The 45,058-nt window shown below is 70.7% G+C and carries 43 protein-coding genes; 21 read left to right on the plus strand and 22 right to left on the minus strand.

What is annotated here, in order from left to right; all coding sequences use genetic code 11:
- Both HL658_RS34410 and HL658_RS34415 read right to left on the minus strand, forming a co-directional pair.
- Nucleotides 1–1,546 (minus strand): caspase family protein (locus tag HL658_RS34410; RefSeq protein ID WP_180287723.1); only part of this gene is annotated, 1,546 nt, incomplete at its 3' end.
- 26 nt (nt 1,547–1,572) lie between these two features.
- The gene (locus HL658_RS34415; protein WP_180282931.1) at nt 1,573–3,141 is read right to left on the minus strand and encodes a protein kinase domain-containing protein; all 1,569 of its coding nucleotides are present in this window, start codon (nt 3,139–3,141) and stop codon (nt 1,573–1,575) included.
- A 233-nt stretch (nt 3,142–3,374) separates the two neighbouring features.
- Here HL658_RS34415 and HL658_RS34420 point away from each other — a divergent pair, with 233 nt between their 5' ends.
- Nucleotides 3,375–3,755: a rhodanese-like domain-containing protein gene (locus tag HL658_RS34420; RefSeq protein ID WP_180282932.1), complete on the plus strand. Its 381-nt coding sequence runs from the start codon at nt 3,375–3,377 to the stop codon at nt 3,753–3,755.
- 33 nt (nt 3,756–3,788) lie between these two features.
- On the opposite strand, the gene HL658_RS34425 is transcribed toward HL658_RS34420, so the two are convergent.
- From HL658_RS34425 to phnX, 6 genes are all read right to left on the minus strand, one after another.
- Nucleotides 3,789–4,598, minus strand: a complete 810-nt coding sequence (locus tag HL658_RS34425) for a phytanoyl-CoA dioxygenase family protein (protein WP_180282933.1) — start codon at nt 4,596–4,598, stop codon at nt 3,789–3,791.
- 31 nt (nt 4,599–4,629) lie between these two features.
- Nucleotides 4,630–5,748, minus strand: a complete 1,119-nt coding sequence (locus HL658_RS34430; protein ID WP_180282934.1) for an ATP-binding cassette domain-containing protein — start codon at nt 5,746–5,748, stop codon at nt 4,630–4,632.
- 23 nt (nt 5,749–5,771) lie between these two features.
- On the minus strand, nt 5,772–6,791 hold the full coding sequence (proX, locus tag HL658_RS34435; protein WP_180282935.1) for a glycine betaine/L-proline ABC transporter substrate-binding protein ProX: 1,020 nt from the start codon (nt 6,789–6,791) through the stop codon (nt 5,772–5,774).
- 27 nt (nt 6,792–6,818) lie between these two features.
- A complete protein-coding gene (locus HL658_RS34440) occupies nt 6,819–7,778 on the minus strand; it encodes an ABC transporter permease (RefSeq protein ID WP_180282936.1) in 960 nt (319 codons plus the stop codon).
- Between the two features lie 22 nt (nt 7,779–7,800).
- Nucleotides 7,801–8,754 (minus strand): 2-oxoglutarate and iron-dependent oxygenase domain-containing protein, encoded by a 954-nt coding sequence (locus HL658_RS34445; RefSeq protein WP_180282937.1) that lies wholly within the window; start codon nt 8,752–8,754, stop codon nt 7,801–7,803.
- 257 nt (nt 8,755–9,011) lie between these two features.
- Nucleotides 9,012–9,842 (minus strand): phosphonoacetaldehyde hydrolase, encoded by an 831-nt coding sequence (gene phnX / locus HL658_RS34450; protein WP_180282938.1) that lies wholly within the window; start codon nt 9,840–9,842, stop codon nt 9,012–9,014.
- Nucleotides 9,843–10,053: 211 nt separating this feature from the next.
- Here phnX and HL658_RS34455 point away from each other — a divergent pair, with 211 nt between their 5' ends.
- From HL658_RS34455 to cobA, 9 genes are all read left to right on the plus strand, one after another.
- Nucleotides 10,054–11,619: a methyl-accepting chemotaxis protein gene (locus HL658_RS34455; protein ID WP_180282939.1), complete on the plus strand. Its 1,566-nt coding sequence runs from the start codon at nt 10,054–10,056 to the stop codon at nt 11,617–11,619.
- Nucleotides 11,616–12,422 (plus strand): substrate-binding periplasmic protein, encoded by an 807-nt coding sequence (locus tag HL658_RS34460; RefSeq protein WP_211109928.1) that lies wholly within the window; start codon nt 11,616–11,618, stop codon nt 12,420–12,422. The genes HL658_RS34455 and HL658_RS34460 overlap by 4 nt, the downstream gene beginning before the upstream one ends.
- Nucleotides 12,423–12,929: 507 nt before the next feature.
- On the plus strand, nt 12,930–14,273 hold the full coding sequence (locus HL658_RS34465; protein WP_180282940.1) for a CmpA/NrtA family ABC transporter substrate-binding protein: 1,344 nt from the start codon (nt 12,930–12,932) through the stop codon (nt 14,271–14,273).
- Nucleotides 14,274–14,290: 17 nt separating this feature from the next.
- The gene (ntrB, locus tag HL658_RS34470; protein ID WP_246338237.1) at nt 14,291–15,211 is read left to right on the plus strand and encodes a nitrate ABC transporter permease; all 921 of its coding nucleotides are present in this window, start codon (nt 14,291–14,293) and stop codon (nt 15,209–15,211) included.
- 14 nt (nt 15,212–15,225) lie between these two features.
- Nucleotides 15,226–16,023: an ABC transporter ATP-binding protein gene (locus tag HL658_RS34475; RefSeq protein WP_180282941.1), complete on the plus strand. Its 798-nt coding sequence runs from the start codon at nt 15,226–15,228 to the stop codon at nt 16,021–16,023.
- 30 nt (nt 16,024–16,053) lie between these two features.
- On the plus strand, nt 16,054–17,409 hold the full coding sequence (locus HL658_RS34480) for a nitrate regulatory protein (protein ID WP_180282942.1): 1,356 nt from the start codon (nt 16,054–16,056) through the stop codon (nt 17,407–17,409).
- A 102-nt stretch (nt 17,410–17,511) separates the two neighbouring features.
- Nucleotides 17,512–20,010: a nitrite reductase large subunit NirB gene (nirB, locus tag HL658_RS34485; protein ID WP_180282943.1), complete on the plus strand. Its 2,499-nt coding sequence runs from the start codon at nt 17,512–17,514 to the stop codon at nt 20,008–20,010.
- A gap of 111 nt (nt 20,011–20,121) precedes the next feature.
- A complete protein-coding gene (nirD, locus tag HL658_RS34490; protein ID WP_180282944.1) occupies nt 20,122–20,448 on the plus strand; it encodes a nitrite reductase small subunit NirD in 327 nt (108 codons plus the stop codon).
- Nucleotides 20,441–21,271: a uroporphyrinogen-III C-methyltransferase gene (gene cobA / locus HL658_RS34495; RefSeq protein WP_180282945.1), complete on the plus strand. Its 831-nt coding sequence runs from the start codon at nt 20,441–20,443 to the stop codon at nt 21,269–21,271. Before nirD ends, cobA begins: the two co-directional genes overlap by 8 nt.
- Here cobA and HL658_RS34500 read toward each other — a convergent pair.
- From HL658_RS34500 to HL658_RS34540, 9 genes are all read right to left on the minus strand, one after another.
- Nucleotides 21,211–23,190 (minus strand): transketolase family protein, encoded by a 1,980-nt coding sequence (locus tag HL658_RS34500; RefSeq protein WP_180282946.1) that lies wholly within the window; start codon nt 23,188–23,190, stop codon nt 21,211–21,213. The two genes, cobA and HL658_RS34500, sit on opposite strands and share 61 nt — an antisense overlap.
- Nucleotides 23,191–23,218: 28 nt before the next feature.
- Entirely contained in the window at nt 23,219–24,178 is a 960-nt protein-coding gene (locus tag HL658_RS34505) for a D-2-hydroxyacid dehydrogenase (protein WP_180282947.1), read from the minus strand.
- A gap of 97 nt (nt 24,179–24,275) precedes the next feature.
- A complete protein-coding gene (locus HL658_RS34510) occupies nt 24,276–25,166 on the minus strand; it encodes an NAD(P)-binding domain-containing protein (protein WP_180282948.1) in 891 nt (296 codons plus the stop codon).
- 33 nt (nt 25,167–25,199) lie between these two features.
- Nucleotides 25,200–26,459 carry a TRAP transporter large permease gene (locus HL658_RS34515; protein WP_180282949.1) on the minus strand — a complete coding sequence of 420 codons (1,260 nt, stop codon included), beginning with the start codon at nt 26,457–26,459 and terminating at the stop codon, nt 25,200–25,202.
- Nucleotides 26,456–27,016, minus strand: coding sequence for a TRAP transporter small permease (locus HL658_RS34520; protein ID WP_211109929.1), 561 nt, complete (start codon nt 27,014–27,016; stop codon nt 26,456–26,458). The genes HL658_RS34515 and HL658_RS34520 overlap by 4 nt, the downstream gene beginning before the upstream one ends.
- The gene (locus HL658_RS34525) at nt 27,016–27,996 is read right to left on the minus strand and encodes a TRAP transporter substrate-binding protein (protein ID WP_180282950.1); all 981 of its coding nucleotides are present in this window, start codon (nt 27,994–27,996) and stop codon (nt 27,016–27,018) included. The genes HL658_RS34520 and HL658_RS34525 overlap by 1 nt, the downstream gene beginning before the upstream one ends.
- 44 nt (nt 27,997–28,040) lie before the next feature.
- Nucleotides 28,041–29,051, minus strand: coding sequence for a transketolase family protein (locus HL658_RS34530; protein WP_180282951.1), 1,011 nt, complete (start codon nt 29,049–29,051; stop codon nt 28,041–28,043).
- Nucleotides 29,048–29,917 (minus strand): transketolase, encoded by an 870-nt coding sequence (locus HL658_RS34535; protein WP_180282952.1) that lies wholly within the window; start codon nt 29,915–29,917, stop codon nt 29,048–29,050. Before HL658_RS34535 ends, HL658_RS34530 begins: the two co-directional genes overlap by 4 nt.
- 26 nt (nt 29,918–29,943) lie before the next feature.
- Nucleotides 29,944–30,693, minus strand: coding sequence for an SDR family NAD(P)-dependent oxidoreductase (locus HL658_RS34540; protein ID WP_180282953.1), 750 nt, complete (start codon nt 30,691–30,693; stop codon nt 29,944–29,946).
- A 192-nt stretch (nt 30,694–30,885) separates the two neighbouring features.
- Here HL658_RS34540 and gcvA point away from each other — a divergent pair, with 192 nt between their 5' ends.
- Nucleotides 30,886–31,815 carry a transcriptional regulator GcvA gene (gene gcvA, locus HL658_RS34545; protein ID WP_180282954.1) on the plus strand — a complete coding sequence of 310 codons (930 nt, stop codon included), beginning with the start codon at nt 30,886–30,888 and terminating at the stop codon, nt 31,813–31,815.
- Nucleotides 31,816–31,833: 18 nt separating this feature from the next.
- Here gcvA and HL658_RS34550 read toward each other — a convergent pair whose 3' ends face one another.
- The gene (locus HL658_RS34550; protein ID WP_180282955.1) at nt 31,834–32,163 is read right to left on the minus strand and encodes a DUF2218 domain-containing protein; all 330 of its coding nucleotides are present in this window, start codon (nt 32,161–32,163) and stop codon (nt 31,834–31,836) included.
- Entirely contained in the window at nt 32,160–32,750 is a 591-nt protein-coding gene (locus tag HL658_RS34555) for a PadR family transcriptional regulator (RefSeq protein ID WP_211109930.1), read from the minus strand. The genes HL658_RS34550 and HL658_RS34555 overlap by 4 nt, the downstream gene beginning before the upstream one ends.
- A 183-nt stretch (nt 32,751–32,933) precedes the next feature.
- Between HL658_RS34555 and HL658_RS34560 the strand changes: the two genes are divergently transcribed.
- A complete protein-coding gene (locus HL658_RS34560) occupies nt 32,934–35,015 on the plus strand; it encodes a YjbH domain-containing protein (RefSeq protein WP_343055423.1) in 2,082 nt (693 codons plus the stop codon).
- 183 nt (nt 35,016–35,198) lie between these two features.
- Nucleotides 35,199–35,363, plus strand: a complete 165-nt coding sequence (locus HL658_RS34565; protein ID WP_180282957.1) for a DUF1328 domain-containing protein — start codon at nt 35,199–35,201, stop codon at nt 35,361–35,363.
- A gap of 91 nt (nt 35,364–35,454) precedes the next feature.
- Here HL658_RS34565 and HL658_RS34570 read toward each other — a convergent pair whose 3' ends face one another.
- Nucleotides 35,455–36,096, minus strand: a complete 642-nt coding sequence (locus HL658_RS34570; protein WP_180282958.1) for an RNA polymerase sigma factor — start codon at nt 36,094–36,096, stop codon at nt 35,455–35,457.
- 634 nt (nt 36,097–36,730) lie between these two features.
- Here HL658_RS34570 and HL658_RS34575 point away from each other — a divergent pair.
- Entirely contained in the window at nt 36,731–37,669 is a 939-nt protein-coding gene (locus HL658_RS34575; RefSeq protein ID WP_180282959.1) for a lytic transglycosylase domain-containing protein, read from the plus strand.
- On the opposite strand, the gene HL658_RS34580 is transcribed toward HL658_RS34575, so the two are convergent.
- A complete protein-coding gene (locus HL658_RS34580) occupies nt 37,639–38,436 on the minus strand; it encodes a protein phosphatase CheZ (RefSeq protein ID WP_180282960.1) in 798 nt (265 codons plus the stop codon). The genes HL658_RS34575 and HL658_RS34580 overlap by 31 nt on opposite strands.
- Before the next feature lie 337 nt (nt 38,437–38,773).
- Between HL658_RS34580 and HL658_RS34585 the strand changes: the two genes are divergently transcribed.
- The 5 genes from HL658_RS34585 to HL658_RS34605 all read left to right on the plus strand — a co-directional run bounded on the left by HL658_RS34585 (nt 38,774) and on the right by HL658_RS34605 (nt 41,606).
- A complete protein-coding gene (locus tag HL658_RS34585) occupies nt 38,774–39,109 on the plus strand; it encodes a hypothetical protein (RefSeq protein ID WP_180282961.1) in 336 nt (111 codons plus the stop codon).
- Between the two features lie 177 nt (nt 39,110–39,286).
- The gene (locus HL658_RS34590; RefSeq protein ID WP_180282962.1) at nt 39,287–39,577 is read left to right on the plus strand and encodes a PepSY domain-containing protein; all 291 of its coding nucleotides are present in this window, start codon (nt 39,287–39,289) and stop codon (nt 39,575–39,577) included.
- A gap of 83 nt (nt 39,578–39,660) precedes the next feature.
- Nucleotides 39,661–39,972: a hypothetical protein gene (locus tag HL658_RS34595; RefSeq protein ID WP_180282963.1), complete on the plus strand. Its 312-nt coding sequence runs from the start codon at nt 39,661–39,663 to the stop codon at nt 39,970–39,972.
- On the plus strand, nt 39,972–40,820 hold the full coding sequence (locus tag HL658_RS34600; protein WP_180282964.1) for a class I SAM-dependent methyltransferase: 849 nt from the start codon (nt 39,972–39,974) through the stop codon (nt 40,818–40,820). Before HL658_RS34595 ends, HL658_RS34600 begins: the two co-directional genes overlap by 1 nt.
- 81 nt (nt 40,821–40,901) lie before the next feature.
- Nucleotides 40,902–41,606 carry a hypothetical protein gene (locus HL658_RS34605; protein ID WP_180282965.1) on the plus strand — a complete coding sequence of 235 codons (705 nt, stop codon included), beginning with the start codon at nt 40,902–40,904 and terminating at the stop codon, nt 41,604–41,606.
- 6 nt (nt 41,607–41,612) lie between these two features.
- On the opposite strand, the gene apbC is transcribed toward HL658_RS34605, so the two are convergent.
- Nucleotides 41,613–42,782, minus strand: coding sequence for an iron-sulfur cluster carrier protein ApbC (apbC, locus tag HL658_RS34610; protein ID WP_180282966.1), 1,170 nt, complete (start codon nt 42,780–42,782; stop codon nt 41,613–41,615).
- A 147-nt stretch (nt 42,783–42,929) separates the two neighbouring features.
- Here apbC and hflK point away from each other — a divergent pair, with 147 nt between their 5' ends.
- Entirely contained in the window at nt 42,930–44,081 is a 1,152-nt protein-coding gene (gene hflK / locus HL658_RS34615) for an FtsH protease activity modulator HflK (RefSeq protein WP_180282967.1), read from the plus strand.
- 12 nt (nt 44,082–44,093) lie between these two features.
- Nucleotides 44,094–45,058: protease modulator HflC (hflC, locus tag HL658_RS34620; RefSeq protein ID WP_180287724.1), on the plus strand; the 965-nt coding region annotated here is incomplete at its 3' end.

A 45,058-nucleotide genomic window follows, 5' to 3' on the forward strand; every position in this document is an offset into this window, starting at 1 on the left:
GGGCGCGCTCGGCCGCGGCGAGCGCCCGGCGCGCGGCGCCGCTGCCACCGGTGCCGCCGCGGCGCGCCGCATCCTCCGCCGCCGTGACGGCCTGACGGACATGCGGGGGCCAGGCGGCGGAGGCCGCCGTTGTCTCCGCCTCCTCCCGCGGATCGGTGGGAACACCCGGAAGCATGGCGACCTGCCGGTCGGGTTCGGGCTTCGCCGGTTCGGGCTTCGGCGCTTCGGCCCTCGGCGGCTCCGTCCGCGCGGGCGCTGGCTCCACACGGGCAATCAACGGCGGAAGCTCGCCGTCGGGGGTCAGGCTGCGGGCGGCGACGTAGCCTTCGTTGTAGAAGATGTCGCGGACACGCACCCAGCTCGGATTCTCCGCGGTCTCCAGCACCGTCAGCGGCGCGCCGCGCTCCAGGTTGCGCACCGGGGCGGCCCCGGCAGCGGGGGTGGCGAGGAGCACCGCCGGGCCTACCGTGGTGTAGACCCTCCCCACCGGAAAGCGGCCGGAAACGGCGTCCGGCACTCTGGGCGCGGCCAGGGCGGCGGTCCGCACCGGCTCTTCCGTTGAGGTCGGGGCCGGAGCAGACGGCGGCGCGGCGGCGATCACCGCCGGCTTTGGGACCGGCGGCGGCGGGATGACGATCGCGGGCGGCGGCACCGGCGCCACGGGCACCGGCGCTGTAGAGGCCACGGGCGGAGTCGCCGCCGCCACGGGCGGTGTCACCGCGGGCGGAGGGGCCACCGCGGCTGCCGGAGCGGAAACCAGGACGAGGGCGCCGGGGAGCCGGTCGGCGAACCACGGCCGCTGCGCCCCGCCGGTCTGCGCGGCCACCGCGTCGGCCGCGGCCGTCAGCGCGGCGCGCAGCTCGGCACCAGGCTTGGCGATCTCCTTCGCCAGCGCGATGGCGTAGGGGCCGGCGGTGCGGCCCGCGACCGGCGGCGGGGCGTCGCCGGGCTGGTGCGAATAAGCGGTCAGCAGGTTCGGCTTGTCCGGCGGGTTCGCCGGAGCCGGCTTCACGGTGGAGGCCGCGTCCCCCATGCCGGCGGCCAGCCGCGCCACCGCCGGGTTCGGCATCATGGTGTCGATGACCACGACCGCCTTGTGCGAGGCGTCGCGGATCTGCTGGAGGATCTGCTCCAGCTCGACCGTCTCGAACACCACGTCGAACTCGTAGCGCAGCCGCGCATCGACCGGCAGCAGGAAACTCTGCCCGCCGATGCTCATCATCAGGCCGGAGTAATAGAGCAGGCCGAGATCGGCGGTGGCGAGCCGGCGCTGGAACTCCGCCATGGCGGAGGCCAGCGTGCGATGGTCGACGTCGGACGCCACGGTCACGTCGAAGCCGGCGGTGCGCAGGGCCACCGTCATGGTGGCGGCGTTGGCCGCGGCGGCGGCAAGCTGCGGCCCGTCCTGGTAGGCCGCGTTGCGGATCACGAGCGCCACCCGCTTCTCAGCGGCCCAGGCCCCGGCAATCGGCCCCACGGCGACCACCACGGCGGCCATCATGGGAAGGACCACCGCCACCGCCAGCCGCACCGCCCTGCCCCTCATCCCCGCCTCCCTTGCCGGCCCGGCCCTCAGCATCGGTGGAAGGGCCGGTTGTAATCCCGCCACTGCGCATCGCCCTGGAATCGGGCGCGTACCTGCACCATCGACGCGTGATCGGCCGATATGGACCCGAAATCCGACACCGCCGCCAGCCCGTCCGGCCAGGTGCCGGACACCGACAGACGGCCGTCCGCGACGTCGTAGCGCTGCACCGTGAAGACGGACTCCGACCCGTTCGGCAGGATGTAGGTCCAGCGGGCCGGCGTCAGTGTCAGCTTGAAGGCGCTGCCGCACCAGTTGCCGAAGAGCGCCCGCGCGTGCTCGGTGCCGGGCGGCTCGGGCGCCGGCGCCGGAACGGCCGGTGCGGCCGGGATCGGGGCTGGGGCCGGACTCGCGGCCGGCGGGGTGACCGCCGCAACCACGGGCTCCGCCGAAATGGGCGTCGGTGCGGTGGCTGTCTGCACATCGGCCGTCGGCGCGGCCCCGCCGCTGAGCGCCAGCCAGGCGCCGACGCCGGCCACCGCCAGCACCGCGGCGGCCAGCATTGGCACGACCGGCAGGGGCCGGCGCGACAGCGCCACGCGGTCGAGCGCCAGATCGACCAGGAAATGATCGACACTGTCGGTGCGCTTCTTCGGGTCGAAGGCCAGCGCCCGCTCCAGCGCCTGCCACTGGCCGTTGCGCAGGGAGGGGATGCGCTGCGGCCGGATGTTGGCGTCGCGCGCGTGGGTGGAGGGGATGCGGCCGAAGGGATGGCGCCCGGTCAGCAGCTCGTACGTGATGCAGGCCAGCGAGAAGACGTCGCCGCGCGGGTCGGCGGTTTGCGTCTCGATCATTTCGGGGCTGGCGTAGGCCGGCGTCATCCCGCCGAGGCTGGCGATGTCGAAGTTGGTGACGTCGGCGACGGTCGCGTCCTCCGCCGGGCCGGCGCGCTTGAAGGCGCGCGACAGGCCGAAATCGATCACCTTCACCCGCCCCTTGTCGGTGACGAAGATGTTGCCCGGCTTCAGGTCCCAGTGCAGGAAACCGTTGGCGTGCGCGAAGGACAGCGCCGCACCCACCGCCCCGACGATCCCCGCCGCCTCCGGCTGCGTCATCGGCCCGAAGTCGTCGGAGCGGATGATCCGGTCCAGCGAACGACCGGTCAGATACTCCATGGTGATGAAGAAGCGGAACCCGTCGCGGTCGAAGTCGTAGACCTTGATGATGTTGGGGTGCGACAGCTCCTGCGCCTTCCGCGCCTCGCGCTGGAGGGCGATGATGCTGGCGGAATGGCCGGCCATCCGCTCCTTCAGCACCTTGACGGCGACGTAGGGGTTGCGGTCGGCGGCCTCCTCCTTGCGGAGGTCGAGCGCCTTGAACACCTTGCCCATGCCGCCGGCGCCCAGGAACTCCTTCAGGATGAAGCGGTCCTTCAGCGTGTCGCCGACCCGCACCGTGTCGTCGTCGAAGGCCAGGGCATCCACGGCCGGCGGGCCGGCGGGGGTCTGCGAGGTGGAATCGGCGTCATCGGCGCCACTATGGTACGCCGCGGGGTCGGGCGGGGAACCCGGCGCGGGAAAGGACCCGGCGCTGCTCGGACTGGGCGGGATGGTCACGGATCCTCCAGACCACACGGGCGCCGCGACAGGACAGGTCGCGGCGGGATTCTTTGGTAAACGATACATTAACTTTTCCAACCGCCCCGAGAAAGAACGCAAGCGCCCGACCGCATCCCGCAACGGGGGTGGTGCCTTCCCCGAATTGGCAGCCGGCACCACCTATGGCGCTCTTCAAGTCGCACGCGTATCGGTGGCGCAGTGACCGTATCGGACAAACCAGGAGGTTTCCCATGCCGTCTTCGGTCAAGGACATGCTGAGCGCCGCCAACGCCTCGGTCCCGCGGATCACCCCGGCGGAGGCGGCCGACCTGATGGAACGGGGCGAGGCGCTCGTCGTCGACGTCCGCGACGCACCGGAGCTCGATGCCGTCGGCAAGGTGGCCGGGGCGAAGCATGTGCCCCGCGGCATGCTGGAGTTCCGCGCCGACCCGGACTCGCCCTACCACGACCCCGCCTTCGACCGCGACCACACGGTGATCCTGTATTGCGCGTCCGGCGGCCGCTCGGCGCTGGCCGGGCGGACGCTCCAGGAGATGGGCTACCGCGACGTGCGCAACCTCGGCGGCTTCAAGGACTGGGCGGAGAACGGCGGCGCGGTCGACCGCTCCTGACCGATCCGCAGGGGGACACCGGCCGGCCCGGATTCAGGCGGCGGTCTCCTCCGCCGCCTGCTTGGCTACGCCGTCCTTGTACTGTCCCCAGGCGCCCTGGAGGGCGGCGAAGGCGACGGGGTCCAGATCGACGGCCGGCAGCGGATCGGGATCCCAATGCCCGTAGCGGTCGGTGCCGCGCACCAGCGTCGCCGTGCGGCGCCCGATGGTCGAGGTGACGTGGGTGGGGATGTAGAAGAAGGCCAGCCCGATGCGCCGGTCGGCGGTGCGGTTGGCCTTGGAGCCGTGCGCCGTGCGCTCGTGGTGCAGCGAGAACTGGCCGGGCGCGAGTTGCAGGCTCACCGCCTCGGACTCGTCGATGTCGCGCAGTTCCTGGCCGCGCGCCAGCATGTTGTCGGGGGCGTAGGTCTCGACGTGCCGGCGGTCGGGGCCGAGGTGGGTGCGCGGCACGACCTGGAGGCAGCCGTTCTCCGTCGTGCTTTCGGTGAAGGCGACCCAGGCCGTCACCTCCTCGTGCGGGGTCAGGCCGAAATAGGCGGAATCCTGGTGCCACGAGACGTAGCGGCTGTCGCGGGCACCCTTGGCGAAGATCGAGGCGCCGAACAGCAGGATGTCCGGGCCGATGAGGTCCTCCACCGCGTCCAGGATCTCCGGCCGGCGGGCGAGATCGACGATCCAGGGGGCGGCCAGATGCCCCTTGATCTTCATGAAGGCGTTGGCCTCCAGCCCCTCCACCCGCTCGCGGCAGGCGCGCGCCTCCTCGGCGCTCATGACGTCGAGCGGGGCCAGCCATCCCTCCTCGCGGAACTGGCGCACCTGATCGTCGGTCAGCAGCTTCGGCATGTCTCTTCCCTCACAGTGTCGGTGGTGGGCGTCAGTCCGGATCGCCCACGGCGTGGCGCAGGTGGCGCAGGACGGTGGCGCGGTCGAGATGGCCGACCACCCGGCCGGCGGCATCGACCACCGCGACCGCCGCCTCCCCCTCGCACAGCGCGTCGAGCACCACCGGCAGTGGCGCGTCGGCGGGAAGGCGGGTGCGGGCCGCGGGCTCGCCGCCCGTGGTCAGCGGGCGGGCGAGGTCGCCGGCGCGGGCGTGGCGGCGGCGCAGCCCGTCGGTGGCGAAGGCCGCCACCTGCTCCGTCGCCGGGCGCATCAGGATCTCGTGCGGCGTGCCGATCTGCACGAGCCGCCCGCCGACCATCACGCCGATGCGGTCGGCGACCTTCAGCGCCTCCTCGAAATCGTGGGTGATGAAGACCGCGGTCTTGTCCAGTTCGCGGCAGAGCGTCACGAATTGCGCCTGGAGATCGCGGCGGATGATCGGGTCGAGCGCGCTGAACGGCTCGTCCAGCAGCAGGATGTCGGGGTCGGTGACCAGCGTGCGGGCGAGGCCGACGCGCTGCTGCATGCCGCCCGACAGCTCGGTCGGGAAGCGGTCCTCGGCGTCGCGCAGGTGCAGCCGGCCCAGCCAGTCGCGCGCCCGCTCCTCGCGCACCGCCCGCGGCAGGCCGCGCACCTCCAGCCCGAAGGTGACGTTCTCCAGCACCGTGCGGTGGGGGAACAGGCTGGCGCTCTGGAACACCATGCCGACCTGCGTGGTGCGCAGCTCCCGCAACTGGTCCGCCGACAGCCCCTCGACGGCGCGGCCGTCGATGCGCACGCCGCCCAGCGTCGGCGCCACCAGCCCGTTGATGTGGCGGACCAGCGTGGATTTGCCGCTGCCCGACAGTCCCATCACACAGAGAATCTCGCGCCGCCGCACGGTCAGCGACACCCCGGCCACCGCGGCGAACACCCCATGGTCCGCCACGGCGCGGGCGCCGTCGGCACCCTGCCGGATCGCCGTGGCGGCGGCCCGCACCGCCCGGCTCGGGCCGAACAGCTTCCACAGCCCGTCGACGGCGATGGCGGGAATGCCGGCCCCGACCGCCGTGTCGGTGGCGGCCTCGACGGAAGGCGGCTCGGCAGCGGCGGCGGTCGCGGCAACGGTCATGGGGCGCACCTCACAGACAAGGGTCAGGACTTGGGCGCCTGCATCGCCTGGGCGATCCAGCCGTCCACCTTGTCCTTGTTCTTCGCCACCCAGTCCTCGGCGTGCTTGCGGATCTGCGCCGGCGACTTCTCGCCCTGATAGACCTGGAAGTTCTCGGCGTTCACGTCGGCGATGGGGATGCTCACCAGATTGAACCACGCCTTGGCGGCCGGGTTCTTCTCGATGAAGCCCTTGTTGGCGACGACGTGGATGGTGTTCTTGGTGAAGCCGATGTTGCGCCCGTCCGGCAGCGTGGTCAGGGCGGGGTCGGTCTTCTCAGGCAGGGCCGTGAAGGGCACCTCCAGGAACACCACGTCGCGGCCGGGGACCAGCACCTGCGACAGCCACAAGGGCGTGTAGGTGTAGTAGAGGACCGGCTTGCCCTCCTTGAAGCGGGCGATGGTGTCGGCGGCCAGCACCGCCATGTCACCCTGCACATGCTCGACCGTCGGGCGCAGGTTGTAGGCGGTGAGCTGGTGCTCGATGGCGCGCTCGCAGCCCCAACCCGGCGGGCAGCCGATCAGCTTCGCCTTGGACCCGCCGTCGGCGAAGATGGCCGCGATCTTGGGGTCCTTGAGCTGCTCGACATTCTTGATGCCGTGCGCCTCGGCGGTCTTCTTGTCGACCAGATAGCCCTGGGTGGCGCCCGAGATGACCGCCCCCAGCCGCACCAGCGCCGAATCGCCGCCGACCCGCTCGTAGAAGGCGTTCTGCAGCGGGTTCCAGCCCGACGCCGTGAAGGTGACGTCGCCGGTGGAGGCGGCCAGATACATGGCCGGGATCTGCAGCGGCAGGATCGGCTTCACGGTGTAGCCCAGCCGCTCCAGCCCGATGTTGACGATTTCCGTCTGGAACAGCGTCTCCGCCGTGCTGTCGTGGGTGGCCTGGACGGTGATGCCCTGACCCGGCAGCGACGCGGCGTGCGCCGGGACGGCACCGACGACAAGTCCGACGGCGAGGGCAGCGACGGGGAAAAGCCGGTACAACGGCGCGCACAGGGGCATGGCGTGTCTCCTCGCGATGGGTGGGGGTCAGTCGGAAAGCTGGCCGGCCGGCTGCGCGCCGGGCGCGGGCACGGCGGGCCGCAGGCGTCGCAAGGCGGCGCGGACGAGGCCGATCGGGGTGGAGCGGGGCGGCGGGCGGACGCCGGGCACGGTGCCGCGGGGCTGCACGAGGTCGGTGAGCACGACGGCGAGCGCCACGATTCCGGCGCCGCCGACCATCGCCAGCCCCATGTCGAGCCGCCCGATGCCGCGGAGCACGAGCTGGCCCAGCCCGCCGACGCCGATCATCGAGGCGTAGGTGACCATCGCCAGCGCCATCATGATGGTCTGGTTGATGCCGGTGAGGATGGCGGGGAGTGCCATGGGCAGGCTGACCTTGCGCAGCACCTGCCACGGGGTGGCGCCCAGGGCGACGGCGGCCTCGATCATCGGCGGCGGCACGCCGCGGATGCCCAGGCTGGTCAGCCGGATCAGCGGCGGCACCGCGAACACCGCGGTGACCAGCACCCCCGACAGGTCGCCGATGCCGAACAGCAGCACGATCGGCACCAGATAGACGAAGGCCGGCAGCGTCTGCATCAGGTCCAAGAGCGGCTTCAGCCCGCGCTCCAGCCGCTCCGACCGGGCGGCCAGGATGCCCAGCGGGAAGCCCAGCACCATGCACAGCCCCACCGCGACCAGCACCAGCGCCAACGTGCGCATGGCGTCCGTCCACACCCCGATCATGCCAACGGCAAACATCAGCAGGGTGGAGACGACGGCGCTGCGCAGGCTGCCGATCTGCCAGGCCAGCAGGAACAGAAGCACCAGGACCAGCGGCGGCGGTGCGACGGCCAGCAACCCCGACAGCCCCTCGATCGCGGCGACCAGCGGCCCGCGGATGGCCTGGAAGGCCGGGCGCCAGTTCTGCGCCAGCCACATGACGAGGTGATCCGACCAGCCCTGCACCGGCAGTTGGATCGCGGCGAACCAGTCCTGGCTGCTCATGGCGCGTTTCCCTTCCCGCCGTTCAGGCGTAGGCGCCTTCGAGGCGCCGCAGCAGCCAGGCACCGCTGGTGACCGGCTCGAAGGTGGCGGCGGCGCCGATTGCGGCCGGCAGCGGCTCGATCATCACGTCGGGATCGGGGTGGAAGAAGAAGGGGATCGAGTAGCGCGAGCCCGGCGACACCCGGACCACCCGGTGCGGGGTGGCGCGGAAGGAATCGTCGGTCCAGCGCGCCATCATCTCGCCGATGTTGCAGACATAGCTGCCGGGCAGCGGCGGCACGTCGATCCACGCCCCGGCCCGGTTCTGCACCTGCAACCCGCCGCTGTCGTCCTGCGCCAGGATGGTCAGGTAGCCGTAGTCGGTGTGCGCGCCGCAGCCGAAGGGCGGCAGCGCCGCGGGATCGGGCACCGCGTCCACCGGCGGATAGTGCAGGATGCGCAGGATCGCCGTGGGCGCGCCCAGCTTCGCGGCGAAGAACCCCTCCGGCAGGTCGAGCGCCAGCGCGAAGCCGCGCGACAGGGTGCGGCCGAGGTCGCTGAGCGCGTCGTAATAGTCGGTCAGCCGCTCACGGAAGCCCGGCACGCCCTCCGGCCACTGGTTGGGGCCGCGCAGCCGGTGGTACGGCCCGGCCGCGGCGTCCGCCGGCAGCTCCAGCGAGATGTCGAAGCCTTCCTTCGGGTCGCCGCCGAAGGCGGTGTCGGTCACCTCCCCCTTGAGCGGGAAGTAGCCGCGGAACTGCGGGGAGCGGGACAGCGCCACCGCCATCTTGTCGGCCAGCGGTTGCTCGAAGAAGGCGCGCGCCGCGTCGTAGACGCCGGCCAGCATGGCGGGGTCGATCCCGTGCCCGACCACATAGAAGAACCCGGTGCTACGGCAGGCATCCCCGATGCGCGCGGCGCAGGCCGCGCGTTCACCGGCATCCGCACTGTTCAGTACACTGACGTCGATGACCGGAATCGTCGTGAAATCGTCCACGGCACGGCTCCCTCGGACGTCCCCCGCGGGTGCCGCCGGAGACAGGATACCGCTTACAAAGCAATGCTTGTGCCAGCCGGACCCCGGCTCTGGGCGGCTCGAACTGCGGCATTGCGCCGCGCCCGGCCGGCGGTGCTGACCGATTCTTCAGCATACTGACTATTGGCGGCGCATGCTGCCGTATGCATGAGCATGAACGGCGCGGCGCCGTCCCCGGCGCGGATCTGGCGGTGGTTCAGGGAGCGTTCAGAGCACCGTCAGGGCCGCTCGCCGCGCGCCAGACGGGCCTCGATCTCGTCGAGCAGCGGCAGCACGTCCGGCAGGCTGCCGGCGACGTAATGCGCACCCGCCCGGCGCAGCCGCTCCTGCGCCGGGTCGCGCAGGGCCGCACGGCGCTCCTCCGGCGTCACGCGCCATTCGGCCAGCGGCACGCCCACCTCATTGCCGGTGTCGGACAGGGCGATGGTCCACATCCCGGCGTTCAACCCCTCCTCCACGTCGAGGACGGTGTCGCCAATCTTCACGCAGGCTTCGACGGGCGAGATGCCCAGCTCGATCACGCAGCGCAGCGCCATCGCCGGCCCCGGACGCCCGGCCGGTGTGTCGCCCGCGGCCACTGCGATGTCGGGCTCGTAGCCCTGCGCGGCCGCGACGCGGCGCACGACATCCAGCACCTGCCGCGGGTAGCCGGTGGTGGACCCGATCTTCAGGCCGCGCCGCCGCATGGCCGCGATGGCGTCCGCGACGCCGGGGATGACGTCGGCGTAACGATCGACGATCTCCACCTGCAGGGGCATGAAGGTCTCGTAGACGCTGTCGACGTCGGTGTCGTCGGGCCGGCGGCCGTAGCGCGCGATCCAGGCCGTCGACACCGGGGGCATGGCGAGCACGGCCTTGATGTGGTCCCATTTGGGCATGCCCATGGGGCCGCGCGCCTGCTCCAGCGTGATCTCCACCTCGTGGCGGCGGAACGCCTCCATGAAGGCGCCGGCCGGCGCGATGCAGCCGAAATCCACCGTGGTCCCCGCCCAGTCCAGCACCACCCCCTGGAGCGGCCCGGTGTAGCGGCGGGTGTAGCTGTAGCTCATCTCGTCCTCTCCTCCTGGCCGGCGTGTTCGACGCCCGTTTTGCCCGAGTGTGACACGGATGGGACCGGATCGTTCCGAGATTCCGTTCGATCGCGAATGGCCGGAGCGGCGAACCGGGACCGCCCCGCCCATCGACTCTTCATCGGGGTGAAACACGAGCATCACAGTTTTCGGTCATCCTTGCGGGCGCCGCACCTCACAGGGACCCGCCATGCCCGCCCTCCTCCGCCGGAGCTTCACCGTCCGGGCGCTGCTGCCCCTGACGGCCCTGCTGGTCGTCATCGCCGCGCTGGCGGTCGCCGGCGTCTCGGCCATGACGCGCGACATGGCGCGCGAGGAGCTGGGCAGCCGGGCCCGGCTGCTGGCCACCGTCGTGTCCGACGGCAGCGGCGAGATCATGTGGAACATGGACAGCCAGGCCGCGGCCGCCCTGCTCGGCGCCCTGGCCGCCGACGGCGACTATGTGTTCAGCCGGCTGACCGGCACCGACGGCAAGGTCTTCGCGTCGCACGGCCGCACCGACGCGGCGGCCGGCGACCTCATCGTCGAGACGGCCGAGGTGCGCTACGGCAAGGGCGGCAAGAGCAGCGTGGTCGGCCGGCTGGAGCTGGGGCTGAGCCCGGCGCGGGTCTTCGCGCGGATCGAGGAGACCACCGCCGGCATCGCCGCCAAGGGGGCGGTGGCGCTGGCCTTCGTGCTCGCCGCCTTCGTGCTGATCCTGCGCGGCATCACGCGCCCCATCCTGCGGCTCACCGCCACCATGTCCGCGCTGGCCGGGGGCGACACCGCGGCCGAGGTCACCGACACCGCCCGCACCGACGAGATCGGCCGGATGGCGGCGGCGGTCATCACCTTCCGCGACAACGCCATCGCCAAGCAGCGGCTGGAGGCCGAGCAGCAGCGGCTGGAGCGCGCCGCGGAGGAGGAGCGCCAGCGCGCGCTGCGGACCATCGCCGCCACCTTCGAGGACGACGTGCGCGGCGTGCTGCGCCAGTTGGAGGAGACCGCGCACGCCATGGCCGGCTCGGCCGACATGGTGCACGGCACCGCCGGCAGCAACACCGAGCTCTCCCACGCCGCCGCCGACGCCGCCGACGAGGTCAGCGCCAACGTGCAGACGGTGGCGACGGCGGTGGAGCAGCTCGCGTCCTCCATCAAGGAGATCGCGGTGCAGTCGCAGAGCTCGCTGTCGGTCTCCTCCGACGCGGCGAGCCGCACCCAGGTGGCGGTGGAGAAGGTGAAGACGCTGGTGGGTGCCGCCAACCGCATCGGCGACGTGGTCACGCTCATCAACTCCATCGCCTCGCAGACCAATCTGCTGGCGCTCAACGCCACCATCGAGGCGGCGCGCGCCGGCGAGGCCGGCAAGGGCTTCGTGGTGGTGGCGAACGAGGTGAAGCTGCTGGCCGCCCAGACCGCCAAGGCGACCGGCGAGATCTCGCAGCAGATCGGCGCCATCCAGGCCTCCACCGGCGGCACCGCCGCCGACATCACCGAGATCGCCGGGATCATCGACAACGTGTCGCGCATCGGCTCCACCATCGCCGCCGCGGTGGAGGAGCAGAACGTCGCCACCGCCCAGATCAGCCACGCCGTCGTGGCGGCGGCGCAGGGCACGCAGCGTTTGCAGGAGAATGTGCGCGCCGTCGCCGGCTCGGCGGCGCGCAACGGCGAGGCGGCGCGGCGGCTGATGGACGCCATCGCGTCGCTCCAGGGCTCGCACGCCGCACTCCAGGTCCGCATCGACGGCTTCGTTTCCAAGATCGAGGCGGCGTGACGCGCCGCGGCCCCACCCCCAGCACGGAGAACATCGTCATGCGCGCCCGCCTGTTCGCCATCGCCGCCCTGTTCCTGGCAGCAGCCGGTTCCATCGCCGCCACCGCGCCCGCGGCGGCGCAGGAGAAGGTGGTCCGGCTGACCTCCCTCGACTGGCCGCCCTTCAGCGGCGAGTCGCAGAAGGACCAGGGGGCCGCGGTTGCGGTGGTGCGGGCCGCCTTCGCCGCCGTCGGCTACCGGCTGGAGGTGTCCTTCTTCCCATGGAACCGCGCGGTGGCCTTGGTGAAGGCCGACGGCGGCCCCGACGGCTATTTCCCGGAATATGACGGCGGCGAGGTGCGCCAGGGCTTCCACCTGTCGGTGCCGCTGGGGACCAGCCCGCTGGGCTTCGCCGAGCGCAGCGCGGCGCCGGTCGCCTGGGCATCGCTGGACGACCTCAAGGCCAAGCGCATCGGCGTGGTGGACGGCTACGTCAACACCGACGAGCTCGACGCCCGCATCGCCGACGGGCGTCTCCAGGGCGAGACGGCACCCAGCGACCTGCTGAACCTGAAGAAGCTCGCGGCCGGGCGCATCGATCTGGCGGTGATCGACCGCGCCGTGATGAACGACCTGCTGCGCACCGTGCCCGAGTTGAAGGCCGCCGCCCCCACCCTGCGCTTCAACCCGGCGGTGCTGGAGGACAAGTCGCTGCACATCGCCTTCCGCAAGGACGCCCGCGGCGAGGCGATGGCGAAGCTGTTCGCCGAGGGCCTCGCGAAGATCGACGCCACGCTCATCCTGCAGCAGGCGCTGGGGAGCTGAACCGGGCGGCACAGCGGGCCGCCACCGTTCGACATCGCTGACACCGAAAGCGCCCGGCCGCCCAAAAATCGGCCGGGCGCCGTTTTTCTGTGCAGTTGCAGCATTGGCCCGGCACCGCCGTCGCGTTGAATCGCGCGGCGCGCAAGACACGCACGTTTGGCATAGGACTTGCTAATAACTTTGCGAGGCCGACAACGGCGTCGGATGCCTCTTTGCAAGGTCCCAAGGGTCTGGGACGCGCACAGCCCGGCTCAAAGACGAGCCGGCGAACCGTTGAGACGCACCGGACAGCGGCCACGCCGCCCGGACGGTGCACAGGGTCTTGGCAACCGCGCTCTTGCAGGAGGAACTGCATGTTCCGTCCCGTCTGCCCGTGTCTCCCTCCAGGCTGCGGCCCGGTTTCGATCCGGCCCGCGACACGGCGTGACCGCGTGATCCAGACCCCTCTCCTCGACCCGTCACGCTGACCGGCCACGCAACCGGCCCCACGCCCCGAGGATCCCTGCCATGTCCGACACCACCGACCGCAAGCCCGCCAACTCCGCCCCCCTGGCCGCCCCGCTCTCGCGCCGCGCGTTGCTGAGGACGGGTGCCTACGCCAGCGGCACCGCCGCCATTTTGGGCGCCGCCTACAAGGCGCTGCCCGGCGGCGCCTGGGCCGCCCCGCTCGACACGCCGGAGGTGACCGCCGCGAAGCTTGGCTTCATCGCGCTGACCGACGCCGCCCCGCTGATCATCGCCCAGGAAAAGGGCTTCTTCGCCAAATACGGGATGCCCGGCGTGGAGGTGCTGAAGCAGGCCTCCTGGGGCACCACCCGCGACAACCTCGTCCTCGGCTCCGAGGGCAACGGCATCGATGGCGCCCACATCCTGACGCCGATGCCCTACCTGATCTCCGCCGGCGTGGTCACCCAGAACAACCAGCCGACGCCGATGTACATCCTGGCGCGGCTGAACCTCGACAGCCAGTGCATCTCGGTGGGCGCGGAGTACGCCGACCTCAAGATCGGCCTCGACACCGCGCCCTTCAAAGTGGCGCTGGAGAAGAAGAAGGCGTCGGGCAAGCCGATCAAGGCGGCCATGACCTTCCCCGGCGGCACCCACGACCTGTGGATCCGCTACTGGCTGGCGGCCGGCGGCATCGACCCCGACAAGGACATCGAGACCATCGTGGTCCCGCCGGCGCAGATGGTGGCGAACATGAAGGTTGGCACCATGGACTGCTTCTGCGTCTGCGAGCCGTGGAACGAGCAGCTCAAGAACCAGAAGATCGGCTACACCGCCATCAACACCGGCGAGCTGTGGAACAAGCACCCGGAGAAGGCTTTCGGCATGCGGGCGGCCTGGGTCGACAAGAACCCCAAGGCGGCCAAGGCGTTGCTGATGGCGGTGCAGGACGCGCAGATGTGGTGCGACGACATGGCCAACCGCGACGAGGTGTCGGCCATCGTGTCCAAGCGCAACTGGATCAACGCCCCCGTCGCCGACATCAAGGACCGCATGAAGGGCAAGTTCGACTACGGCACCGGCAAGGTGGTGGAGAACAGCCCGCACATCATGAAGTACTGGCGCGATTTCGCCTCCTACCCCTTCCGCAGCCACGATTTGTGGTTCCTGACAGAAAACGTGCGCTGGGGCAAGTTCGCCCCCGACACCGACTTCAAGGCGCTGATCGCCAAGGTCAACCGCGAGGATCTGTGGCGCGACGCGGCCAAGACGCTGGGCGTGGCGGAGGCGCAGATCCCCACCTCCACCTCCCGCGGCAAGGAGACGTTCTTCGACGGCACCGTCTTCGATCCGGAAAACCCGGCCGCCTACCTCGCCAGCCTGTCCATCAAGCGCATCGCCTGAGAGCCGGGAGAGTTCCAATGCAGACCATTGCGAGAAAGCCGGTGACGGCCCCCATGGACGCGGAGGTTCCCGCCACCCAGGCCCCGCGCAGCAAGGCCGCCGTGCTGACCCTGCCCGTGCCACGCCGCCCGGCCGCCAGCGGGCGGCTGGCGCGGGCGGTGCGCGACATCGCCACCGTGACCCTGCCGCCGCTGCTGACCCTCGCCATCCTGGTGGCGGTGTGGGAGATGCTGTGCTCCACCCCCGGGGCCAGCCTGCCGGCGCCGTCGGCCATCATCGAGAACAGCTGGCAGCTCATCGTTGATCCCTTCTTCGACAGCGGCGGGACCAACAAGGGGCTGTTCTGGCATCTGCTCGCCAGCCTCCAGCGCGTGGCGCTCGGCTACACCATCGCCGTGGTGGTCGGTGTGGCGCTGGGCACGCTGGTCGGGCAGAGCGTCTGGGCGATGCGCGGGCTCGACCCGCTGTTCCAGGTGCTGCGCACGGTGCCGCCGCTGGCCTGGCTGCCGCTGTCGCTGGCCGCCTTCCGCGACGGTCAGCCGTCGGCCATCTTCGTGATCTTCATCACCTCGGTGTGGCCGATCATCATCAACACGGCGGTCGGCATCCGCAACATCCCGGCCGACTACCAGAACGTGGCGCGGGTGCTGCGGCTGAACGCCGGCGAGTATTTCTTCAAGATCATGATCCCGTCGGCCGCCCCCTACATCTTCACCGGCCTGCGCATCGGCATCGGCCTGTCCTGGCTGGCCATCGTGGCGGCGGAGATGCTGATCGGCGGCGTCGGCATCGGCTTCTTCATCTGGGACGCCTGGAACAGCTCGCTGATCAGCGACATCATCCTGGCGCTCATCTATGTCGGGCTGATCGGCTTCATGCTGGACCGTCTGGTCGCCCTGCTCGCCCGCGGCGTCACCCGCGGCACCGCCAACACCTGAGGAGGGCCGGAGCCATGAGCCACGCCTATCTGTCCATCGAGCAGGTCGACAAGAGCTTCCGCCGCGGCGGGACCACCACCGAGGTGCTGCGCAAGGTCTCGCTGGAGGTCGACAAGGGCGAGTACATCTCGATCATCGGCCATTCCGGCTGCGGCAAGTCCACCCTGCTCAACATCGTGGCGGGTCTGACCGACGCCACCAGCGGGGCGGTGCTGCTGGACGGCAAGCTGGTGGACCAGCCCGGCCCCGACCGGGCGGTGGTGTTCCAGAACCATTCGCTGCTGCCCTGGCTGACCGTCTACGAGAATGTCCAGCTCGCGGTGAACAAGGTGTTCGGCAAGACCAAGTCGGCCGGTGAGCGGCACGACTGGACCATGCGGAACCTGGAGCTGGTGCAGATGCAGCACGCGCTGGACAAGCGCCCGGCGGAGATCTCCGGCGGCATGAAGCAGCGCGTGGGCATCGCCCGCGCGCTCGCGATGGAGCCGAAGGTGCTGCTGCTCGACGAGCCGTTCGGCGCGCTCGACGCGCTGACCCGCGCCCATCTGCAGGATCAGGTGATGCAGATCCATGCGGAGCTGGGCAACACGGTGCTGATGATCACCCACGACGTGGACGAGGCGGTGCTGCTGTCCGACCGCATCGTGATGATGACCAACGGGCCGGCGGCGCGCATCGGCGAGATCTGCGAGGTGCCGCTGCCGCGGCCCCGGCAGCGCATCGCTCTGGTGGCCGACCCGACCTATCTGGAATGCCGTTCCACCGTGCTGCGCTTCCTCTACGAGCGGCACCGGCTGGTCGCGGCGGCCTGAGGCGGGCAGAAGGCGAGAGGAGCGGCGGGCATGACGGACGGTCGCGATGCGGCACCGGGTGGAACGACGGGATCGCCGGCGGCGCGGTTCCTGCGGGTCGCCCGGCTGTGCCGCATCCGCGACGTCGAGCAGCTCCTGTCGGTCAGCGAGCTGGTCCGCGACATGGGCGAGCTGATCCACGCCCTGCAGAAGGAGCGTGGGGCATCCTCCATCTATCTCGGGTCCAACGGCCTGCGCTTCGTCGCGGATCTGGCACGGCGGACGGAGGACAGCCGGCGGCTGGAGCTGGTCCTGCGCGCCCGGCTGGAGCGGGTGGACGAACGGATCGACCGGATGAGCTCCGGCGCCCAGTTCTACACCCGCGTGGCGCTCGCCCTGCACGCGCTGGACGGCATGGCCGCGCTGCGCGAGCAGGTGGCGTCGCTCTCCCTCGTGCCCCAGGATTCGGTCAAGGCCTTTACCGACGTGATCGGCCATCTGCTGAACGTGGTGTTCGAGGCGGCCGACACCGCCGCCGATCCCGCCATCTCCCGCGCCCTGGTCGCGCTGTTCAACTTCGTCCAGGGCAAGGAGTATGCGGGGCAGGAGCGGGCGACGGCCGGGGCCGGCTTCACCCGCGGCCATTTCGACACGGCCGAGCACCGGCGGCTGGCGGATTTGATGGTGGTGCAGAACCGCGCCTTCCAGATCTTCCGCGAGTTCGCGGCCCCGGCCCAGGCCACGGTCTTCGACATGGCGATGGCGGGGCCGGTGGGCGGCGAGGTCGAGCGGATGCGCGCGGTGGCGCTCAGCGGCGGGCGCAACGGCGACTTCGACGGCATCACCGGCGAGGCGTGGTACGAGCACACCACCCGCCGCATCGACGCCATGAAGACCGTCGAGGACCGGCTGGCCGAGGATCTGCGCCTTCTCTGCACCGCCACCCTGGCCCAGGCCCGCGCCGACCTGGACAATTTGGCCGGGGAGGTCGACGGGACGCCGGATGCGGTGGTGCCGGTGGCGATGATGCTGCTGAACCCCGATCCCGCCGAAACCGCCATCGGCAGCGAGGCCGGCGGTGGCGTCTACGCGCTCGACGGGCTGCGCCCGAAGCTGATGCGGTCCCTGCTGGACGTGGTCCAGGCCCAGTCCCGCCGCCTGCGGGACGTCAGCCTGGAGCTGGAGTCGGCGCGGACGGCGCTCAGCGAGCGCAAGGTGATCGACCGGGCCAAGGGCCTGCTGATGACCAGCCGGGGGGTGTCCGAGGAGGACGCCTACCGGCTGATGCGCAAGACCGCGATGAACCAGAACAAGCGGATCGTCGATGTCGCCGAGGCGATCCTGAGCATGTCGGACATCCTTCGCAGCCCCCCGCGCGCCAACGAAGGCGCGGCCACGGCGGGCTGAGACCGGAACCGACCAACCCGACAACCTCGATCACAAGGGCGCCCCGTCCGGGGTCCCCGCGCAGGCGGGACGCGGACGCGCGAGGCGCCAGGGAGCAGCCCTATGGATACCCTCACCCACCCTTCCCCGCCGGTCGCCCTGTCCGCCGACGGCCGCGAGCGTCTGGTCGTGGTCGGCAACGGCATGGCGGCGCTGCGCACATTGGAGGAACTCTTCGCCCGCGCGCCGGGCCGGCACGCCGTCACCGTCTTCGGCGCCGAGCCGCGGGTGAACTACAACCGCATCATGCTGTCGCCCCTGCTGGCCGGGGAGAAGCGCTTCGACGACATCGTGCTGAACGGCCACGACTGGTACGACGCCCACGGCGTCACGCTGCACGCCGGCGATCCCGTCGTCGCCATCGACCGGGCGGCGCGGGTGGTGGTGTCGCGCGCCGGGCGGCGCGTGCCCTACGACCGGCTGCTGCTGGCGACCGGCTCCGACCCGGTGATCATCCCGGTGCCGGGCAGCGCCCTGCCGGGCGTCGTCACCTTCCGCGACGTGGACGATGTCGACCGCATGCTGGCCGCCGCGGCGTCCGGCGGTTCGGCGGTGGTGATCGGCGGCGGTCTGCTGGGGCTGGAGGCGGCCAACGGGCTGATGCGCCAGGGCATGGACGTCACCGTCCTGCACCTGATGCCCACCCTGATGGAGCGCCAGCTCGACGAGAGCGCCGGGCACCTGCTCCAGGCCGAGCTGGAGCGCCGCGGGCTGACCGTGATCACCCGCGCCGACACCGCCGCGATCCTCGGCAGCGACCGGGTGGAGGGTGTGCGCCTCAAGGACGGGCGGGAGATCCCCTGCTCCCTGGTGGTCATGGCGGTGGGCATCCGGCCGGGCACGATGCTGGCGCGCGACGCCGGGCTGACGGTGGAGCGCGGGGTTGTCGTGGACGACCTGATGGCCACCTCCGACCCCGCCATCGTGGCGGTGGGCGAATGCGTGCAGCACCGCAACACCTGCTACGGGCTGGTAGCGCCGCTGTGGGAGATGGCGAAGGTCGCGGCCGACCGGCTGGCCGGTCGCGAGTGCGCGGGCTACACCGGCTCCGTCACCGCCACCAAGCTGAAGGTCACCGGCATCGACCTCTATTCCGCCGGCGACTTCGCACCCGCCAAGGACCGCCAGGACATCGTCTTCCGCGACGCCGCCCGCGGCGTCTACAAGCGCCTCGTCCTCAAGGACGACCGGCTGATCGGCGCGGTGCTCTACGGGGAGACCGGCGACGGCCCCTGGTACTTCCAGCTTCTCAAGGACGGCACGGATGTGTCGGGCCTGCGCGACACGCTGGCCTTCGGGCAGGCCTACGCGGCCATGGCGGAGGGGGGTGCCGGCGCAAACCCTAGGAATGCCGTTGCGTCCCTCTCCGACGAGGCGGAGATCTGCGGCTGCAACGGCGTGTGCAAGGGCACCATCGTCAAGGCGATCGGTGAGAAGGGGCTGACCAGTCTGGAGGAGGTGCGCACGCACACCAAGGCGTCGGCCTCCTGCGGGTCCTGCACCGGGCTGGTGGAGCAGCTCCTGAAGGCGACGCTGGGCGACGGGTACGAGGCCGCCACGGCCGCCAAGCCGATTTGCGGCTGCACCCACCACACCCACGACGACGTGCGCCGGCTGATCGCCGCCATGGGGCTGAAGAGCATCCCGGCGGTGCTCCAGGCGCTCGAATGGCGGACGGCGGACGGGTGCCACGTGTGCCGGCCGGCGCTGAACTACTACCTGCTGACCGCCTGGCCGGGGGAGTATGTCGATGACAGCCGCTCCCGCTTCGTCAACGAGCGGATGCACGCCAACATCCAGAAGGACGGCACCTATTCGGTGGTGCCGCGCATGTGGGGCGGGCTGACCAGCGCCAAGGAGCTGCGCGCCATCGCCGACGTGGTGGACAAGTTCGCCATCCCCACCGTGAAGGTGACCGGCGGCCAGCGCATCGACCTGCTGGGCGTGAAGAAGGATGATCTGCCGGCGGTGTGGGCGGATCTGAACGCCGCCGGCATGGTTTCCGGCCACGCCTACGCCAAGGGGCTGCGCACGGTGAAGACCTGCGTCGGCACCGAATGGTGCCGCTTCGGCACCCAGGATTCGACCGGTCTCGGCGTCAAGCTGGAGCGCATGACCTGGGGAAGCTGGACGCCGCACAAGGTCAAGCTCGGGGTGTCCGGCTGCCCGCGCAACTGCGCGGAGGCGACCATCAAGGATCTGGGCGTGATCTGCGTGGACAGCGGCTACGAGCTCCACGTCGGCGGCAACGGCGGCATCAAGGTGCGCGCCTGCGACCTGCTGGTGAAGGTGGCGACCGAGGGGGAGGTGCTGGAATACACCGGCGCGTATATGCAGCTCTACCGCGAGGAGGCGCGCTACCTGGAGCGTACCGCCCCCTGGCTGGAGCGGGTCGGTCTCGACCACATCAAGGCGCGGCTGGTGGACGACCCGGAGGGGCGCAAGGCGCTCAACGCCCGCTTCCTGTTCTCCCAGAGCTTCAGCCAGGACGACCCCTGGGCCGCCCGCGCCTCCGGCGGCGTCGACCGCCACGAGTTCGCCCCTCTGGCCGAGGTGGGGTAAGCGATGACAACGCGTATGCCACGTCGGCCCCCACCCTCCCCCCTGCCCGGTGGGGGAGTTCGGACGGTGAGCTTCCGTTTCGATCAATCCGCATTGCCGAGGGCCTGAGCCATGGACCAGATGATCACGTGGACCCCGGTGGGCCGGGTCGAGGACATTCCGGTGCAGGGTGCCCGCGTCGTGCGCACCGCACTCGGCGATCTGGCGGTGTTCCGCACGGTGACGGACGAAATCTTCGCGCTGGAGGATCGCTGCCCGCACAAGGGCGGGCCGCTGTCGCAGGGCATCGTGCATGGCGGCCGTGTTACCTGCCCGCTGCACAACTGGGTGATCGACCTCGCCACCGGCGAGGCGGTGGCCCCCGACCATGGCTGCGCCGGGCACATCCCGGTGCGTGTCCGCGACGGTGTCGTGGAGATCGCGTTCCGTCATGCCTGACGATCTGGCCTGGCGCCCCGACGACGGCTCGGGGCCTTGCGGGAGCGTCGCCCTGGTGGGCGCCGGTCCCGGTGATCCGGACCTGCTGACGGTCGCCGCGGTGAAGGCGCTGGCGGCGGCCGACGTGGTTCTCTACGACCACCTCGTCGGCCCCGGCGTGCTGGAGCTCGCGGCGGCGGGCGCCCGGCTCGTCTGCGTCGGCAAGCGCTCCGGCAAGCACAGCATCGCGCAGGAGGGGATCGGCGCGCTGATGGTGGCGCACGCGCTGGCCGGCCGCAACGTGGTCCGGCTGAAGGGCGGCGACCCCATGCTGTTCGGCCGCGCGGCGGAGGAGCTGGACGCGCTGGAGGCCGCCGGCATCCCGGTGCGAGTGATCCCCGGCATCACCGCGGCGCTGGGCTGCGCCGCCGCGGCCGGGATCCCGCTGACCCGCCGCGGCGTGGCGCGCAGCGTGCACTTCGTCACCGCCCATTGCCGGGAGGGCGAGGAGGACGCCATCGACTGGCACCGCCACGCCAACCCCCAGGCGACGCTGGCCATCTACATGGGCCGCGACCGCTTCGGCCGCATCGCCGCATCGCTGGTGGAGGGCGGGTTGCCGCCCGACACGCCGGTGCTGGTGATCGAGAACGGCACCCGCGCGGACGAGCGCCGCACCGCCGCGACGCTCGCCACCCTGGCCGAAGCCGCCGCCGGGGTGGGCGGCGGGCCGGCGCTGCTGCTGGTCGGCCGCGCCGTCGCACCGGGCGAACCGGAACCCGGCTACAGCCGGGAGCGGACCTCCGCGGCCACCCGCTCCGCCGTGATACCGAACTTGGCGTAGAGGTCGGGGACGGGGCCGGAGGCGCCGAAGCCGCTCATGCCGACGAAGCCGCCATCCTCGCCGATCCAGCGGTCCCAGCCCTGCCGCACCGCCGCCTCGACCGCCACCCGCACGGTGCCGCGGTCGATGACGGCGGCGCGGTAGGCCGCGTCCTGCGCCTCGAACAGCTCCCAGCAGGGCATGGAGACCACGACGGTCGGGATCCCCTCGGCCTGGAGCAGGGCGCGGGCGGCACGGGCGATGGCAACCTCCGACCCGGTCGCCAGGATGGTGGCGCGGCGGGGGCCGCCCTCGGCCTCCTCCAGCACATAGGCGCCGCGGGCCGAACGGTTCTCCGCCCCGCCGTCGCGCCGCGCCGGCTCCAGCGGCTGTCGGGAGAAGACCAGCGAGCAGGGGCCCGTGCGGTGGGTCAGCGCGATCTCCCAGCACTCCGCCGCCTCCACCGCGTCGGCCGGGCGCAGCGTCAGCATGTTGGGGATGGCGCGGAAGGCGGCCAGGAACTCCACCGGCTGGTGGGTCGGGCCGTTGGTGCCGATGCCGATGCTGTCGTGGCTGAAGACGAAGGTGACCGGCAGCCCCATCAGCGCCGCCATGCGGATCGCCGGCCGCTCGTAGTCGGAGAAGACGAGGTAGGTGATCCCCGTCGCCACCACGCCGCCGTGCGCCGCCATGCCGTTCAGCATGGACCCCATGGCGTGCTCGCGGATGCCGTAATGGACGTAGCGGCCGGAACGGTCCTCCGCGGTGAAGGAGGGCAGCCGGCGCTTGTGCAGCGTCGCCCCCTCCAGATCCGGGGCGCCGGAGAACATCTCGGGGATGGCCTCGGTCAGCAAATCCACGATGTCGCCGGAGATCTTGTAGCCGTGGTCGCTGTGCCCGGTCTCCGCCGCGCGGGCCTTGAAGGCGCGCAACGCCCCCTCCCAACCTTCCGGCAGGCGTCCCTCGCGGATGCGGTCGAAGGCACGGCGCGTGTCGGCGGGCAGCGCCTCCACCCGGCGCCGCCACGCCGCCTGCTCCACGGCACCCCGGCTGCCGGCCTCGCGCCAAGCGGCCAGGATGTCGGGCGGGATCTCGAAGGGGGCGTGCGGCCAGCCCAGGTGCCGGCGGGCGGCGTCGGTGTCCTCCCGGAACAGCCGGCCGCTGTGGGCGATGCGCAGCCCCTCCACCCGCGGGATGCCGCGACCGATGGCGGTGGTGCAGGCGATCATCGACGGGTGCGGGTCGCGCTTGGCCGCGGCGATGGCGGCCGACACCGCCTCGGCGTCGTGGCCGTCCACCTCCTGCACGTGCCAATGGCTGGCGCGGAAGCGGGCGACCATGTCGTCGGACAGGGCCAGCGCGATGTCGCCGTCGTCGGTGATGCGGTTGTCGTCCCACAGGAAGGTCAGCTTGCCGAGCCGCAGGTGCCCGGCCAGCGAGATGATCTCCTGCCCGACCCCTTCCTGAAGGCAGCCGTCGCCGACCAGCGCGTAGGTGTGGTGGTCCACGATGTCCGGGCCGAACCACTGGTTCAGGAAGGCCTCGGCCAGCGCCATGCCGGCGGCGTTGGCGATGCCCTGCCCCAGCAAGCCGGTGGTCACTTCGATGCCGGCGTCCTGGTCGATCTCCGGATGGCCGGCGCAGTGGGAGCCCAGCACCCGGAAGATCTTCAACTGGTCAAGGCTCATCCGATCGTAGCCGGCCAGATGCAGCAGCGAATAGATGAGCATCGAGCCGTGGCCGTTCGACTGCACGAAGCGGTCGCGGTCGAACCAGCGCGGGTCGGCGGCGTTGAATTTCAGGTGCCGGGCGAACAGCGCGGCGCTGATGTCCGCAGCCCCCAGCGGCGTTCCGGGATGCCCCTCCCCGGCCCGCTCGATGGCGTCCATGGACAGGAAGCGGATGGCGTTGGCCATGGCGGTCAGGTCGACGCCGGGCATGGTGGGTCCCTCCTTGGCGGGTGTCGGCTCAGGCGACGAGGTTGCGCGGGGTGCCGGCGGCGAAGCCCTCGATGCAGGCGGTCACCTGGTCGGCCACCGCCTGCCGCGCCTCGCGGCTGGCCCAGCCGACATGCGGGGTGAGGATGAAGTCCGGCCGCTCGGCCAGACGCATGAAGGGGTGGTCGGCCGGCGGCGGCTCCGGGATCACCGCGTCGATGGCAGCCCCGGCGATGCGCCCGCCCTCCAGCGCGCGGACGAGCGCCTCCTCCTCGATCAGCCCGCCGCGGGCGGTGTTGATGATCAGCGGCCGGCGCGTCATGCGCGCGAACTCCGCCTCCCCCAGCAGGTTGCGGGTGGCGGGGGTGAGCGGGCAGTGCAGGCTGATGACGTCGGCGCGCTCCAGCACCTCGTCGAAGGGCGTGTAGAGCGGCCCCATGTCGGTGCGGCCCTTGTGGGCGGCGTAGAGCACGGCCATACCGAAGGCGCGGCCGAGATCGCCGGTGGCGCGGCCCAGCGCCCCCTCGCCGATGATGCCCAGCGTGGACCCGTGCAGGTCGCGGATGGGGTGGCTGAGAAGCGTGAACTGGCCCGACCGCTGCCACTCCCCCGCCGCCACCGACGCGCGGTAGGCGAACAGCGACCGGCGCAGCGCCAGGATCAGGGCGAAGGCGTGTTCCGGCACCGTGTGCACGGCGTAGGCCTGGACGTTCGACACCGGGATGCCGCGGCGGCGGCAGGCGGCCAGATCGACGTTGTCGGTGCCGGTCGCCGCCACCGCCACGAAGCGCAGATCCGGCAGCCGCTCCAGCGCCGCCTCGCGCAGCGGCACCTTGTTGACGATCAGGATGCCGGCGCCCCGCGCCCGCTCCACCACCTGGTCCGCCGTGGTCAGGCCATAGGCGGTCCAGTCATGGTCGATGGCGGGGCGGCGCATGGCGACCTCGGGGCCGAGCGTGTCGTGGTCCAGGAAGACGATGCGATGGGTCATGGATCGGCATGGCTCCAGGCGGACCTCCGGCTTCGGGCGCCGCGGGGGCGCCCGGCAGGGTCGCGGAATGGGTGGGAAGGACGGGAGCCGCGGCGCGTCAGCGCTCCGGCGGCTCGGTTCCGTTCATCAGGTGGTAGCTGCGGATGAGCTGGCTGTCGTCGGCCGCCCCGTCACCGCGGCCGGAGGTGGCAAGGAAGAGCTGGTGGGCGACGGCGGCCAGCGGCAGCGCCGCCTTGGCGTCGCGCCCGGCCTCCAGCACGATGCCGAGATCCTTGACGAAGATGTCCACCGCGCTGGTCACCTCCGGATCGGCCTGAAGCATGCGCGGGCCTCGGTCCTTCAGCATCCAGCTCGACGCCGCCGAGCCGCCGAGGATCTCCAGCAGCACGGCGCGATCGACGCCGATCTTCTCGCCAAGGGCCAGCGCCTTCGCCGCCACGGCGATGTGGACGCCGCACAGGAGCTGGTTGACGGTCTTGACCGTGGCGCCCTGCCCATAGCGCTCGCCGACATGGAACACCTTGCTACCCATGGCGCGCAGCACCGGGGCGGCGGCCTCGAACGTGGCCCGCGGGGCGGCGGCCATGATCGACAGCGTTCCGGCGCGGGCGCCGACCACCCCGCCGGACACCGGCGCATCGACGAAGCGCCGCCCGGTGGCGACGACGCGAGCCGCCAGCGCCTCCACCGACGATGGCGGGCAGGTCGCCATCAGCACGACGATGGCGTCCGTGGGCAGCGCCTCCAGCGCGCCGCCGGCGAACAGCACCGCCTCCGCCTGGGCGGCGTTGACCACCATCAGCACCAGCGCGTCGGCCCCCGCGGCGGCCTCGGCGGCGGAGGCGGCACCGGTGGCCCCCAGCGCCGCCAGGGCGGCCACCGATTCGGCGCGCACGTCGTGGCCGCGCACCGCGAAGCCCGCCTTGAGCAGATTGCCCGCCATGGGAATGCCCATCGAACCGAGACCGATGAAGCCGATGTTCGTCACGTCGCGTCGTCCTTTTGGTTGTCCGGTCATGGGTCAGTACAGGATGAAGGCCGGCACGTAGGAGACCAGACCGAGCACCGTCAGCGCCACCAGATAGAAGGGCCACAGCTCGCGCACGATGGCGCCGATCGGCTCGCGCGAGATGGCGGCCGATATGAACAGGGTGGTGCCGATCGGCGGGGTGAACAGCCCGATGCTGAGGTTGACCGCCATCATGATCCCCAGCTGGATCGGATCCAGCCCGATCGCCCCGCCGACCGCGACGAAGGTCGGCCCGAGCAGCAGGATGGCGGCGGGAAGATCGAGGAACATGCCGACCACCAGCATGATCAGGTTCATCGCCAGGATGATCAGCCAGCGCTCCTGCAGCACCGTCTGCGCGTATTCGGCGACCGCGTTGGGGATCGCCTCGGTGATCAGCACATAGCCGACGAGGTTCGACGCGGCGATCACCAGCATCACCACGCCCGTGGTCACCACCGTGGCCATCAAAGCGCCGTAGATGCGCGGGACCGTCAGGTCGCGGTAGATCAGCGCGCTGACCACCAGGGCGTAGGCCACCGCCACGACGCTGACCTCGGTCGGGGTGGCGATGCCGAAGCGCAGCAGCACCAGGATGAAGGCCGGCATCAGCAGCGCCGGCAGGGCGGTGAGCGTCGCCTTCAGCAGCCCCGGCAGGCCGCCGTCCGAGCGCAGGAGCGGGAAGTGCCGGAGCCGGCCGCTGACGTAGCAGACCAGCATGAAGCCGGCCGCCAGCATCAGTCCGGGAACGATGCCCGCCAGGAAGAGCGAGGCGATCGATGCGTTCGACACGGCGGCGAACAGGATCAGCGGAATGGACGGCGGGATCAGGCCGGCGATCACCGAGGAGGAGGCGGTGGCGGCGGCGCCGAAGGCCGGCGGATAGCCCTCGCGCTTCTGCCAGGGGATCAGCATCGAGCCCAGCGCCGACGCCTCGGCCACCGCCGAGCCGGACACCCCGCCGAAGATGGTGGAGCCGACCACCGTCACCTGTGTCAGCCCGCCGGGATAGCGGCCCACCAGGGCGGCGGCGAAGGCGACCAGCTTGCGGCCCAGCGTGCCGCCCATCATCAGGGCGCCCGACAGGATGAAGAAGGGAATCGCCAGCAACGGAAAGCTCTGGGTGGGCTGGAACAGCTTCACCACGGCGATCACGGTCGGAACGGCGCCCATCGTCATCACCGCAGCGCCCGAACTGATCACCAGGGCGTAGCCGACCGGGAAGGCCAGTAGCAGAAGCACGCCGAAGACGGCGACCATCACCAGCGTCATATCTCTTCCTCCGTCACATGGGCGCGGACGGATCGGGGGTCGTCCGCCATCAGCAGGCGCGCGAAGGTGGTCAACGCGGTCAGGCCGACACCGATGAAGCCGACGATCAGCGACCCGTAGGCCCAGCTCGCCGGAACGCCCGTGACCGGGTAGATCTCCGATCCGGTGATCTCGATCACCGCAAGACCGATGTAGGCGAGGTAGAAGAAGGTGGCGGCGACCACGATCTGCATGCCCAGCAGAAGGAGGCGGGCCGCGGCGGTTCCCAGGGAGTCCAGCACCAGCGTGACCGCGATGTGGGCCCCGCCCTGGGCGGCCAGCACGATGCCGCCCATCACCAGCCAGGGGAAGAGGATGTTCGGCAGCTCCGACGGCCAGCCGAGCCCCTGGGTGGTCAGATAGCGCACCACCACCTCCGCCCCAAGCGCCAGGAACAGCGCCACCAGCGAGCCGATCGCGACGACCCTGGCGGCCACCGTTATGGCCGTGTCGACCAGGGTGACGAGGGAGGCGGGAAGCCCCGCCCCCCCCATCGCGCTGTCGCCCCGGATCGTCATCACTTCTTGGCCGCGGCCGCGGCCTCCTTCTGGATCAGGGTGACCAGTTCGGGGAACTGGGCCTGCCACTTGTCGTAGACGGCCTTGGTCTTGGCGACGAAGGGTGCGGGATCGACCTCGTTGAACTTGATGCCGGCCGCTTCCATCTTGCCGCGCAGTTCGGAGTCCGACTTCTGCGACATCTCGCGGTTCAGCTTGCCCGCCTCGGCCGCGGCGTCGAGCACCGCCTGCTGGTCGGCCTTGGACAGGCCGTCGAAGACGACCTTGCTGGCGAGCACCGGCGTCGATTCATACTTGTGGCCGGTCAGCGAGATGTACTTCTGCACCTCGTGGATCTTCGACGAGTAGATGTTCATCAACGGGTTCTCCTGCCCGTCCATGACACCCTGCTGAAGCGCGATGTAGAGCTCGGAGAAGGCGAGCGGCGTCGGGTTGGCACCCAGCGCCTTGAAGATGTCGACCGTCATCGGGTCGGGCGGCGTGCGGATCTTCACACCCGCCAGATCCTCCGGCTTGGTGATCGGCCGGACGTTGTTGGTGGTGTGGCGGATGCCGTTGTCCCACATGGCGAGCAGGACCAGCCCCTTCTCCTTGGCGTTGTTGCCGAGCTGCGTGCCGACCGGCCCGTCCACCACCGTCCAGGCCTGCGGCAGCTCCTGGAACAGGAAGGGCAGCCCGAGCACCGCGAACTGCGGCACCACTCCGGAGGTCGAGCCCTGCGAGTTGGCGCTGAAGGCCAGCGTGCCGAGCCGCATGTTGGTCAGCGCCTCGACGTCGTCGCCGAACTGGGCGCTGCCGCCGACCACGACCTTGAGCCGGCCGTTGGTCTTCTGCGCGACCAGCTCGGCGAACTTCAACGACGCCTCGGCCTTGGGGTTGCCGGGGGCGGCGTTGTGGGCCAGACGCAGGGTCTGCTGCGCCCAGGCGGGGGCGGCCATCAGCGTCGCGCTCATGACCACGGTTGCCAGCAGTGTCTTCATCGCTTCCTCCGGTTTTTGGTGTCGATTGTGGGATGGGCCGTTGGTCAGAGCCAACCCTTGATACGGTCCGTCATGACCGCCGTGGAGATGCCGTAGCGGTCGTGCAGCGTGGGCAGCGCGCCGGCGGCCAGGAACTGGTCGGGAAGCCCGATGTGGCGGAACACCGGGGTGACGCCGGAGCGCAGCAGCAGCCCGGCCACCGCCTCGCCCAGCCCGCCGATCACCGAATGGTTCTCGGCCACCACCACCATGCGGCCGGTGCGCCCGGCCTCGCGCAGGATGGTCTCGGCGTCGAGCGGCTTGATGGTCGGGACATGCAGGACGGCGGCGTCCACCTTGTCGGCCGCCAGCGCCGCCGCCACCTCCAGCGCCCGCATCGTCATGATGCCGGAGGAAACGATCAGCACGTCCCGGCCGTCGCGGATGGTCTTGGCCTTGCCCAGCTCGAAGCGGTAGCCGTACTCGTCCAGCACCAGCGGCACGTTGCCGCGCAGCAGGCGCAGATAGACCGGGCCCTTGTGGGCAGCCATCACCGGCACCGCCTGCCCGATCTCGTGCGCGTCGCAGGGATCGATGACGGTCATGTTCGGCATGGCGCGGAACAGCGCCAGATCCTCGGTCGCCTGATGGCTGGGGCCGTAGCCGGAGGTCAGGCCGGGCAGCGCGCAGGCGATCTTGACGTTCAGATCCTCCTCCGCGATCGTCTGGTGGATGAAGTCGTAGGCCCGGCGGGAGGCGAAGACCGCGTAGGTGGTGGCGAAGGGCATGAAGCCCTCGTGCGCCAGCCCGGCCGCCGCCCCGAACAGGAGCTGCTCCGCCATCCCCATCTGGTAGAAGCGGTCGGGGAAGGCCTTGGCGAAGATGTGCAGGTCCGTGTATTTGCCGAGATCGGCGGTCATGCCGACGATCTCCGGCCGCTGGCCGGCCAGCTCGACCAGCGCGTGACCGAAGGGGGCGGACACCGTGCGCTGCCCTTCCCCCGCGATGGAGGCGATCATCGCCGAGGTCTTGAGCTTCGGCTTGGCGGCGGGGGCGGCGGGGGCGTTGCTGCTCATCGGGTCCTCCCGGCGTCGAGGGCTTCCAGCGCCAGTTGCCATTCTTCGGGATCGACGCGGATGAAGTGGTTCTTCTCGCGGGCTTCCAGGAACGGCACGCCGCAGCCCATCTTGGTGTCGGCGACGATCATGCGGGGCTTCTGCTCGGGATGGTCGCGGGCGGCGTCGAAGGCGGCGATGACGGCGTCGAGGTCGTTGCCGTCGATCCGCTGCACGAACCAGCCGAAGGCCTGCAGCTTGTCCACCAGCGGCTCGAAGGCCATCACCTGGGTGGAGGGGCCGTCGGCCTGCTGGTTGTTGACGTCCACGACGGCGATCAGGTTGTCGAGCTTCCAGTGGGCGGCCGACATGATCGCCTCCCACACCGAACCCTCGTCCAGCTCGCCGTCGGAGAACAGGGTGTAGACGCGCGAGGCGGAGCCCTTGCGCTTCAGGCCCAGCCCGATGCCGACGGCGATCGACAGCCCGAGGCCCAGGGAGCCGCCCGACATCTCCATGCCCGGCGTGTAGCTGGCCATGCCCGACATGGGCAGCCGGCTGTCGTCGCTGCCGTAGGTCTCCAGCTCCTCGTCGGGGATGAAGCCGGCCTCGATCAGGGCGGCGTACAGCGCGATGGCGTAATGGCCGTTCGACAGCAGGAAGCGGTCGCGCTCCTCCCAATGCGGGTCGTCGGGGCGGACGCGCATAGCGTGGAAATAGGCCACCGCCAGCACGTCGGCGATGTCGAGCGCCTGGGCGATGTAGCCCTGGCCCTGCACCTCGCCCATCCGCACCGCGTTGCGGCGGATGCGGTAGGCGCGCTCGGCCAGATCCACATTGTGGCCGATCGGGTTGTGGCCGATGGGGCCGGTCGGGTTGGTGTCCATGGGTTCTCCCGTGGTCGCTGGCCCGCTCAATGGATGAGCATGCCGCCGTTGACGTCGAGCACCGCGCCGGTGATGTAGCCGGACAGGTCCGACGCCAGGATCAGGCAGGCCCGCGCCACATCCTCGGCATCGCCCAGCCGGTTCAGCGGGATGCCCTTCAGGATCTCCGTGCGCATGGCGTCGGTCAGCTTGCCGCCGGTGATGTCGGTCTGGATCAGGCCGGGGGTGATGGAGTTGACGCGGATGCCGTCCGGTCCCAGCTCGCGCGCCATCGCCTTGGCGAGGCCGAGCACGCCGGCCTTCGCGGCGCTGTAGTGCGGGCCGCCGAAGATGCCGCCGCCGCGCTGCGCCGACACCGACGACATGCAGACGATGGAGCCGGACTTGCGCTCGCGCATGTGCGGCACGACGGCCTGGCTCATGTAGAGGGTGCCGCGCAGGCTGACGTCGAGTACCGCGTCGTAGTTCTCCGGCCCGATGTCCATGAACTTCAGCGGCTGGGTGATGCCGGCGTTGTTGACCAGCACGTCCACCCGCCCGAACTCGCCGACGATGCGCTCGGCCACCGCGACGCAGGCGGCCTTGTCGGTCACGTCGCAGGCGTAGCCGCGGTGCGCCTCGCCCAGTTCGGCGGCGGCGGCCTCGGCCTGGGCGGCGTCGAGGTCGAGGATGATCGAACGGCCGCCGTGCAGCGCGAACAGACGGGCGGTGGCGCGGCCGATGCCGCGGCGGGACGCGGCACCCGTGATCACGCAGACCTTGTTGGAAAGCAGCATGTCCTCTCCTTTGCACGCAGCCGCCCGCGGCGGCGTCGCGCGCCGCGTCCTGGAGCTGCCGGAATTTTTCGATTTGTGTTGCGGATGATCCGTGTCATCCGCCGATTGATGGGACAACTGTATGATCTTGAGCTGAATTGGACAAATGAATAAGATCGCTTTTTGATGAGCTGAATTCATGGATATACCGCCGTGCGGAAACGCGTGTCCATCAAGGCCGTGCAAGCCTTCGAAGCCGCCGCAAGGCTCGGCTCCTTCGCGCTCGCGGCCGAGGATCTGGCCGTGACGCCATCCGCGGTAAGCCATCAGATTCGTATTCTGGAGGATCAGCTTGGGGTGCGGCTGTTCCACCGCGTGCACCGGTCGGTGGTGCTGACCGACGGCGGGCGCGTCTACGCCGCGGAGGTGACGGCCGCCTTCGCCCGCATCGAGGCGGCGACGCAGAACGCCGCCATGGCCGGAGGCAGCGCCATCCTGACGGTCCACTCGACGCCCAGTTTCGCCACGCAGTGGCTGATGCCGCGGCTGGCGCGGTTCCAGGAGCAGCATCCCGGCATCGACATCCGGCTCCAGGCGTCCGTCACCCCGGTGGATTTCGCGGCCGGGGTGGTGGATGTGGACATCCGCTACAACCCCGGCCCGGCCGCGGTGGGCACGGTGCTGGTGCCCTTCCCGGAGGACACCATCGTGCCGATGTGCTCTCCCGGCCTGGCGCGCGGGCTGAAGCCGATCCGCCGGCCGGCGGATCTGTCCCACCACACGCTGATCCATTCGGAGGTGAACATCCTCGGCTGGCGCGACTGGGCGCGCCTGCACCGGCGTGTGCCGCTCGACCTCGAACGCGGTCCGCGCTTCGACCGCAGCTTCATGGCGATCAGCGCCGCCGTGGACGGGCTGGGCGTCTGCATCGACAGTCTGCTGCTGGCCGAACGCGAGCTGCTGTCCGGCCGGCTGGTGGTGCCCTTCGCCACGCCGGGCCTTAAGGCGCAGGGCCATGGGCTGGTGACCCTGAAATCCGCCGCCGACCAGGCGAAGATCCGCGCCTTCCGCGAATGGCTCTTCTCCGAGCTGAAGAAGGGCCGGCAGGGGGAGGAACGGTTCCTCAAGGGGCCGGCGGACTGACCCGCGCGTGCCCCTCTCTCAGCCGTCCGTCCAGTCGAAGCGCAGCGGCGCTTCGCGGAAGGCGAAGCGGTCGAGATGGCTGGCCACCACGCCCTTGAGCCCGTCGCGCTGGCCCTCGGCGCTCGCCTCGATCCGGCAGTCCAGCGCGTCCGCGTCAGCCACCAGGGTGAGGGTGGCGGGGCCGGGCCAGTCGGCGCCGCGGATGTCGCGGGGGAAGACCACGCTGCCCCGCTCCGCCGTGAACTCGACGGTGAGGTTGTGGCCCCAGTGCTTGCAGAGCTGTTGCAGGTAGCGGCTGCCGTTGGCGGTGGGCACACGCGCCGCGGTGGCGAAGACGGCCACCGTCATGGCAGCCGCTCGATGCGCTGAGCCGCCTCGTCCAGGATGGCGGCGGCGGCGTGGATGGTGTCGGCCTCCACCCCCTCGCGGCCGAGCCGGTGCATCAGCACCGCGCGCAGATTGTCCATGGCGCGGCGGATCGGCGCGCCGTCGGTGCGCTCGCGCCGGGCGGCCAGGGCGCCGAGCTTGGCGAGGACCGCCTCAACGACGTCCTTCTCGGCATCGAGCCGGGCGATGCCGTCGGTGGTGGCGGTGAAGGCCTTGCGGGTGCCCTCGTCGCCGGCCTTCTCGATCTGGCCCAGCTCCTCCAGCATCGACAGCATGGGGTAGACGACGCCGGGGCTGGGCGCATAGGCCCCGCCCGTCCGCTCTTCGATGGCGCGGATCAGGTCGTAGCCGTGGCGCGGCTGCTCGGCCAGCAGCTTCAGCAGCACGAGCTGGAGCTCGCCACCCTCGAAGGCACGGCGACGCCCGCCGCGTCCCCCCTCGTCGTGATGGTGCCCGTGGCCGTGCCCGAAGCCATGACGCCCGCCACCGCGGTGCATGGCGTGGTGCCGGGCGCGCAGGGCGCCGCAGGCCTTGATGAATGAACGCATGACTGTCTCCAACCTATTCAAGATAGGTCAAGATATATCTTAGTTAGGTTTGAAAGGCAAGGCCCTTGTCAACAGCGACGCTGCGCGAACCGCGGGGCTGGGCACCGCCGCTCTCATGATTGCACTCGTATGCATTTCCGGAGACAATCGGGTTGTTGTTGGACTGAAAGAAACCCCTTACGCGTGCTTATCAGATTCTGTGTTGCTACTTTTCTTCTGGTCCTGGCGCTGCCGGCCGCCGCCGGGGAGGCGCCGCTGTCGGATTGGGGCGGCACCGGGCTGCTGCAAGGCCCGGTCGCGCGGATGCTTCCCGACGGCAGCGTCGCCGCCGGTTTCACACGTTTGGGGGATTTGCAGCGGCATCTGTTCGTCACCGCCCAGCCGCTGCCCTGGCTGGAGCTGACTTTCCGGCAGACCGCCTACCCCAACTATTACGGCCTGTTCGAACCCGGTCTTGACGTCAAGCTCCGCCTCGTGAAGGAGGGGGAACTGTGGCCGGAGATCGCCATCGGCGGGCGCGACGTCGCCGGGTCCGGCTTCGTGCTGCCGGGAACCGGGCGCTTCGCCGGCGAATATGTGGTGGCGACACGGCGCTGGTGGGATGTCGACCTGACGGTCGGGCTGGGCTGGGGCCGCTTCGCCGGGCGCAACGCCGTGCCCAACCCGCTGGGCTGGCTGGGCGGGCGCTACGCGCGCGACCGCGACCCGGCCGACACCACCGTCCGCGGCCCGCGCGCGTGGTTCACCGGACAGGACGCGGCACTCTTCGGCGGGGTCGCGTGGCGCACCCCGCTGCCCGGCCTGACGCTGAAGCTGGAATACTCCGCCGATTCCTTCCGCGCCGAGCGGCAGGAAGACCCGGCCTTCCGCGCCGGCATCCCGGTCAACGCCGGCCTGTCCTGGCGGCCTGTGGAGTGGCTGGAGATCGGGGCCGGGTTCGAGCAGGGGCGGCGCACCATGCTGCGCGTCGCCACGCGGCTGACGCCGCGCCTGCTGGCCGACGATCCGGTGGACACGCCGCCCCCGGCGGTCGGGGCCCCTCCGGCCAGCACCGCCCAAGCGGCCGACGCCGTGACGCTGGGGCGTATGGCGCGGGCCGAGGGGCTGCCGCTCACCGCGGTCGAGGCGGCGGGGGATCGCGCCGTCGCCTGGCTGGCCCTGTCGGGTCCGGACGGCGGGCCGCTGGCGCGCACGGTCGGCCGCACAGCGCGGCTGCTGGCCGACGGCGCCCCGTCCGAGGCCGACGCGGTCACGGTGGTCACCGGCGCCCGCGGGCTGGACGGCCTTGCCGTCACGCTCGACCGCGACGGGGTCGCGCGCGCCGCGAACGCCCGCGGCAGCGCGGAGGAGCTGTGGCGGACCGCCGCCATCGCCCCCGCCGCCACGGCCGGCCCCGCCCCCGGCCGATCCTGGGGGCTGGAGCCGGTGCTGCGCAGCACCATCGACCTGAGCCTGTCGGAACGCGGGATGGCGCCGGTGTCGCGCGCCTACACCGACGCGTCCATCCGGCTGGAGCCGCTGTCCGGGCTGGTGCTGGGCGCCGGTGTGCGGGCGGAGGCGGGCGACACCCTGGCTTGGCTGGACGGCTCCGCCATCCCGGCCGAACGGCCGGTGCGCAGCGACCTGCCGCTCTACGCCGAGGCCGGGGCGGGGATCGAGCACGCCTGGGTCTCCTGGCTCGACAGCCCGGCGGAGGGCTGGCACGCCCGCCTGTCCGCCGGCCATTTCGAGGAGATGTTCGGCGGCGTCTCGGCCGAGCTGCTGCGCAAGCCCCTGCTCTCCCGCTGGGCGCTGGGGCTGGATGTGAACCGGGTGTGGAAGCGCCCGCCGGGTGGCATCCTGCGCGTGGACGACGACAACGTCGTCACCACGGGTCACCTCTCCGCCTATCTGGACGGCGAGGGGGAGGAGGGGTGGAGCGGCGCCCTGCGGCTGGGCCGCTATCTCGGCGGCGACTGGGGCGGTACGGTGGAGCTGTCGCGCCGCTGGGAGGGCGGCATCCGTCTCGCCGCCCACATGACCTGGACCGACGGCCCCCGCCCCGGCCAGAGCCCCTACGCCGGGCGGCTGGAGCATGGGGTGGCGCTGGTGGTGCCGCTGCACGCGCTGGCGCGCATGGGCATCGACGCGGCGGTGGGAGGCAGCGTCCGCACGCTCGGGCGCGACGCCGGCCAGCGGCTGGAGGCGCCGCTGCCGCTGCACGACACCTTGGACCCCGCCGGCTTCGGCCGGCTGGCCGGCACATGGCGCCGCCTGATGGAGTGACAAGACGCAGTATCGACGGCGTTTCGCGGTGCGCTGCGGAAGTCGGGGCCCCCGGAAGGGTGGCAGGAACTTTCCCCGCGCCCGCCCGTTACTGGAATGCGCGGCACACATGCCACCGGAAAACGGGCTAGGGGGCGGTTTCCGCAAGGTCCCGCATGTCGGCCGCAGGTGACGGAGGGAAAGATGCTTTATTGGGCCGCTGTGTTTCTTGTGATCGCGCTGGTCGCCGGTCTGTTCGGCTTCGGCGGTGTGGCGAGCGCGTCCGCGGGCATTGCCCAGTTCCTGTTCTTCCTGTTCGTGGTGCTGTTCGCCGCGAGCCTGATCCTGGGTCTCGTCCGCAGGCGCTAGACCCGCCGGTCTCCAGTCTCTCGATGTTTCGCCTCGCACCTGGCGGCAGCGTCCCCACGCGGGCGCTGCCGTTTTCTTGAAGGGAAACGGTTCAGTCCTCGTCGTCGTCGGACGGCACCCGGCCTTCCATCAGATAGCGCAACGCCTTGCGACCGCGCGACAGACGCGACTTCACGGTGCCGATGGAAATGCCGAGGATGTCGGCCGCCTCGCCGTAGGAGATGCCCTCCAGCCCGATCAGCAGCACCACCTCGCGCTGCTCGGCCGGCAGGCGGCCAAGGGCGCGGCGCAGGTCGCGCAGTTCCAAAGTGACGATCTGTGCGCCGGACGCGGAACCGATGCTCGCCTGCGCCTCCGCGTCGATGTCCACCACGGTCTGGCGCCGGCGGATGGCGTTGATGTGCAGATTGCGCAGGATGGTGAAGAGCCAGGCGCGCAGATTGGTGCCCGGCTTCCACAGATGAAGCCGCGACAGCGCGCGCTCCAGACATTCCTGCACAAGATCGTCGGCCAGTGTGGCGTCGCGCACCATCGCGCGGGCGAATCGGCGCAGCCGCGGGATTTCGCCCTCGATCTGCTTGATGATGGCCGGATCGGGGGGACCGGAGGGACGTTCGGGCCGCTGATCCCCGGCCTCGTGCTCCAGGCCCTCGCCCTGTCCGATCGCGTCGTCGTCCGGCGCGATCGTGTCAACCGGAGCGGGGCGCACCGGGTTGGCGACGTGGTTGGCCATGGGTGAAACGCTGCCTCCGTGAACTGGTGCCGGAGGAGCCGTCCCGGCGGGCCGGCTCCGGACCGATGGCCAGCGTGCGCATTCCACACACGCACGGTCCCCGGAATACCCGAGGATAACCATCGGTCTCACAGTACCTAATCCCCGCCGACCCCGCTCGCCAGTCGGGAAAAAGGCTAGGTCGCTTCGCAAGGCGGTGAGCGTAAGCCCAGCCACCGATTCCGCGTGCGGCATGCCTTTCGTGGGGTGCCGCAATCTCCACCTCTGCCGTACCGGATGGTTCATCCCGGTCGTTCGTCATGGCCGCGTCTGCGGTTCGTCCAGGCCGGTTTGGCCGAGCGCCGGGATTCCGCATCTTCCGAATGCGCCGCCGGATGCGCCGCGGGCGTCGCGCGAATTGGACCGGAACCAGCCGATTGCCCCACTGTGCGGCGCCGCGTTCGCACGCTTCATTGGTGGGCGGTTATCCCGCTGTCACCGACGCCGTCCGGTCCCACCCAGCACCCTCATCGGGAACCGGACGGTCCACCGAATGTGCCCCGCGGGTGCAAGGGAAGCAGGGCGGAAGAAGGGCCGGACCACACGGCCCCCGCCATCGTTCCTCCGGCATCCGCGAGGCGAGAAGAGGAACCGCATGCGACGCATCGCAATGAGCCTGGCCGTCAGCGCCGTCTGCCTGTTTCCGATGGCGGCCTCCGCCGGTTGGGCGGAGAAGACCGTCAAGGCGCTGGAAGCGCTGGCCCAGAAGGGCAGCATGCGCGCCCAGTTCGAGCTGGCCGACCTCTATGAATCCGGCAAGGGGACCAAACGCGACGCGCGCCGGGCCTTGTCCTACTACTGCCAGGCCGCCCGCCAGGGTCATGCGGAGGCCGCCTACCGCGCCGGCCAGATGCACATCGCCGGCAACGGCGGGGTGACGGCGAGCGACGAGTTGGGCCATGGCTGGATGCGTCGGGCGGCGTGGCTGGGCTACGGCAACGCGCTGCGCTACGTGAAGTTGCCCGGCGCCGAGCCGAAGGCGCCGGAGAAGTGCGAGCCGCCCAACGTCAACTGGAACGGCATCCGGATGCCGCCGGCCGAGGTGAAGGCGATCGTCGCCAAGCTGGCCCCGACCTACGGCCTCGACCCCGACCTGGTGCTCGCCGTCATCGCGGTGGAATCCGGATTCCGGCCGGGCGTGGTGTCGCCCAAGAGCGCCATGGGGCTGATGCAGCTCATCCCGGAGACGGCGCAGCGCTTCGGCGTCACCGACGCGTTCGACCCCACCCAGAACATCCGCGGCGGCATGAAGTACCTGCGCTGGCTGCTCGCCTATTTCGACGGCGACGTCACGCTGGCGCTCGCCGGCTACAACGCGGGCGAAGGGGCGGTCACCCAGTACAAGGGCGTGCCGCCCTACCGCGAGACGCAGGATTATGTGGTGAAGGTGCACGGCATCTACGCCGCCAAGCGTCACCCCTTCGACCGCGCGGTGGTGGCGTCCGCCGGCCTCAAGCCGCAGAAGGAGCAGGTGGCGGAGCTGTCCTTCACCGCCCCGCGGCTTCAGCCGAAGAGGGTGTCGATGGAGGACTGATCGAGCGGGCGAACCGGCGCCGGCTCCGCCGCCGGCCGCGCCGGGGCGGCAGTCGGAGCGGGCTTGCCGTTCAGCAGCCGGTCGATCTCGTCCTGGTCGATGCCGGTGTCGGTGGGGCCGTTCAGCAGATGGGCGTCGGGGCGGTGGTCCTGCGGCTCCCGCGGCAGGTCGGCCGTAGCCACCCCTTCCACCCCCCACAGATCCATCAGCGTCAGGATGCGCTGCTCGATGTAGCGCAGAGCGTTCACCACCTTGGTGGTGCGCTGCCCGGTCAGATCCTGGAACGAGCAGGCGGTGAAGATGGTGGTCACCTCGTGGTCGAGCACCGCCACCAGCGCGTCCGGTGCGCCGGCCTTGCGCAGCAGGTTGGCGGCCTCCAGCACCCGCTCGGCCGAGCCCAGGATCTCGATGGACGCGCGCTCGGTGGACAGCACGATGGCGTCCAGCTCGTTGGCGGCTGACGTGATGCGGTCATCGCCGTCCTTGGGACGGATGGCGGCGATCTCGCGCCGCGCCTGCACGATGGAGGCGCTCATATCCTGCAGCTCGCGGCGCAGCACGTCCACATGGCGCGCCACGTTGGCCGCCGCCTCGTGCCGCTGCCACGCATCCTGCAGGGTGGTCATCATGCCGCGGACCTCGTCCAGCCCCACGGTGCGCGCACGCTTTGCGTGCTCGGCGAGGAAGGCCCGTCCGTCCGGCGTGTCGGCGAGCGACGCTTCGATCTCGCGATACCGCGCGTCCGCAAGTGCAAGATCCTCGGCCATCCCCCACCCCACCGGTCACAGGCTGCGTTTCGGGCCGGCAGTATTCATCGCCAATCATTAACGAACTTCGCACATCCTGGTGGAATCGCCGGCGTTCCGGCCGAACCGCCCCTCCACGCCTTCGACTGTCGCCGTCCGCTTTCCGGCGGTTACGGTGAACCTCAAGACGAGCGCTGCCGGGCGACTGTTGCAAAACCAGAACAGCAAACAAGTAAGCTGTGGTTTGGTCCAATTTATCACAGGCACGGCCGCGTTCACGCTTAATGATTTGGTTACAAAGCCCTTCGTATCATCCTTTCACATGGCAATTCTTGTCATGTTGAGAAGGAAGCCCCGCATGCCCATGGCCGCCGACGTCGATACCATCGAGCGCACCTCGATCGTCACCTACACGCTCATGAAGGAATTGCACGAGGTTCTCGCCCTGCCGCAGCAACCGGACGATGTGACGCTGGGCATGCTGATGGGCCTGTCGATGTTCCTCGACGAGAAGGTCGGGCCGATGCGGGCCAAGCGCCTGATGACCGAAGCGCCGACCATCGTGCTGAAGACCGATGCCCATGTGACGCCGGAGCAGATGCAGCGGATCCTTCCCGTGCTGCGCGCCTTCGGCGACCATCTGAAGGAGACGCGCGTCGCCGCCGACGCGCCGGCCGCCAGCAAGGTCATCTGACCGCCGGCCCTTTTCGCCTTGCGGGCGGTCCATCGGGTAACAGTGTGACCATCGTCACTTCGCATGAGGTGTGCAGGCCGTAGCGTGGCGTCGGTTCCAGGAAATGTCGCGAGGGAATAGAGCTCCCGGCTGCTACGTTTCCCCGGACGGAGGCGATCGGAAACGAAGGAGACGGACATGCGAATCGCAGGCAGGCTGGCACTCGGCCTTGGTGCCGTGAACCTCTTCACCCTCGTCCTGATCGCCGCCGTCTCCGCCGAGGACGGTTCCTGGGCGAAGCGCAACAAGCTGCCGCCCGCCCACGCCATCCCGGTTTCCGAGGTGGCCCTGCGCGCCGAGCGGTCGGGCCTCGACCGCATCGTGCGCATCGACACCGACGGCACAAGCTACCGCGTCGAGGGGCTGGACGGTTCCGGCCGCCGCGTCGATCTCCGCGTCGATCCCGTCAGCGGCACCGTGACGCGCTGACAAGGCCCCGCCGACGGGGCGGCTTGACCACACCCGCGTTTCGGCCGATGCTTCCCGGCAGGCCAGGAAGGGGCTCGGCGGTGATGGACTGGATCACGGCGCTCGCCGTCGTCATGATCTGTGCCGGCGTGACCATCAGCGTCGTCGTGCTGGTGGCCGTCGGGTCGATCAGGCGCAGCCTCAACGACGGCGCCGCGCGCCAGGCGCAGCAGGCACGCCGCATGGCGGAGACCGTCGCCACCCTCGGCCTTCAGCTCCAGAACGCGCAGACCCGCATCGACGCGCTCACCGACTCCAACCGGCGTCTCGCCGAACAGCTCACGGCGCTCGGCGAACGGGTGGGCGACGGGGACGCCGGCTTGCGGACGGGCGGCCCGGCGAGGCTGCTCCACTGATGACCACCCGCAACAGCCCGATCGACGCCAGCGCCGAGCGCCGGCGCTGGAACGACAGCGCCGGGAGCTGGGACCGCTGGGCCGACGCCATGGCCGACATCGCCGACAAGCTCAACCAGCCGCTGCTCGACGCCGGCGGGGTGGACCAGGGGCACGCCGTGCTGGATCTTGCGTCCGGGGCCGGCGAGCCGGCCTTCAGCGCCGCACGGCGTGTCGGGCCCGGCGGTCTGGTGATCGGCACCGACATCGTGCCGGCCATGCTGGCCGGTGCGGTGCGCCGCGCCGCGGCCCTGCCGCCACCGGTCCCGTGCTTCGCCGCCGCCGACATGACCGGGCTGCCCTTCCCCGACCACGCGTTCGACCGGGTGACATGCCGCTTCGGCATCATGTTCGTTCCCGACGTGCAGGCGGCCCTGCTGGACGTGCGGCGCGTGCTGCGCCCGGCCGGACGCGCGGCCTTCATGGTGTGGGGCCCGCGGTCCGACAACGCCCTGTTCGACGTGGTGGCCGACGCGGTCGACCAGCATCTGGGCGCGGACGCGGACCGCGCGCTCGACCCGCTCTTCCGCTTCGCCGGGGCGGGGGAGCTGGCGGAACGGCTGGACGCCGCCGGTTTCACCGCGGTGTCCGAACATGCGCTGACCCCCGTCCGCCACGCCAAACCGGGCCAGCCCTTCTGGAAAGCGACGTTGGAGATGAGCTTCGCCCAGCGCCTCTCCGGCCTGACGGCCGCCCGGCGCGCGGCGTTGGATGCCGACATCGACGCGCGCTTCGCCGCCCGCGCGCTGGGCGGTACGGTGCCGCTGCCTGTCCATGTGCGGATCATCGTCGGCAGCCGGCCGGGCTGAACCCACCCGGCAAGGATTTCCCGCCTTTTCCGGCCCGCCGCTTGCATCGCCCCTCCCATCCGTTGATGGGACCGACCAGCGATGAGCAGCGTCACCGACATCCAGGGCATGGCCACCGGCCTCCAGCAATCCGTGGATGCCGCCATGAAGCGGCTCCAGGATCAGGCCAAGAGCGCCGATCCGGCGCCGGAGAACGTCCAGGAATTCGAGCAGGACGTCCGCAAGAAGGCGCTCAACATCCCCTCGCTCGCCACCGACATCGGGGTGCTGACCAAGGACGTCAGCCGCCTCAACGTCATGAGTCAGCTCGGCAAGAACGACCCGGTCGATTTCTACAAGGTCAAGGTGACCACCGCCGGCGAGGTGACGCTGGGCCGTGTCGGCGACGAGGGCGTGCGCTTCCAGCTCATGGACAAGTCCGGCACGATCATCGCCGACAGCGACCCCGGCCAGGGGAAGGCCTACGACGCCTTCCAGAAGATGCAGGGCGGCACCCAGCCGCTGGACCGCGGCGATTACACCGTGCGCATCAGCCGCGACAAGTCGGTCCCGCAGACGGAGCAGCGCAACTACGCCTTCCAGCTGCGCATGGGGACCTACAGCAAGGACTACGACACGATCGCCCGCCAGCCGAAGGAGGGCGACCGGCCCTTCGACCCGCCCTCCTACCTCGCCATGCTCAACGGCGGCTCCGCCACCGGCGGCACCGCCGCCGGCAACTCCCTGGCCAGCATCCTGCTGGCCGGCTCCGGCGGGCGCGGGTCGCTGTTCAACGGGCTGTTCTGAGCGCCCCTACTGCACGACGATGCGCGGTGCCGCGCGGCCCGACGCCCCGCCCGACACCTTCTCCCACACGCGGGCGGCAATGCGGCGGTAGACCTTGGCGTGCTCGGACTCCGGCGTGGCGACGACGACCGGGGTGCCGGCGTCGGAGGTCTCGCGGATGACGATGTCCAGCGGGATCTCGCCCAGGAACTCCGCCCCCAGCCGCTCCGCCTCGCGCTTCGCCCCGCCGTGGCTGAACACGTCGGTGCGGTGGCCGCAGTTGGGGCAGCAGAAATAGCTCATGTTCTCGATGATGCCGAGCACCGGCACATCCACCTTGCGGAACATGTTCAGCCCCTTGCGGGCGTCGAGCAGGGCGATGTCCTGCGGGGTGGAGACGATGACCGCTCCGGCCAGCGGCACCTGCTGCGCCATGGTGAGCTGGGCGTCGCCGGTGCCGGGCGGCATGTCGACCACCAGCACGTCCAGCTCGCCCCAGTTGACGTCGCGCAGCATCTGCTGGAGCGCGCTCATCACCATCGGGCCGCGCCAGATCATCGGCGTGTCCTCGGCGACCAGGAAGCCCATGGACATCACCTTGACGCCGTAATTCTCCATCGGCTCCAGCACCTTGCCGTCGCGGCTGGTGGGCCGGCCGGAGATGCCCATCATGCGCGGCATGGAGGGGCCGTAGATGTCGGCGTCGAGCAGCCCGACGCGCAGGCCGTTGGCGGCCAGCCCGAGGGCGAGGTTGGTGGCGGTGGTGGATTTGCCCACCCCGCCCTTGCCCGAGGCCACCGCGACGATCGCCCGCACCCCCGGCACCAGCGGCTTCTCCGGCTGCTGGGCCGGGTGCGCGTGGCCGTGCCCCTGCCCGCCCCCATGGTTGTGGTTGTGGCCGGGCGCCGGCCCGTGCGCATGGCCGTGCCCGCCGCCGGAGGAGGCGACGCGGTGCGCGGTCAGCACCGCCGTCACCGAGGTGACGCCGGGGATGCGGTCCACCACCTTTTCGGCGGCGTGGCGGAGCGGTTCCGCCTGTGGACCGCGGCGCGGGTCCACCTCGATGGCGAACGCCACGTTGCCATCCTTGATCGCGAGGCCGGAAATCATCCTGAGGGTCACGATGTCGGCACCGCGGTCAGGGTCCTGAACGGTGCCGAGCGCCGCGAGGACTTGGGCTTCGGTAACCTGCGCCATGGTTGAAAACTCCAGTTCCTTCACGATATTGGCGGATATCCCTCCGACGGCCGCCCCCTTGCGGGTGATAGCACTATAGGGCTGCGGAGCGGGCATGGTAAAGGGACCGGCCGACCGTCGAGTGCGCGAACAAGAGGAACGACACGAATGCCTTGGACCAATCAGGGAGGGGGTGGCGGAGGCGGCCCCTGGGGACCTCCGCCGGGCGGCGGAGGCCCGAACCCGTGGGGCCGCCCGTCGGGCGGCGGCGGGGGCGGACCGCAACCGCCGGATCTGGAGGAACTTCTGCGCCGCAGCCAGGACCGGCTGAAACGCGTGATGCCCGGCGGCTTCGGCAGCGGCCGCGGCGTGGCGATCGTGGTCGGCGTGCTGGCCGCCATCTGGCTGGCCAGCGGCATCTATCGTGTCGAGCCCGACGAGCAGGGCGTGGTGATGCGCTTCGGCGAATGGGTGCGCACCGAACAGCCCGGCCTGCGCTACCATCTGCCCAACCCCATCGAGACGGTCCTGTCGCCCAAGGTGACCCGCGTCAACCGCATCGAGGTCGGTTACCGGTCGGCCGGCGACGGGCGGCGCGGCGACCGCGACGTGCCCGACGAAAGCCTGATGCTGACCGGCGACGAGAACATCATCGACGTCGATTTCTCGGTCTTCTGGGTGATCAAGGACGCCGGCGAGTTCCTGTTCAAGATCCGCGACCCCGAAGCCACCGTGAAGAAGGCCGCGGAAAGCGCGATGCGCGAGGTGATCGGGCGCACCGATCTGCAGCCCGCCCTGACCGAGGCCCGCCAGCAGATCGAGCAGCAGACGCTGCAGCTCCTCCAGGCCATGCTCGACGAGTATCAGGCCGGCATCGAGGTGACGCAGGTGCAGCTGCAGAAGGCCGATCCGCCGTCGCCGGTCATCGACGCCTTCAACGATGTGCAGCGCGCCCGTGCCGACCGCGAACGCCTGCGCAACGAGGCCGAAGCCTACCGCAACGACATCATCCCGCGCGCCCGAGGCGAGGCGGAGCGGCTGGTGCAGGAGGCGAGCGCCTACCGCGAGCAGGTCATCAGCCTGGCCCAGGGTGACGCCGACCGCTTCCGCAAGGTGTACGAAGCGTACTCGTTGTCGAAGGACGTGCTGGCCCAGCGCATGTATCTGGAGACGATGGAGGAGGTGCTGCAGGGCACCAACAAGGTGATCATCGACGGGAACGCCCAGGGCGCCCAGGGGGTGGTTCCCTACCTGCCGCTGAACCAGCTGCAGCCGCCGGCGGGCTCCCCGCCCAAGCCCGGCCAGCAGCGCGCGCCGTAAGGAGACCGCACCATGAACCGCAAGCTCTTCGTCGCGGGCATCGCGCTGGTCGTGCTGGGCATCCTGGCGTCGGCGTCGCTGTTCACCGTCAACGAGGCCCAGCAGGCCCTGGTGGTCCGGCTGGGCGACCCGCGCCGCGTGATCCAGGAGCCGGGCCTGAAGCTGAAGCTGCCTTTCTTCGAGAACGTGGTGGTGATGGACCGCCGCGTGCTCGACCTCGACCCGCCGGTCGAGCAGGTCATCCTGGCCGACCAGAAGCGGCTGGACGTGGACGCCTTCGCCCGCTACCGCATCCACGACCCGCTGCGCTTCTTCCAGACCGTCGGCTCCGAGGCGGTGGCGGAGACGCGGCTGAACGCCGTGGTCAACTCCGCGCTGCGCCGCGTGCTCGGCAACGTGACGCTGCTGGCCGTGCTGTCGAACGAACGCGCCCAGGTGATGACCGACATCCGCGGCCAGGTGAACAACGAGGCGCAGCGCCTCGGCATCGAGATCGTGGACGTCCGCATCCGCCGCGCCGACCTGCCGGAGGAGACCAGCCAGGCGATTTTCGCCCGCATGCGCTCCGAACGTGAACGCGAGGCGGCGGAGGCCCGCGCGCAGGGTCAGGAGCAGTCGCAGCAGATCCGCTCCCGCGCCGAGCGCGAACGCACGGTGCTGCTGGCCGAGGCGCAGCGCGATGCGCAGATCCTGCGCGGCGAGGGCGACAACCAGGCGCTGCGCGTGATCGGCGACGCGACCCGCCAGGACGCCCAGTTCTATGCCTTCTACCGGTCGCTGGAAGCCTACCGGAAGTCGCTGAACAAGGACGACACCACCCTGGTGCTGTCGCCCAACAGCGAGTTCTTCCGCTTCTTCGGCGACGGCGTCGGCACGCTGAACGGCACCCAGCGGGCGGCCGAACGCGCCGGTGCGCCGGCCGGGGCCGCGGCCGCGGCCGCGGCCTCGGTACCGCCCGCCGCTCCCGCGGCCGCGCC

Source organism: Azospirillum oleiclasticum (assembly GCF_013423485.1).
Classification (GTDB): Bacteria; Pseudomonadota; Alphaproteobacteria; order Azospirillales; family Azospirillaceae; genus Azospirillum; species Azospirillum oleiclasticum.

Bases quoted from the DNA above. Each gene is read 5' to 3' on its own strand.
- HL658_RS34425 (WP_180282933.1), bottom strand. From the start codon at position 4,598: ATGCCGAAGCTGCTGACCGACGATCAGGTGCGCCAGTTCCGCGAGGAG.
- HL658_RS34420 (WP_180282932.1), top strand. From the start codon at position 3,375: ATGCCGTCTTCGGTCAAGGACATGCTGAGCGCCGCCAACGCCTCGGTC.
- HL658_RS34550 (WP_180282955.1), bottom strand. From the start codon at position 32,163: ATGACGGTGGCCGTCTTCGCCACCGCGGCGCGTGTGCCCACCGCCAAC.
- nirB (WP_180282943.1), top strand. From the start codon at position 17,512: ATGGATACCCTCACCCACCCTTCCCCGCCGGTCGCCCTGTCCGCCGAC.
- HL658_RS34455 (WP_180282939.1), top strand. From the start codon at position 10,054: ATGCCCGCCCTCCTCCGCCGGAGCTTCACCGTCCGGGCGCTGCTGCCC.
- HL658_RS34540 (WP_180282953.1), bottom strand. From the start codon at position 30,693: ATGCTGCTTTCCAACAAGGTCTGCGTGATCACGGGTGCCGCGTCCCGC.
- ntrB (WP_246338237.1), top strand. From the start codon at position 14,291: ATGCAGACCATTGCGAGAAAGCCGGTGACGGCCCCCATGGACGCGGAG.
- HL658_RS34480 (WP_180282942.1), top strand. From the start codon at position 16,054: ATGACGGACGGTCGCGATGCGGCACCGGGTGGAACGACGGGATCGCCG.
- HL658_RS34525 (WP_180282950.1), bottom strand. From the start codon at position 27,996: ATGAAGACACTGCTGGCAACCGTGGTCATGAGCGCGACGCTGATGGCC.
- phnX (WP_180282938.1), bottom strand. From the start codon at position 9,842: ATGAGCTACAGCTACACCCGCCGCTACACCGGGCCGCTCCAGGGGGTG.
- apbC (WP_180282966.1), bottom strand. From the start codon at position 42,782: ATGGCGCAGGTTACCGAAGCCCAAGTCCTCGCGGCGCTCGGCACCGTT.
- HL658_RS34585 (WP_180282961.1), top strand. From the start codon at position 38,774: ATGCCCATGGCCGCCGACGTCGATACCATCGAGCGCACCTCGATCGTC.
- HL658_RS34465 (WP_180282940.1), top strand. From the start codon at position 12,930: ATGTCCGACACCACCGACCGCAAGCCCGCCAACTCCGCCCCCCTGGCC.
- HL658_RS34570 (WP_180282958.1), bottom strand. From the start codon at position 36,096: ATGGCCAACCACGTCGCCAACCCGGTGCGCCCCGCTCCGGTTGACACG.
- HL658_RS34530 (WP_180282951.1), bottom strand. From the start codon at position 29,051: ATGAGCAGCAACGCCCCCGCCGCCCCCGCCGCCAAGCCGAAGCTCAAG.
- proX (WP_180282935.1), bottom strand. From the start codon at position 6,791: ATGCCCCTGTGCGCGCCGTTGTACCGGCTTTTCCCCGTCGCTGCCCTC.
- hflK (WP_180282967.1), top strand. From the start codon at position 42,930: ATGCCTTGGACCAATCAGGGAGGGGGTGGCGGAGGCGGCCCCTGGGGA.
- HL658_RS34515 (WP_180282949.1), bottom strand. From the start codon at position 26,459: ATGACGCTGGTGATGGTCGCCGTCTTCGGCGTGCTTCTGCTACTGGCC.
- HL658_RS34590 (WP_180282962.1), top strand. From the start codon at position 39,287: ATGCGAATCGCAGGCAGGCTGGCACTCGGCCTTGGTGCCGTGAACCTC.
- HL658_RS34500 (WP_180282946.1), bottom strand. From the start codon at position 23,190: ATGCCCGGCGTCGACCTGACCGCCATGGCCAACGCCATCCGCTTCCTG.
- HL658_RS34565 (WP_180282957.1), top strand. From the start codon at position 35,199: ATGCTTTATTGGGCCGCTGTGTTTCTTGTGATCGCGCTGGTCGCCGGT.
- nirD (WP_180282944.1), top strand. From the start codon at position 20,122: ATGGACCAGATGATCACGTGGACCCCGGTGGGCCGGGTCGAGGACATT.
- HL658_RS34430 (WP_180282934.1), bottom strand. From the start codon at position 5,748: ATGACCGTTGCCGCGACCGCCGCCGCTGCCGAGCCGCCTTCCGTCGAG.
- HL658_RS34595 (WP_180282963.1), top strand. From the start codon at position 39,661: ATGGACTGGATCACGGCGCTCGCCGTCGTCATGATCTGTGCCGGCGTG.
- HL658_RS34475 (WP_180282941.1), top strand. From the start codon at position 15,226: ATGAGCCACGCCTATCTGTCCATCGAGCAGGTCGACAAGAGCTTCCGC.
- HL658_RS34600 (WP_180282964.1), top strand. From the start codon at position 39,972: ATGACCACCCGCAACAGCCCGATCGACGCCAGCGCCGAGCGCCGGCGC.
- HL658_RS34520 (WP_211109929.1), bottom strand. From the start codon at position 27,016: ATGACGATCCGGGGCGACAGCGCGATGGGGGGGGCGGGGCTTCCCGCC.
- HL658_RS34535 (WP_180282952.1), bottom strand. From the start codon at position 29,917: ATGGACACCAACCCGACCGGCCCCATCGGCCACAACCCGATCGGCCAC.
- HL658_RS34440 (WP_180282936.1), bottom strand. From the start codon at position 7,778: ATGAGCAGCCAGGACTGGTTCGCCGCGATCCAACTGCCGGTGCAGGGC.
- HL658_RS34505 (WP_180282947.1), bottom strand. From the start codon at position 24,178: ATGACCCATCGCATCGTCTTCCTGGACCACGACACGCTCGGCCCCGAG.
- HL658_RS34580 (WP_180282960.1), bottom strand. From the start codon at position 38,436: ATGGCCGAGGATCTTGCACTTGCGGACGCGCGGTATCGCGAGATCGAA.
- HL658_RS34605 (WP_180282965.1), top strand. From the start codon at position 40,902: ATGAGCAGCGTCACCGACATCCAGGGCATGGCCACCGGCCTCCAGCAA.
- cobA (WP_180282945.1), top strand. From the start codon at position 20,441: ATGCCTGACGATCTGGCCTGGCGCCCCGACGACGGCTCGGGGCCTTGC.
- HL658_RS34575 (WP_180282959.1), top strand. From the start codon at position 36,731: ATGCGACGCATCGCAATGAGCCTGGCCGTCAGCGCCGTCTGCCTGTTT.
- HL658_RS34555 (WP_211109930.1), bottom strand. From the start codon at position 32,750: ATGCGTTCATTCATCAAGGCCTGCGGCGCCCTGCGCGCCCGGCACCAC.